This window comes from Gordonia sp. YY1 (genome assembly GCF_009872315.1).
Taxonomy (GTDB): domain Bacteria; phylum Actinomycetota; class Actinomycetes; order Mycobacteriales; family Mycobacteriaceae; genus Gordonia; species Gordonia amicalis.
This window is the reverse complement of record NZ_WXYI01000005.1, coordinates 1-56,160: the sequence shown is the minus strand read 5'-3', so window position 1 is coordinate 56,160 and position 56,160 is coordinate 1. Positions and strand designations below refer to the sequence as shown.

Genomic DNA, 56,160 nt, shown 5'->3' with positions numbered 1-56,160 from the left:
GGACCTGCAGCCCTTGAAGGTCTGGAAGTCACCGGCGAATGCAGGGCCGCCCTTGCAGGTGGGGCCGTTCTTGCCGTCGACGACCACCTCGGCGCCGGGTCCTGCGATACCGATGGCCAGTCCGGCGCGGTCGCCGGTCATGGTGACAGTGGCACCGGGCCCGAGCGCGATCGCCGCGGGGCCGGCGAAGTTGTTCGCCTCGGAGGTGGCCTTGCCGCCGTTGTCGGTGATGGCCAGTGCCAGACCGGTGGGGCCGGACTCGGCGCTGCACGAGGCCATGGAGGAGGTCTGACCAGGCAGAGCGGGACACACCGCGGGGGCTGCACCGGCCGACGGCGAGGCGGCGAGCGATACCGCGGTCGCCCCGGCGGCAGCGACGACGAAACCGAGGGCTGTACGCGCAACTGTCTTCATTTAGGACTCCTTTGTCGAGTACTCGGCCGAGTACTGGGTTGGGTGTCGAGCTCAAGCGATTCGGATTCACCGCGGTGCCGGATGGGCCGCGGAGAACTCGCGCCGCACCTGGTGAATGCCCACTGCGCGTAAGTTGAAACCGTGCAATTGCGAATCTTCACCGAACCCCAGCAAGGCGCGACCTACGATCAGCTGCTCGCAGTCGCGAAGGCGACCGAGGAACTCGGATTCGACGCCTTCTTCCGCTCCGACCATTTCAGCGGCATGGGCGGCGACGGACTGCCCGGACCCTCGGATGCGTGGATCACGCTGGCCGGGCTGGCGCGGGAGACGTCGCGGATTCGACTGGGCACACTGGTCTCGTCGGCCACCTTCCGCCTGCCGGGCCCGTTCGCGATAGCGGTGGCCAACGTCGACCAGATGAGCGGCGGCCGAATCGAACTGGGTCTCGGTGCGGGCTGGTATGAGCCCGAGCACGAGGCGTACGGCATCCCGTTCCCGTCGCTGAAGGAACGGTTCGACCGGCTCGAGGAGAGCTTCGAGATCATCACCGGTCTGTGGGGTACGCCCGAGGGAAGCCGATTCGACTACCGCGGTGAGCATTTCCAGCTCAGCAACTCACCGGCGCTGCCGAAGCCGGTGCAGCGCCCCCGTCCGCCGATCATCGTCGGCGGCAGCGGAAAGAAGCGCACGCCGGCACTGGCGGCACGATTCGCCGACGAGTTCAACGTGGTGTTCCAGCCCGTGGACGTCGCACGTGAGCTGATCGGCAACGTGCGCGCGGCCTGCGCCGCGGCGGGGCGTCGTCCCGAGACCATGACCTATTCGGGTGCGCTCGTCTTGTGTTGTGGCAGTGACGAAGCCGAATTCCGGCGCCGTGCCGAGGCGATCGGCCGGGAGCCGGAGGAACTGCGCGAGAACGGCGCCGCGGGGACGCCCGACGAGGTCGTCGCGAAGATCGAGAGCTATCGCGAGCTCGGGATCACCCGGATGTATCTCCAGACCCTGGACCTCGACGATCTCGATCACCTCGAACTCGTTGCGTCGAAGGTGATCCCGCAACTCGGCTGAGCCTCAGGCGACGCCGGCGTGCATCTCCCAGAACAGGATCTCGGCTCCGCCGGAGCTGTGCAGGAAGATCTCGCCGGCGTTTCTCGTGCGCACCGCATCGCCTTCGAGGAGTCGGTCGTCGCCGGCCAGTTCCACCTCCCCTCGCGCCACGTAGAGGTGGCCGTAGGGGGAGGCGGGAAGAGTCACGGTCCGGCCGGCGGGCATCTGCGCCACATGCAGGGCGGCGGTGGAGTTGTTGATGGTCACCGGTGTCGTGGTCGCGTGGCGGGACAGCCCGGAGACGACGACCACGAGGTCGCCGGTCGCCAACGCGGCGGTGACGTCGGCCTCGGCGTAGCCGGGCTCGAGGCCGGTCTCCTCCGGAGCAACCCACATCTGGACCACGCGCAGATCGGTGCCGTCCAGACGGCCGGTGGCGTTGCTCTCGCTGTGGGAGATCCCGCGGCCGCAGTCATGCGTTGCACGATCCCGGGTTTCAGGATGCCGTCGTTTCCGGCGGAATCACGGTGGCGTAGTGCGCCGTCGAGGACCCAGGTGACGATCTCGGCGTCACGGTGCTGATGCCGGTCGAGTCCTTCGCCCGCGTCGACCCGATCGTCGTTGTGCACCAGCAGGACTCCGTGGGCGTTCGCCGCCAGATCGAAGTTGCCCGTCGCCGGAAACGACTGCCAGGACTCGAGCCATTCGTTGCGCCAGTGATGACGTTCGTCGGCCCGGATGATGGTGAATGACATCAGGTCTCCTGGGTTCTCGGATGAATGGTGTCGAGGTGGGCGGCGAGTCGTTCCATCACCGCTCGCAGCTCGCGTCCGTCCGACGGCCGGAGCGCCGAGAAGAACAGTGCATCGACGCATTGGTGGTGGTCGCGGGCGGCACTCCGGAACGCGGAGCGTCCCTCCTCGGTGAGTACCGCGTAGCTGCCGCGCCTGTCCTCGGTGGCGCGTTCCCGCTGCAGCCAGCCACGTTTCACCATCGCATCGACCTGATACGAGAGTCGCGACGTGGAGAACACCATGCGGTGCGCCAGATCTCGCATACGCAATCTGCCGCCCTCGCTCTCGTGGAGGACGAGCAGCACGCTGTAGTCGGCGAGGCTCATCCCGGTGCCGGCTCGCAGATCGTCGTCGAGCATGGTCTGCAGGCGCGCGGCGGTCTCGATGAAGACGCGCCACGCGCCCTGCAGGTCATCGGAATCGGTGGCCATGGATCAGCGAACGGTGTGCGGCATCAGTGCATCCGGCGGGACGACGCCGAGCCGACCGGCCTGATAGTCCTCCATGGCCTCGATGAGCTGCTGACGGGTGTTCATCACGAACGGACCGTACTGCGCGACGGGTTCGCGGATAGGTCGGCCCCCGAGAAGAAGAACCTCCAGGGCAGGGCGGTTGCTGTCCTGCGCACCGTCGGCGGCCACGGTGATGCGATCACCCTTGCCGAGAACCGCGAGGGAGCCCTGCTCGATCGGACGTCCCTCCGCGCCGACGCGTCCGCGGCCGGACAACACGTACACCAGCGCGTTGAACTCGGGATTCCACGGGATCGACACCGCCGCACCGGGTTGCACCGTGGCGTGGGCCATCGTGATCGGGGTGTGTGTGGAGCCCGGTCCGCGGTGTCCCTCGATATCACCGGCGATGATCCGGATCAGCGACCCGGCGTCGGGCGAGGTCACCAGGCCCACCTGGCCGCCCTCGAGGTTCTGGTAGTTCGGCGGGAGGAACTTGTTCTCGGCCGGGAGGTTGACCCACAGCTGGATGCCGTGGAACAGTCCGCCGGACTCCACCAACTCGGCCGGCGGCGTCTCGATGTGCAGGATGCCGGAGCCCGCCGTCATCCACTGCGTCGCACCGTCCTCGATGAGGCCGCCACCGCCCGCGGAGTCCTGGTGCGCGAAGCGGCCGTCGATGATGTAGGTGACCGTCTCGAAGCCGCGGTGCGGATGCCAGGAGGTGCCGCGCGGTTCGCCGGGCTCGTAGTCGACCTCACCCATCTGGTCCATGTGGATGAACGGATCGAGTTCGGCGGGGGAGACGCCCGCGAAGGCGCGCACCACCGGAAACCCTTCTCCTTCGTAGCCGCGCGGTCCGCGGGTGACGGATCGGACGGGACGCTCGATGGCGTCGAACCCGGGCGAGGACAGGCGCGTCAACGACAAGGTGTCGGCGGAGACGGCAGGCATGGTGTGCTCCTTCGGTCGACAAGTCACTCAAATTTGAGTGACTCTGTGTGGGTCAACCGCGCGGGGTGGCGGGCTATTCCTCGCTCGTTCGGTCTCCCGCCGTGCGCGTGGTGGGTGATAATCCAGCCCATGGTCGACACCGCGTCTTCGAAGCCACCCGAGCGGCAGCGCATCAAGAAGCTGGCGCAGGCAGCGCTCAATGCCGATATGACGGTGGAGCAGCTCGAGGGAATCCTCGCCGACATGGGTGAGACCCTGGAGGGACTCGGCCCGACGATGAGCAATCTGGACGCGACGATCGAGAAACTCGACGCGACGCTCGCGCGGATGTCGGGAACACTCGATCAGGTGGACGCGACTGTCGACCGGATGTCCGACGTCGTCGCCCGGCTCGAACGGGTCGTCGCACGCGTCGAGGCGATGGTCGGGATCGGGGAGGCCGCACTACGTCCGCTCGGCATGCTCGAATCGGCAGGAAAGTCGGTCGTGGCACGGCTGGGCCTGCACTGACGAGACAACGGCTCCAACGGCTCCACGGACGAGAGAACAGGCAATGACACCGGAAGAACACAGTTTTCGCGGTCCACACGGCCAGGACATCGTCTACGATGTCCACCGCCCCGAAGGTGATAAGCGCGGTGTCGTGGTCATCGCGCACGGACTCGCCGAACACGGCCGACGGTACGGACATCTGGCGCAGCGTCTCGTCGACGCGGGATTTCTCGTGGCGATCCCCGACCATGTCGGACACGGACGCTCTGGCGGCAAGCGGATGCGGCTGCGTCGGTTCAGCGAATTCACCGGCGATCTCGACACCGTCATCGCCCACGTCGCCGACGAGGCCTTCCCGACCTTCCTGATCGGACACAGCATGGGTGGTTGCATCGCCCTCGACTACGCGCTCGACCATCAGGAGAAGCTCGACGGCCTGATCCTGTCGGGGGCTGCCGTGCTCCCCGGGGACGACCTGTCTCCGCTGGCCGTCAAGATCGCGCCGGTGATCGGAAAGATCGCGCCCGGGCTGCCGACCACCGCGTTGAGTTCGACGAGCATCTCCCGCGATCCGTCCGTGGTGGCGGCCTACGACGCCGATCCGCTCGTGACGCGTGGCAAGATCCCGGCCGGTCTCGGTGGGGCGATGATCTCCACCATGCAGTCGTTCCCGCAGCGTCTGCCGTTGCTGCAGCTGCCGCTGCTCGTGATGCACGGCGGCGCCGACGCCCTCACCGACCCGAAGGGCAGCGAGCTCGTCGAGCGGCTCGCCGGTTCGGAGGACAAGACACTCGTCATCTACGACGACCTGTTCCACGAGATCTTCAACGAGCCCGAGCAGGACGTGGTCCTCGACGAGGTCGTGACCTGGCTGCGGGTGCACACACCCGCCGACTGGTGACGGCGTGCCGGCCGATCAGGCCAGCCGCACGACGACCCCGGCGAGCAGGACCAGCACTCCGCCGATCTCGCCGACGATCAGCGCGACCATGAACAGGTACGTCCCCGGCATCGGCTTCTCGAACTGATTGGTGGTGTCGCGGAGTGCGCCGTGGATGCAGTACGACGCGATCGCGGCGACGAAGAACACGATCGGGACCGCCGCGGCCAGCACGTTGACGACCGGCGCGAACGCACTCAGCTCGACCAGCGCGGCGAGGACGAGGGTCGCGAACGAGTACATCAGTGCCGCACGGTGAGCGATGTCGACGTACACATGCGCGCTGTGCTCGGGCGACGTGCGGATCCCGTGGTACTTCCACACTCCGAGCGCCAGGCCCCAGACCAGGATCGCCCCAGAGGCGACCACCACGGCGATCGTGTCGGTGCCGACCAGGTCGGCCAAGTCAGAGTTCACGCCGTAACGCTAACGGCTGCGAGCGAAGTCGGGTCACCGCCCTGGCGTGGTGGTCGTGGTCGTCGAGGGGACAGACCCGTCCGACCGGGCCGGTCCCGTCGGCGCGAGCTGCGGGATCGTGGGCTTCGTCGTGCTTGCCGCGGCCGATTCCTCTGGGGCCGATTCCTCTGCGGGCGCGGCAGATTCGGCCGCTGCCGACTCGGGTGCTGCGGGCACCGACGCCGACACGTCACCGGTCGACGGGGCAGCCGATCCCGAGGCCTCGGACGAGGCCGCTGATTCGGACGCCGCCGGGGTCCCCGAGGATGCGCTGGACGCGTCCGTCGACTGCAGCGCGGCCAGGACCGAGGCGTCGAGTGCGGGGGAGGCCGTGGCGGCATTCTTCGCCGCCATGGTGACCTTCGCGGGGCCCTCGGGGTCGGGGCTGCCCGACGCCGAGACGACCGTCGTCTTCTCCGTGACCGGCGGATTGTTGCGCAGTGCCTCGAGTACGTGCCCCTTGCCGTCGCCGAGGGCGCGGCCCCAGTTCTCCCAGGTGTGACCGCCGTAGTTGGGCAGCGAGATCACCGATGCACCGGACTGCTTGGCCTGCAGCTGCATCAGGACGGTTGACACCGCGGACAGGATCTCGAGTGCGATCGCCGAGATCTGATCCTGGGGCGCGAGCTTCGCCATCTCGGACGGGGTGAGGAACCCGTTGCCCGACGAGATGATCAGGACCTGGCCGTTCTCGGCGAGCTTGCCGACGTTCTTCGACGGGTCGTTGTCGGTCCAGCGGTCTCCGCCCGGCGCGCCCCACATGTTGACCACGCCGCTGACGTAGTTCGACACCAGGCTCTGCGTCGCGAAGACGCCGAGGGCGCCGATCGGATTGTCGGTCTGGTAGTAACCCGACATCGCCTGGACCACCTTGAACTGCTCCGGGTGCCGTTCGGCGAGCGTGACCGCGGGACCGCCCGACATCGAGAGACCGACGATCGCGTTGTTGTTGCGCGCCACCCCGAACTCCTTCTCGAGGTACGCAGGCAGTTCGGACGTCAGGAAGGTCTCCTGCTTGATGACGGTGTTGTTGTCGCCCGCACCGCCGTCCCAGTCGGTGTAGAACGACGACGCGCCGCCCACCGGCATGACCAGCGTGGTGTCGGCCTTGGCGTCGTAGACGCGGGCCGCCTGGACGTCGGTGGTCCAGGCAGAGCGAGTCTCGCTGGCCCGCATGCCGTCGAGCAGGTAGACGCCGCTGTCGCTGCCGCTCGACGCGCGGATCTGCACGATCACGTCGCGCTGCTGGGATTCCGACCAGACCTTGCAGTTCTGCACGAAGTATCCGGACTGGTCCCAGGTGCAGCCCGGGCGCAACACCTCCGGATGGCCGCGCAGGGCGCTGGCCGTGTTCGACGAGTTGAGCAACGTGCTCGCCCCGAACAGGCCGAGGGTGAGGATCGCGACGACCGAGATGCCGGTCAGGATGCGTTGCCGAGACGAGAGACGACGGATCTTGGATGAATGCGACATAGAACTCCTGACGTACGCGGCCACCCGAAGATCGCGGTCGGTGCCGATGTCAAGAATGTCGTTCGACGACCCGACGGGCGTTACGCGCGCGCCGACTTCGCGGTGCGGATCGTGATCTCGGCGGTCTGCTCCGGACGTTCCCACCAGAACATGTGCCCGACGCCGGGCCAGCGTTCCAGCGTGGCGCCGGGGATCCCGGCGGCGAGCCGTTCGCCCTCGGCGACCCCGATGACCTCGTCGACGTCACCGTGGATGACGGTGGTCGGCACGCTGATGGTGGCCAACCGGTCGCGGGTGTCGTGGCCGCCACAGGCCGCGGCCTGATAGGCGACCACCGCCGATGGCACCTTGCGTAGCGTCGAGGACCGGGTGAAGCGATCGAATGCGCCGTCACCGGAGCAGAATTCCGGGGAGAGGTTGACCTCGAAGGCGGTTCGGGCGACCCGCGCGGCATCCCGGGAAGCGATGGCCTCGACGAGACGCAGGGCACCGGACGTGCCGATGGCCCCCGGTCCGCCCGCCGTGGTGCAGCCGAGGACGAGGCTGCGCACACGATCGGGATGGGCGAGGACGAGCTCCTGGGCGACCATGCCGCCCATCGAGGTGCCCAGGACGTGCGCGGTGTCCCAGCCGAGTCCGTCGAGCACGCCAGACGCGTCGCCGGCGAGATCGGCGATGGTGAACGCGCCCTCGGCCCGACTGCTCCCGCCGATGCCGCGGTGATCGTAGACCGCGACCTCGAAGTGCCGGGTGAGTGCGCCGAGGAGTTCATCGGTCCACATCTCCCGATGCGCTGACATTCCCGCGATGAGCAGGAGCGGTTCGCCGGACCCGGTCACCTCGACATCGAGGACGGTCGTGGAGTCGGGATGGGTGGGGATCAGCATGAATGTGGATCGTACCCACGCGCCGGCCCTCACAGGGACGGCTCGATCGCCTTCCACATACGGGGCAGCTCTTTCGCCCAGTAGTACCAGTGGTGAGTTCCGACGGTCTGCATCGCATCGGTGAAGGGCAACCCAGCAGCCCGCAGCTGTCCCGCGAATCGTTGCGAGCAGTCGCTGGTGGCGATCTCGAAGGCCGACGACGCGGCGAGGACCACCTGGTACAGGCCCTCTTCGGGCGACACGTTGCGTTTGATGTCGGCGGGTCCGAGTCGGCCCGCACCCGAGTAGAGGTACAACGCCTTGCCGCGGAGACGGTCGAGGTGGCGGGCGGGATCGTGATCCCGCCATCCGCGCGAGCCGGTCTGACCCCACATGTTGTCCGCGTTCGCGCCGCCGCGGGCGAGAGTTGCGCGCACATACGATTCGCCGTGGGCGGTGGAGACCGGCGGACAGCCGCTGATCGAGGCGACGGCACGGTAGAGGGCCGGGGCGCGGATCGCCAGGGTGAACGCCGCCTGGCCACCCATCGAGACCCCGGCGATTCCTCGGGACCCGGTCGTGTCGAACCGCGCGTCGATGAGCGGCGGCAACTCCTTTGTCAGGAACGTCTCCCACATCGGTTTACCGACCGTGGGATCGCGTCGCTCCCAATCCGCGTAGAAGGTCCCATAGGCTCCGGTCGGGAGCACGACGTTGACGTCCTTGTCGGCGAAGAACTCCTCGACCCCGCCGGCTTCCCGCCAACCGCTGTTGTGCCCGCGGGCGCCGGCCCCGTCGAGCAGGTACAGCGTCGGCCGCGGACCGGTCCTGGTACGCGGCGTGAGAACGAACACCTTGATGTTCTTGTTCATCGCCGCCGAGTGCACCCAGACTGCCGCGCGCGTGTCGGACTCCTGTACGACCGAGACGATGCGTGCCTGCTGGGGCGACGCGTGAGCAGGCCCGGACACGACCAGGCACAACGACATCAGACACGCGACGACCCCCGCCGCGTGAACGGCATTTCGGAACACTTCCACCCCTGTACGCGCGGTGCGCGATTCTTTCCCCCGACCACTGTTGATGGGTGACGCTTGTCATCGACGCCCACCAGAGTTGTCCGGGCCATAGTACGGGCCGGGCTCCGACGGGGAACCGGACGAACACAGCGGCGGGCGCATCCGCAATGGGAGGCGCCCGCCGGTGCGGTGAGAGAGAGTGGCCGAGGCCAGAGGCGTCAGGCGCCGTAACCGAGCAGCGACTTGACCTCGAGGAACTCGTCGAAGGCGTAGTCGCCCCATTCGCGACCGTTGCCGCTCTTCTTGTAACCACCGAACGGCGCGACCGGGTCGACGGTGGCACCGTTGAGTCCGATCGAACCCGCGCGGATGCGCGAACCGATGCGGCGGACCTCGTCGAGGTCCTTGCCGGACACATAACCGGCGAGGCCGTACTCGGTGTCGTTGCCGATCTTGATCGCCTCGTCGATCGAGTCGTAGCCGATGACGACGAGCACCGGACCGAACACCTCGGTGCGGGCGATCTCCATGTCATTGGTGACGTTGGTGAACACCGTCGGCTTGACGTAGTAGCCGGTCTCGAGACCTTCCGGACGACCCGCACCACCGATGACCGGGGTGGCGCCGTCGGCGATCGCGCGTTCGATGAGGCCCTGGATCTTCTCGAACTGCGCCTCGGAGACCACCGGGCCGAGCTGGACCTCGGTCGTCGGATCGCCGACGGTGATGTTCGGCTCGACCGACTTCGCGATCTCGGCGACCTCGTCGAGACGCGAGGACGGCACGAGCATGCGGCTGGGCGCGTTGCACGACTGGCCGGAGTTCATCATCATCGCCGCGATGCCGCCTGCGACGTTCTTCGCGAAGTCCTCGTCGTCGAGGATGATGTTCGGGCTCTTGCCGCCGAGTTCCTGGGCGACGCGCTTGACCGACGGCGCGGCGGTCTTGGCGACCTCGATGCCGGCGCGGGTGGAGCCGGTGAACGAGATCATGTCGATGTCGGGGTGGGCGGCCAATGCCGCGCCGACGCCGGGTCCGTCACCGTTGACGAGGTTGAACACGCCGGCGGGAACGCCTGCGGCGTCGAAGATCTCGGCCACGATGGCGGCGCTGAACGGTGCCACCTCGGAGGGCTTGAGAACCATGGTGCAGCCGGTGGCCAGAGCCGGGGCGACCTTGCACATGACCTGGTTGAGCGGCCAGTTCCACGGCGTGATGAAGCCGCAGACGCCGATCGGCTCCTTGACGATGCGGTGCCCGCCGCGGTCCTCGCTGAACGAGAAACCGGGCAGCTGCGCGGCGGCGGTCATCAGGTGGCCGAGGCCGATCGGCACCTGGGCGGCGTTGGTGAGGCCGACCGGCGAACCCATCTCCTCGGTGACCGCGGCAGCCAGATCGCCCATGCGGTTCTGGTATTCGGCGATGATCCGGTTGATGACCTCGAGGCGCTCCTCGACGGTGGTCTGGCCCCAGGTCTCGAAGGCGCGGCGCGCGGCGTCCACCGCGGCGTCGACGTCGGCGGCAGTCCCGATGGCCACCTGACCCGCCGCCTTCTCGGTGGCCGGGTTGATCACGTCGATGAGGTTGAGTTCGACGGGGTCCACCCACTGGCCGTCGATGTAGAACTTGGTGATGTCCGGCATGTCGCCTCCGTTGCAGCAAAGATGTGAAGACATTTGTTGTGGTTTCACACTCTATGCCCTGACGCGGTCGAGGTCTCGTGAATCTCACCAGCCGCAAGCGGTCACTCGCCGAGACATTTTGGGACAGTGGTCCCAGTCGCATTTTGCGACGCTCGTGCCGCCGCCGGGGGACTAGGGTCGAGGCATGATCCTCATCGTCGTGAAATGGCCGATCAAGCCCGAGTACGCGGACGAATGGCCCGAGCTGTCACGTGAGTTCACCGAGGCGACCCGTGCCGAACCGGGCAACAAATGGTTCGACTGGTCGCGTTCGCTCGACGACCCGAACACCTACGTGCTGGTCGAGGCATTCGACGACGACGCGGCCGAGGCGCACGTGACCTCTCCGCATTTCAAGCAGGCCCAGCAGGAGCTGCCCAAGTACCTGCAGCGGACCCCGGACATCATCAACACCACCGTCGGCGGCGACGAGTGGTCGAAACTGGGCGAGTTCGAGGTCGACTGAACGAGACCGTCGCGGTCACCGGCCGGCGCGGACCTCGGCCTCGGGGGAGGTGCGGGTCGCGGGGCCGGAGTCGTCGAGCCTGAGGTTCTCGCCCTCGATGTCGACGTTGGGCAAGATGCGGTCGAGCCAGCGCGGCAGCCACCACGCCTTGTCGCCGAGCACCGTCAGCACCGCAGGCATCAGCGTCATGCGGACGACGAAGGCGTCGAAGAAGACGGCCGCGGCCAGCGCGAAGCCCATCACCTTGATGAAGGCCATGTCCTGCAACATGAACGCCGCGAACACCGAGATCATGATCGCCGCAGCCGCCGCCACGACACGTGCGGAGTGCCGGTAGCCCTCGACGACGGCGGTCGTGGCGTCGGCGCCGTGCACGTAGGCCTCCCGCATTCGCGTCACGAGGAACACCTGGTAGTCCATGGCGAGACCGAAAACGATGCCCACCAACATGATCGGCAGGAACGACACCACCGGTTGCGGATTGCCGACGATCCCCAGGGCGCCGTCGGTGAACAGTGCGACGGTGACACCGAAGGTCGCCGCGACACTGAGCAGGAAGCCCAGCGCGGCGGTGAGCGGCACCAGGATCGACCGGAACACGATGATCAGCAGGATGAACGCCAGCCCGACCACCACCAGCAGGTAGGGGATCAGCGAGTCGGACAACCGCTCGGAGATGTCGAGTTCGATCGCGGTCTGTCCGGTCACCCCATAGGAGATGCCGGTGGTCGCGGCGACCCGCGGTTCCATGTCCCGCAGCGTCTGGACCAGTTTCGGGGTGGCCTCGTCGGACGGAGCGGTCGACGGAATGATGGTGATCTTCGCGGTGTCGCGGGCCTCGTTGAGCCCGCCCGCGCCGATCTGCGCGATTGCCACACCCTCGATCTGGGCGAAGTCGTCGACGAGGGTGTCGAAGGTGCGGAGGCGATCTCCGGTGTCCTCGATACCGCGCCCGTCGGCGACGACGACGAGCGGCCCGTTGAATCCCGGACCGTAGCCTTCGGCGACCATGTCGTACGCCTGCCGCTGCGTCGTCGACGGCTCGGACGTCCCGTCGTTGGGCAGTGCCAGCTTGAGACCTGTCATCGGGACCGCGAGTACGACGAGGACGCCGACGATCACGGCGGTGACGGCACGCGGATGGGCGACGATCCGCTGGACCCAGCGCTGACCGTTGTGCACGCGTTCGGTCTCGTGCGGTTCCACGTCGGGTGCGTTGAGCCGGGGGAGGCGCCCACCGAAGGTCCTGCCGCCGAACAGGCCGAGAATGGCCGGTAGCAAGGTCAGGGCGACCAGAACCGCGACGATCACCGTGGCCGCGGCTGCGACACCCATCGCGGTGAGGAACGGGATGTTGACGATCCCCAGCGCCGCCAATGCGATCACGACAGTGCTGCCCGCGAACACGACCGCCGATCCGGCGGTGCCGACAGCCCGGCCGGCCGCATCGGCGCGGTTCGCCGACCGATGGATCTCGTGCCGGTATCGGGACACGATGAACAGCGCGTAGTCGATACCGACGGCCAGCCCGATCATCGTCGCGAGGATCGGGGTCTCCTTGCTGAGGTCGAAGAAATGGGTGCCCAGCTGGATGCCGAGCATGCCGATCGCGACGCCGACGATCGCGGTGATGATCGGCATACCCCAGGCGACCAGGGAGGCGAACGTGAGGATCAGGATCAGCGCGCCGAAGCCGATGCCGATCAGCTCCGAGGTGATGCCGAGCTCGAACTGCTGGGTGGCCGTGCCCTTCATCTCGACGGTCAGTCCCGCGGCTCGTCCGTCCTCGGCGACGGCGTCCATCTGCGCGCGGGTCGTCTCGGTGATGTCCGACGACGCCTCCACGGCGAAGGACGTACCGAATTGCGCGACGGTGGTCGAGGAGTTGATGGGCGAGGTCGCCTGCGCATCGGCCGCCGCGTCGGCGGCACTCTTGCCGAAGGTCCGCTCCTGGAAGGTCTGGGACAGTTCTCTGAGTCGGCCCGGGGACTGTTCGGTGCCGTACGAGACGAACGGATTGACGATCGAGTCGGGGCTCTCGACCGCCTCGACCTTCTTGAGGTCGACGACCATGTCGTCGATGGCCCGCTGGTACCGCGGTTCGGTCAGCGTCGAACCCTGGGGCGCCCGAACCACGTAGGTGACGCTGACGTCGGTGCCGAAAGACGGCTCGCCGGGGAAGCGCTCGACCATGAGGTCCTGCGCCTTCTCCGAGGGGATGCCCGGGATGGAGAACGATTCCGACGCGGGTTTGGCCAGCAGCGATGCGCCGACACCGAGTCCGATGAGGACGAGAACCCAGATCGCGATCGTCTTGAGACGGTTCTCGTACGTCCAGCGTCCGAGTCGGTACATATGTGTTGCCACGTCAGGGCTCCTTGTGGGATGCGTCGGCCAGGTCGTTCAGAAGCGGGACGGGACGCCCCAGACCGGCCGACATCTGGTCGAAGGCGGACTCGAGCACGGTGGACAGGACGGGTGGCATGGATCCGCCGGACGCATGTGCGGCGCGCTCGCTGCGTGCCACGAAGTACTCGAGGGCCACCCGCGCGGTGGTGATCGCCGTGTGGACGACCAGGTGTGGGTACATCGCGTCGGCCCGCTGGCCGCGGCGATCGTAGAGCTGGGCAAGTCGGGCCTCGAACGTCTGATCGAGGTCGATGTCGCGCGTTCGGGCGGTGAGTGCCGGGTCAGTGTCGAGAAGTCGCAGCAGCGCGACGATCTCGGCCGGCTCGCCGACGTCGAGTGAGGTGGCGGTCTCGATGAGCGCGGTCCGGACCGAACACCAGAAGCTCTCGCCGGCCGGTCGGGCCTCGATCCGTTCGATGACCGAATCCAGCAGGGAGTCGACGAAGTGGAGAAGCGCGTCTTCTTTGCCGCCGAAGTAGTTGTGGAAGGTGCGGACCGAGACGTTCGCCTCGGCGGCCACCGCGTCGATGGTCACGTGTTCGATGCCGTCGCGGATCGACAGGCGGAGCACGGCGCGCGCGAGCGCCTTGCGCGTGGCGGCCTTCTTGGCCTCGCGGAGTCCGGAGGGGTGCACTCCTCTACGGTAGTTGCAAGAACCTGCAAACTTGCAGGCGGGTGCATAATGCAAGAGTTGTCTCAGTGGTGGGTCCGGAGTGGCGGGGCTCACACGGCGCGCTAACCTCCGTGCACGCTGCTGAGGATCGCCACGATCACGCCGGCGACCGTCAGTACGCCGACCACCCACCCCATGGTGATCGCCAGGCGTCGGCGCCCGAAACGGGCCGCGTTGATCGCGATGCCGAGGCACACCAGGATCGCGATCGAATACAGCGAGATGCCGAGGGTGAGGAGCGCGACAGAGGAATCGGCGGCCAGGACCTGGGTGGACATGCCACGAGTACATCACCACGGTGCCGACACGAACCAATTCGGCCGAAGAGTCCCGAACGGGGCGGGCCGACCTAGCGCTTGCTAGGGTGCCCGCAGCGGTTCGGTCGAGGAGGGTGCGTGGACGTCGGCGGCAAGATCTTCGTGGTGACAGGCGCGGGCAACGGTATCGGGCGTTGTGTCGCACTCGATCTCGTCTCTCGAGGTGCGACGGTGGTCGGCGCGGACATCAACGAGGTCGGTCTCGCTGAGACCGGGCGGCTCGCGGTGGACTTGTCCCGCTTCCGTTCCCATGTGCTCGATATCGGCGATCGCGAAGCGGTGCAACGGTTTCCGGGGATCGTGCGCGCCGAAGTCGGTCAGGTCGACGGGTTGTTCAACATCGCGGGGATCGCTCAGGACACACAGCCGATCGCGGAAGTCGGCGACGACCGCGTCGATCTGCTCATGCGCGTCAACTACTTCGGCACCGTGTGGCTCACCCGGGCCTTCCTGCCCGACCTCGAACAGCGCCCCGAAGGTGGACTGATCCTCATCACGTCGAGTCTGTCCGGGCTCGCGCCGTTCCCGGGCGCCGCGTTCTACGGGGCCAGCAAGGCCGCGGTCGCGCTCTTCGCGTACGGCCTCGCGCAGGATCTTCGGGGGAAGAAGTCGAAGGTCACCGTGACCACTGTCATCCCGGGCACCATCTGGACCGATCTCGTGCGCAAGACCTCTCAGGCCCTCGGCACCCCCGAGGCCGTCGCGAAGGGTTTCGCGATGGCTCCGGAGAAGGCCGCGCGTCGGATCATCGACGCGGCGCTCGACGGTCGGGTCCGCGCGGTGGTCGGGAAGGATGCGCATGTGTTCAACGGTGCGCGCAGGCTGAGTTCGCGGTTGAGCGAGCGGATGGCGTATGCGCAAGTGGGTCGATTCGTGTATCGGTCGTCGAGTCGTCGGAACGGATGACATCGAGCCGGGAGCGGGACCTCCTGGTTGAATGCGGTCCATGCGATCCTCTCGCGGGCCGTCCTCCGCACGCACCTTCGTGACCCGTGTCGTGACTGCTGTGATTGCCGTGTCCGTCGTCGTGGGGCTCGGTGCCGCTCCGGCGCTTGCCGCGCCGCCGAACGCGGCGCGCAAGACACTCACCTACATCGCCCTGGGTGATTCGCGAGCGGCCAGCCCGACCACGCTCACCCAGGTCCCGGGGGTGCTCGCGTTCGGAGACTGCCTACCCGAACCTGCTCGCGAAGACCATCGGTGCGACGTCATTTCGCACAGTTGCCTGTGCGGGCGCAAAAGGGGAGAACATCACCTCGGTGCCGCAGCTGCGCTTGGATGGAGTCCATCCGCCGCAGATCCAGGCGGTGCGTCCCGACGCGGACCTGATCACGATCTCGATCGGTGCCAACGATGCCGACTGGGGCAACCTCTCGCGCTGGTGCATCGCGCCGATCGAGGGTATGGACTCGCGCTGCCGCACCAATCCCTTCTATGTGAACGGGGTCAACCACGGGCTGCGGGCGCTCGAGGCCGCGATCAACTCGTCGCTCGAGGCTGTCCGTGGGCGGGCACCCGACGCTGCCATCGCAGTGGTCGGTCAGGGTGGGTACTTCGGCGACCGCGGGTGCTATCCGGCCAACCCGGCGAGCGACGCCGACATATCGTTCATCCGGAACAGTTTCATCGGCAGGTACAACACGATCCTGGAGAAGGTGTCCGAGCGTCACGGCGCCATCTTCGTCGACATCCAGAACCAGGTCGTGGGACATGATGCGTGCTCGCGTGACAAGTGGTTCGAGGGCTTCGTGCCGACCAGTGTCTACCTCGGATTTCACCAGAACCTCAAAGGAAATCAGGCCATGGCCCGCCTGATCGCCAGGGTGCTGCCGGAGAACCTGCGCACCTCACGCTGAGTCCGCCGAATCGTCGTCGACGCCTGTGAAACGAGTGCCCCCAGTCGGACTCGAACCGACACTGTGCCGATTTTAAGTCGGCTGCCTCTGCCAATTGGGCTATGGGGGCTTCCCGGTGAGCATAGTCAGGTTCCTTGACCTGCCTCTTCCTTGACCCGCCCACCGCAGCGGGTGATCATCGGAGACATGGACGCGACAGCGGTGACCGGCGCTCGGAACTGGGAGGCTGTCCGGACGCGGCATCCCGAACTCGTCGAACGGCTGGAAGTCGGCCTCTCCCAGGGTGACCCGCTCGCCGACGCGGTGGTCGTCGAGGCCCGCGAACGCGGGATGTCGTTCTCGACATTGGTCGATCTCCTGGAGTCCCACGCGGATCCGGCCGCGCCTGATGATCCCGACCGGATCGAGATGCCGGCGTCGATGCGCCGACTGCTCAGGGCGACGAGCACCCCGCCCACGTGGTTCGACGCGGCAATCGCGGCGTCGGGGGCGCGTGCGTGGTGGCGATTCGGCACCCTGCAATCGTCGACGCTCTATCAGTCGCTGATCTACGGGTACAAGGCGCAGGGTTTCGTGCGGCCCTTGGTCGCCACGGGCCGCCCGGGGCTGGGGACGCGCGATCGGGTGCAGTCCACGGCGCGCTGGGTCGCGGAGGCCACCACGCCCGGAGCGATGTTGCCGGGAAATCCCGGTTGGGTTGCGACACTGCGCATTCGGCTCCTCCACGCGTACATCCGGGACACCCTTCGCCACCCCCATCGCGTCGACGGGGAGGACGCCGCGGGCTGGGATGAAGATGCGTGGGGAGTGCCGATCAACCAGACCTACTCGATGATGACGATCTCGTGCGGGTTCCTGGCTCTGCCGCTGGTGGTCGCGCGTGACTTCGGCATCCACTACAGCAGCGCCGAACGCGAGGCGATCACACCTGTGGCGGTGGATCGGCTGGGTCGTCGGCGTCGACGACGACCTGCTCCCGGTCAGTCACGCCGAGGCGGCCGATCTGTTCCGGGTTGCCGCCGAGTTCGAACTCGAACCGGACGATTCGTCGAAGGTGCTCATCAAGGCGTTGCTCCACGAGGGCTATGACCTCCCCGGCGTCGTGCAGGGCGCGGCGCCGATCCCGGTGCCCGCGGTGCTGGTGTCCGCGCTCGACGTGGTCACGGGTCCCATTCTCCGGTCGTCTTTCTCCGCGATTTCCACCCGGTGGGTGGAGCGTCCGGTGGCCCGCCGCATGGGTTTGCGACGTTCACCGCTTCACCATCTGGTGGACGTCGCGCGTCCGGCGATCCGGTTGCGGGAGATCATCCGTGCCACGGGACTGCTCGGTTCGGAATCGGTGGTCATCGAACGGGAGCTCCGAACGGTGCGTCGTGGAGTCGGTATGAATCGTGCGGCTGCTCACGACCCGCACTCGGTGATCCACGCAGGTTGATCCATTGACCCGGTAAGTTACTGCTGATAACTTAACGCCGTAAAGTCGACCGAGGCGAGGGGGCGCACGGTGGTTCGATTGACACGGCTGATCATCTCGATGCCGAAGAGGGTGCTGCTCGGCGCCTTCATCCTCATCGTGGTGTGTGGTGCGTACGGCGCGACCGCCGCCGAGCATCTGCTGGCCGGCGGTTACAGCGATCCGAACGCGGGCTCCGCAAAGGCCGACAAGGTACTCGACGAGACGTTCAATCGCGGGGGCATCCAGGTCGTCCTCAAGCTCGACGGTCCGGCCGGTGTCGACATCTCGCGTGATCCGACCGCGAAAAGCGTGGCGGACAACGTCATCCGTGAACTCGACGCGAACGAGAACGTGCAGGACCAGATCCTGTCCGTCTGGGCCGACCCGGCGCTCGACTCGGCGCTGGTCAGCCGCGACCGGACGTCGGCGCTGATCATCGTCTCGCTCGAGGGCGGCGAGGATCTGGCTCCCGCCCGGGCGGCGGAGATCGAGGAGGCGTTCACCGGCGAGCGCGACGGGATCTCGATCCGCGTCGGCGGCCAGGCGCTCGTGTACTCCCAGGTCAACGAACAGACCGCGTCGGACCTGTTGATGGCCGAGGCGATCGCCATTCCCATCACCTTCATCGTGCTGATCTTCGTCTTCGGTGGGCTCATCGCCGCGGCGATTCCCGTCGGCATCGGCATCGTCTCGATCATCTTGACCTTCGCGCTGCTGCGGGTGATCGGTTCGATCACCGACGTCTCGGTGTTCGCGCTGAACCTCACCACCGCAATGGGTCTGGCGCTCGCGATCGATTACACGTTGCTGCTGCTCACGCGCTACCGCGAGGAGGTCGAGCGGGGACGCGACCGCCCCGACGCGATCGTCCGGACCCTGGCCACCGCGGGCCGCATCGTGGCGTTCTCGGCGGTGACGGTTGCGCTCTCCCTGAGTGCGTTGGTGCTGTTCCCGCAATACTTCCTGCGCTCGTTCGCCTTCGCCGGGCTGGGCGTCGTGGCCGTCGCGGCCCTCTCCGCGCTCATCGTGACCCCGGCCGTGCTGATGCTCCTCGGCGACCGGATCGATGCGCTCGACGCCCGCAAACCCGCGCGCCGTCTGCTGCGTCTGCAGCCGTCGCAGCCTCGTGAACCGGAGGACACCTGGTGGTACCGCCTCGTCCAACGGGTCCTACGCCATGCGCTCCCCGTCGCAGCCGTCGTCACCATCTTCCTGTTGGTCCTCGGCGCACCGTTCCTGTCACTCAAGATGGGCTTCCCCGACGACCGCGTGCTGCCGGAGTCCGCGAGTTCGCACGCCATCCAGCAGGAGATCCGCGACGACTACGAGGTCGACCTCTCCTCGGCGGTCACCGTCGTCGTACAGGGGCCGGTGGGGCAGCAGTCACTCGCCGCGTACACATCGGCGCTGTCGCAGGTCGACGACGTCAATTCGTCGGGATCGTCGGCCGGGACCTTCGTCGAGGGTCAGGCGGTCGCGCCCGGCAGTCCCGACGACAGTCGCGGCGACGTCCACATCCTCAACGTGTCGACCGACCGGGACCCGACCAGCGATGCCGGCATCGGGCAACTCGACGACCTGCGCGCGGTCCCCGCGCCGAACGGTACCGAGATCCTCGTCACCGGGCTTGCGGCGACCACCGATGACACCGTCGGCTCGATCTACGCCCACCTGCCCTGGGTGCTCGCGCTCATCGCGATCGCCACGTTCGTCCTGCTGTTCCTCTTCACCGGCAGCGTGGTCCTCCCGCTGAAGGCGCTGGTCCTGAACATCCTGTCGCTGTCGGCGACCTTCGGCGCGATGGTGTGGTTCTTCCAGGAGGGGCACCTCGGCGGCCTCGGCACCACGGCCACCGGGACGCTGAACGCGACCATGCCGGTGCTGCTGTTCTGTGTGGCGTTCGGTCTCTCGATGGATTACGAGGTCTTCCTGCTCGGACGCGTGCGCGAGGAATGGCTGAAGTCCGATCGCACCCGCGCGGCCAGCGATCATGCCGTGGCACTGGGCCTTGCGCGCACCGGTCGGGTGATCACCGCGGCGGCCCTGCTGATGAGCATCGTGTTCGCCGCGATCGCGGCCTCGGAAGTGTCATTCATGCGTATGTTTGGGGTGGGGCTGGCCCTGGCGGTGCTGATGGACGCGACCCTGGTCAGGATGTTCCTGGTGCCCGCGTTCATGCGCCTCGCCGGACGCGCCAACTGGTGGGCGCCGGCACCGCTGAGGAAGCTCCACGACCGCTTCGGTCTGTCCGAGGAAGTGTCCGAGGACGACCCGCCACAACCACACCGGATACAGGAGAAGAACCGAGCGCAGGAGAACAGTGACGACACGCAGACGGGCGAGATCACCTCGCGGAGCAGGTGAGATCCTCGCCGAGGAGATCATCGAGGCCGCGGGCGAGCTGCTGGTCGAGCACGGTGACGACACGGGCATGTCTATCCGGGGGGTCGCCACTCGCGTCGGCGTCACGCCACCGTCGATCTACCTGCACTTCGCCGACAAAGACGCCCTTCTCGACGCCGTGTGCGCCCGCTACTTCGAGCGCCTCGACGATCAGTTGGCCTCCGCGGCCGAAGGCATAGACGATCCGCTGGAGCGGGCGCTGCAGCTCGGCCTCGCCTACGTCCGGTTCGCCGTCGCGACCCCGGTGCTCTATCGCGTGGCCTTCGGGAAACCAGCCGACGCCGCGCATCCGTCCAAGGTCGACCAGGTGCTGGCCGCCAGCGCCTACACCCGGTTCGTGGACACGGTCACCGAACTCGCCGACGAGGGGTTGTTCGGCCGCGACGACGTGAACGACGTGGTCCTCGAACTGTGGGCCGCCGCGCACGGCATCGCATCGCTGATGCTGTCCAAACCCGGACTGGGTTGGGGGGACGATTTCCAGCGCGCCGAGTCCATGCTCAAGGCAGTGTGCCTCGGACGTGCGGTGATGTCCGCTCACACCGACTGCGGGGACCCCGAGACCGCGCGGACATGGCTGGCGACCCTGCGGCCTCGGCAGCACGAGAGGCAGTGATGAACGACAAGATGGTCAAGGGCCGGTAAAGTCGGATTCGACACGGTCACTCTTGTCGTCCCGTCAGGGAACTCACAGGAATGGCTCGACGTTGAGACGGTATAGATCCGTACCGATTAAGGAGCGCTTCGTGCGAGAGAGCAGCAATCCGGTGATGCGCGGCGTGGTCCGCGACAATCAATCCGGGTACGCGGGGTTCGGGGCCGGCACGGCCGGCACCGGCGTCGCGATGAACAAATACGGTCAGGCAGCTGACCCTTACACCCAGGCGCCGCCCGCCACCCGGCAGCTCACCATCGACGACGTGGTCACCAAGACCGCGATCACTCTGGGCGTCCTGACCGTCGTCGCGGTCGCGACCTACTTCGGCATCAGCAGCCGGGCCACCGAGTCCGCTCAGGTCAGCCTCGCGCTGCCGCTGATGATGGTCGGTGCGATCGGCGGTCTCGTCCTCGTCCTGATCGCGAGCTTCGGCCGTAAGCAGGACAACCCGGCCATCGTGCTCGCCTACGCGGCATTCGAGGGACTGTTCGTCGGTTCGATCTCCTTCGCCTTCGCGAACCTGGTCGTCGGCGGCGACATCTCTGCCGGAGCCCTGATCGGACAGGCGGTTCTCGGTACGTTCGGCGTGTTCTTCGGCATGCTGTTCGTGTACAAGATCGGCGCCATCCGCGTCACGCCGCGCTTCACCCGCATGCTGTTCGCCGGCATGATCGGTGTGCTCGTGCTGATGGTCGGCAACCTGGTGATCGGCCTGTTCACCGGCGAGGCCGGTGTCCTGCGCGACGGCGGTCCGATCGCGATCATCTTCTCGCTGGTCTGCATCGCGTTGGCGGCGTTCAGCTTCCTGCTCGACTTCGACTCGGCGGACCGTCTCATCCGCGCCGGCGCGCCCGACCGCGCAGCATGGGGCGTCGCCCTCGGCCTGACCGTCACCCTGGTCTGGCTGTACGTCGAGATCCTGCGCCTGCTGAGCTACTTCAACTCGGACTAGTTCCGACGCGGCGGTCCCGCATCCGATTCACAACGAACCCCACACCCGCGCCGGTGTGGGGTTCGTTGTCGTCTGTGCGGAGGAAATAGATGTCAAGTGGGCATCCGCGGACAAGAGCTGTGCCGACCATCGGGGATGGTGTTTTTTCTGATTCAGCTCGCGTTGATGATCGTCGGCGCGATGGTGCACATCCTGGCGGACCGGTCGGCGCGTCGACGCACCATCGGCCGCAACGCAGAACTCGTGCTGCTGTGGGTCCTCGTACCCGGCGGAGTGTTCGGCGTCTTCGCCGGCTTCGGGCACGTCGGACCGAATGCCCCGGAGATCGCCAAGGACATCGGACCGGACTTCATCCCGTCGATGTTCCAGTGGGAGCTCGGGTGGAACGACATCGCCGTGGGGTTGATCTGCCTGCTGACGTTCCGGATCCGCAACCGCGGCGGATGGCTCGACGCCGCGGTGTGGGCGCTGGCGATCAGCTACGGCGGCGACCTCGCCGGGCACATCTCGCAGTACTACATCCACGACAACACGGCGACGAACAACGTGTGGGCCATCCCCGCCGAGATCTACATCGTCGGCGGGACCGTGATCGCGTGGGCCGTCTATCGACGAACAACCCCTCGCAGCGTCGCGGTCCTGGGACCGAACGCGGCGAGGGGCGTCGAAGAGCGAGAGGAGACCTCGGTCAGTTGAGGCACTGCGCGCGGGTCAGCTGAGGCGCTCGAGAACCATGGCCATACCCTGACCGCCACCGACGCACATCGACTCGATGCCGAAGGTCTTGTCATGGGTGCGGAGGTTGTTGAGCAGGGTGGTCGTGATCCGTGCACCGGTCATACCGAACGGGTGGCCGAGAGCGATCGCGCCGCCCGAGACGTTCAGCTTGTCGTGGTCGATGCCGAGTTCGTTCGCCGAGCCGAGCACCTGGACGGCGAAGGCCTCGTTGATCTCCACGAGGTCGATGTCGGACAGCGACATCCCGGAGATCTTGAGCACCTTGCGGATCGCCTCGATCGGACCGAGGCCCATGATCTCGGGTGACAGGCCGGTGGCGGCGGTGGCGACGACGCGCGCCAGCGGCGTCAGGCCGAGTTCCTTCGCCTTGGTGTCGCTCATGATGACCAGCGCGGCGGCACCGTCGTTGAGCGGGCAGGCGTTGCCGGCGGTGATGGTGCCGTCGGGTCGGAAGACCGGCTTGAGCTGCGAGATCTTCTCGTACGTCGTACCCGCGCGCGGGCCGTCGTCGGTGGTGACCTGGGTGCCGTCGGCCAGGGTGACCGGTTCGATCTCGCGGGCGAAGAAGCCGGACTTGATGGCCGCTTCCGCGCGGTTCTGACTGAGGACGCCCCAGCGGTCCTGGTCCTCACGCGAGATGCCGGTGAAGCTCGCGACGTTCTCGGCGGTCTGGCCCATCGCGATGTAGACGTCGGGGATGAGTCCGTCCTGGCGGGGGTCGTGCCAGATCCCGGCGTCGCCGGCGGCGGCGAGTTCGGTGCGCGCCATCGCGTCGTCGAAGAGCGGGTTCTTGGAGTTCGGGGCACCGTCGGCACCGCCGGAGATCCCGAAGCTCGACACGCTCTCGACGCCGCCGGAGATGATGACGTCGGCCTCGCCGGCCTTGATGGCGTGCAGCGCCATACGTGTGGTCTGCAGCGACGACGAGCAGTAGCGGTTGACCGTGACGCCGGGGATGTGGTCGTAACCGAGTTCGACGGCGATCACGCGGGCGATGTTGTTGCCGCCCTGACCGCCCGGCTGGCCGATGCCCCAGTGGATGTCCTCGATGTCGGCCGGGTCGAGTTCGGGCACCTTCGCGAGGGCCGCCTCCACCATCTGGCGGGACAGGTCGTCGGGACGGACGTCTTTGAGGGATCCCTTGGCGGCGCGGCCGATCGGGGAGCGGGCGGTGGAAACGATCACTGCTTCAGCCATGCGCCCACGCTACCCCAACCAAGCAGATGCTTGGTTTGATGGGGTGGTAGATCACATCTGCCGTCACACCTGCTTGAGCAGGCGTCGGAGTCCGGTGGCCACGCGCGACTCCTCCACCGCCGGGGATTCCTCGGGAGGTTCGGGTAACGGTGCCGAACCCCACTCGCCGATGGCGTCGAGGACCGGTGGCATCAGGATGTCGGCGGCCAGCGCGTATCCCGCCGCCGAGGGGTGGTATTGATCCGGGGACAGCATGAAATCGAGCTGGGCCCGGAATTCCTTGGCCATCAGGTCGGCGAGCGGAACCGACCGCCCACCCGCGGCACGGACCGCCGCGCGTTGGGCCGCAGCCAAACGAAGGCCCCACTGCCGCAACACTGTTCGCAGCGGCTGCGGGATGGCGGTGATGACGCCGAAGTCGGGGCAGGTGCCGACGACGACCTTCGCGCCGCCGCCGACGAGCAGTCGCACGGCGTCGCCGAGTCGGCGAGCCGACGCGCGGATGCCGTTGCGGGACGTCACGTCGTTCGCGCCGATCAGGATGATCGCGACATCCGGCCGTTCGTGGGCGATGAACATCGCGTCGATCTGGGCGGCCAACCCCTTCGACGTCGCGCCGACGATGGCCTTGTTGGCGTAGCGGACGGTCTTGCCGGTCTCGGCCGCGACTCGTCGTGCGACCTGCACACCGGGCGTCTCGTCGGCCGTGTCGACACCGAGTCCGGCCGCGGTGGAATCGCCGAAGACGGTCAGGAACAGGTCGACCGCAGTGTCGCGGGTGTACCGCGTCACCCGGCCGTCCGGGTGATAGACGCCGTCGCCGTCGGGGGCGTTGTCGGTGCGGTGCGGGATCACGGTGCGGGCCGTCGCGGCCTGACCGTTGAGGTAGTTCCAGACCGCCCATCCGGCACTCGCTCCGGCCGCAGTGGCTGCCGCCGTGGCGCCCACGTCGCGGCAGACCCGGCCCCAGGCCCAACTGTCGGCACCGACCTTGCGACTCCAACCGGACACGGCCGCCAGTCTAGAGGTCGACGGCCGGGTGTCGGTGGCCGAGTGTCGGGGACCACGACGGTTCTGGGACCATGGACTCATGCGCATCGCCAATCACGTTGTGGACCTGGTGGGCAACACCCCTCTGGTCAAGCTGAATTCCGTGACCTCGCCCGGATCCGGGCTGGTCGCGGCCAAGGTGGAGTACCTCAATCCCGGCGGGAGCAGCAAGGACCGCATCGCGGTCCGGATGATCGACGCCGCCGAGGCCTCCGGTGAACTCAAGCCCGGCGGCACCATCATCGAGCCGACGTCCGGCAACACCGGAGTCGGTCTCGCACTCGTCGCGCAGCAGCGCGGATACAAGTGTGTGTTCGTCTGCCCGGACAAGGTCGGCGAGGACAAGCGCAACGTGCTGCGTGCCTACGGTGCCGAGGTCGTCGTGTGCCCGACCGCCGTGCCGCCGGAGCACCCCGACAGCTACTACAGCGTCTCCGATCGTCTGGTTCGCGAGATCGAGGGCGGATGGAAGCCCAACCAGTACGCCAACCCGGCCGGCCCGCAGAGTCACTACGAGACCACCGGCCCGGAGATCTGGGCCGACACCGACGGGAAGGTCACGCACTTCGTGGCGGGCGTCGGCACCGGCGGCACCATCACCGGCACCGGGCGCTACCTCAAGGAGGTCTCCAACGGTGCGGTGAAGGTCATCGGCGTCGACCCCGAGGGGTCGGTGTACTCCGGCGGGACGGGACGCCCGTACCTCGTCGAAGGCGTCGGTGAGGACTTCTGGCCGGCCGCCTACGACCCGGAGATCCCCGACGAGATCATCGCGGTCTCCGACGCGGACTCCTTCGACATGACCCGCCGCCTCGCCCGCGAGGAAGGGCTCCTCGTCGGCGGTTCCTGCGGTATGGCCGTCGTCGCGGCCCTGCAGGTCGCCGAGCGCGAGGGGCCCGACGCCCTCGTCGTCGTACTCCTACCGGACGGCGGACGCGGCTACATGGCCAAGATCTTCAACGACGAGTGGATGAGCAGCTACGGCTTCCTCCGCACCCCGCTGGACGCCAACGCCAAGGAGTCGCTGGTCGGCGACGTGCTGCGCGGCAAGACCGGTGCTCTGCCCGACCTGGTCCACACCCACCCGCAGGAGACGTTGCGCGACGCCATCGAGATCCTCCGCGAGTACGGGGTGTCCCAGATGCCGGTCGTCGGCGCCGAACCGCCGGTCATGGCCGGCGAGGTCGCGGGTGCGGTCACCGAGCGCGACCTGCTCAGCGCCGTCTTCGAGGGACGCGCCAGCCTGGCGGACCCGGTCTCGGCGCACATGGGAGATCCGTTCCCGCTCATCGGTTCCGGTGAGCCGATCAGCGCCGCCACCAAGGCGCTCGGCGACAGCGATGCGCTGATGGTCGTCGAGGACGGCAAGCCCATCGGCGTCATCACACGCCACGACCTGCTCGCGTTCGTCTCGAGCCACCCGATCGTCGGATAGGAGCACACCACTGTGAGTGAACGACGCAGCGCCGCGGATTCGGTTCGCTGGCAAGGTTTCTCGACCCGCGCCATTCACGCCGGATACGACCCGGATCCCCAGACCGGCGCGGTGAACGTGCCGATCTACGCCAGCTCGACCTTCGCCCAGGACGGCGTCGGTGGACTGCGCGACGGATTCGAGTACGCCCGCACCGGCAACCCGACGCGACGAGCGCTGGAAGCCAATCTCGCCGCACTCGAACACGGAACCTACGGTCGCGCTTTCGCGTCCGGTATGGCCGCCACCGACTGCCTGCTGCGTTCGACGCTGCGTCCCGGTGACCACCTGGTGATCCCGAACGACGCCTACGGCGGAACCTTCCGACTCATCGACAAGGTGTTCACCCAGTGGGGCATCACCTATTCGGTGGCACCGGTGTCCGACGTCGCCGCGGTGCGCGACGCGATCCGTCCCGAGACCAAGCTCGTCTGGACCGAGACACCCACCAACCCGCTGCTCAACGTCGGCGACATCGAAACCCTCGCCGCCATCGCGCACGAGGCCGGCGCGAAGCTCGTGGTGGACAACACCTTCGCCTCCCCGTACCTGCAGCAGCCGCTGACCCTCGGCGCCGATGTCGTCCTGCACTCGACCACCAAGTACCTCGGTGGTCATTCCGATGTCGTCGGTGGTGCGCTGGTCACCGACAGCGAAGAGCTCGACGAGGCGTTCGCCTTCCTGCAGAACGGGGCCGGTGCGGTTCCCGGACCGTTCGACGGCTACCTCACGATGCGCGGCACCAAGACGCTCGCCGTCCGCATGGATCGCCACTGCGACAACGCCGAGAAGGTCGTCGAGTTCCTGAGCTCGCACGACAAGATCGACGCCGTCCTGTACCCGGGACTCGAGAACCACCCGGGACATGCGGTCGCCGCCAAGCAGATGAAGCGCTACGGCGGCATGGTGTCGGTGCTGGTCAAGGGCGGCATCGAAGAGGCCAAGCAGTTGTGCGCCCGCACCGAGGTCTTCACCCTCGCCGAGTCGCTGGGCGGCATCGAGTCGCTGATCGAACACCCCGGCGCGATGACCCATGCGTCGACCGCCGGCTCGTTGCTGGAGGTCCCGGCCAACCTGGTTCGTCTGTCGGTGGGCATCGAGGACATCGACGACATCCTGGGCGACCTGGAGAACGCGCTGCGCTGACAGCCAGCGGTTGATACCGGCCCAATGCTGCTCACATCTGCAGACATCGAGAAGGCGACCGCCGAGTTGTCCGGCGTGATCCGGCGGACGCCGGTGATCGCGTCCCGCGTGCTGTCCGAGCGAAGCGGGGCCGACGTCTGGCTGAAGTGCGAGAACCTGCAGCGAACAGGCTCGTTCAAGCCGCGGGGTGCCTATCTGCGGATCTCCCGGTTGTCCGCCGACGAGCGGGCACGCGGCGTCGTCGCAGCGAGTGCGGGCAACCATGCGCAAGGGGTCGCCTGGTCGGCAACCGAGCTGGGCACCACCGCACGGGTGTACATGCCGACCGGCGCGTCGTTGCCGAAGATCGCGGCGACGAAAGCCTATGGCGCCGAGGTGGTTCTGGCCGGTGAGACGGTGGACGACGCACTCGTCGAGGCCCAGCGGTACGCGGACCGGACCGGTGCGGTGCTGATCCATCCGTTCGATCACCTCGACATCGTCGCCGGTCAGGCCACGGTCGGGACCGAGATCCTCGAGCAGATGCCCGATGTCACGACCATCGTCGTCCCCCTCGGCGGCGGCGGTCTGCTCGCCGGAGTCGCGGCCGCGGTACGGGCGTCGAGGCCAGACGTCCGAGTCATCGGCGTGCAGGCGGCCCAGGCCGCGGCATGGCCGACGTCGCTCGCGGCGACGCGTCCGGTGCCCGCGGCGTCGATGAACACCATGGCCGACGGCATCGCCGTGGCCCGGCCGGGCGACGTCCCGTTCGAGCACGTCACAGAGTACGTCGACGAGGTCGTGACCGTCAGCGAGGAAGAACTCAGTACGGCGCTCCTGCTGATGCTCGAACGGGCGAAGATGGTCGTCGAACCCGCGGGCGCGGCAGGTGTGGCCGCCGCGGTGGGCGGCACGCTCGACCTGTCGGGAAAAGTGTGTGTCGTGTTGTCCGGCGGCAACATCGACCCGTTGCTGCTGCGCCACGTGACCACTCACGGCCTCACCGCCGCCGGGCGATTTCTCACCTTCACCGCCACCGTCTCCGACCGCCCGGGCGGACTTCTCGCGCTGCTCGAACTGCTCCGCGACCAGGGTGCGAGCGTCATCGACATCGTGCACTCACGCGTCGCCGACGACCTCTACCTCGGCGAGGTGCAGGTGACCGTCAGCGTCGAAACGCGTGGGCCTGATCACCAGCACGACGTCCGACGCGCGTTGAGCGAGGCCGGTTTCCTGCGGGGATAGCTCGGCGAGGTTGTGGATGGGCCGTATGCCTGTGCAAGCTCCTCGTCGTCGGGCTTCGTGCGCACTTACCTTGCCGTGCATGGGAAGACGTTCACACTCATCCGAGTCGGCATGGGGACCTGAGCACGCGGAGCGGATTCGGGCGGATCTGTATGAGAGCTGGCGGTGGCTCAGGCGTACGTGCGAGACGCTGCTCGAAGAACTCGAGTCCCTCGACGGGCCTGTCTGCCAAGAGCACCATGCGCGTCGGTCGCTGTTGGTAAACGGGATGCCGCGACTGAAGATGACGAGGGATGCGGCGGAGTATGCCACGCGGACATTGCCGTACGTGCCCCTGACGTGGGTGGAGAGGTCGGCGATGCCGGTGCTGACGGGAGCCGGCGATTCCTATGATGCCGCCGACCTCTGGGACATTCTCGACTTGGTCGAGCGCGACGACGCCGGCTTTGTGCTCTTCGAGGAGTCGGCCGGACGCCATCGCATCGACGAAACCATTGCCGGACGGGCGCACGACATGTCGATCGACGGGCTCTATTGGCATTCCGCGAACGTGGTCTTCGAAGAGCTACCAGACGAGAGGTTCGATGGGATGGTCATCCACTTACTGACCAGGGACCGGGGACTGCGCCGCGACCATGCCGCGACGCAGCGTCGTCCCTTGGTGGTCGAGGCAGAGGCCAATCTCCTGCTCTTGGCGCCGCTAGGCGTGGAGCTACAGGTGGATTCGGTTCCTGTCCGCTTGGTGGCAGCACTCATCGACGAGGTCGGGATCGACGAGTCGGTAGCCCTGCACCTGGAAGTGCTGAACGAGCAGACCCGGACCGTTTTCGCTGCGTGAATCCGCGACTACGCCGCCGACGGGAGATGCGCGAAGTACTTCAGCGTGTCCGCTTCGATCGTCTTGTACACGGTCGACGACGCCGGCCCGGAGAACGCGGTGACGGCCTTGGACTTGGTCGGCAACTCGAGTGCGAAGGTCCACCGCAGGCGACAACCGACGTCGGCGGGGTCGATCTGAGTGGCCTCACCGAAGCGGCGGATGCCCGGGACGTTGGCGCTCTTGACCCGAAATGCGTTGTGGTACCGGCCTGCTTCGGCGTCCTCGGTCCAGTGGAAGAAGTCTTCCTGGAGCGTCACGTACCCCGGACCCAGGACGGCCTTGCGGGTGGCGCCTGCGCCGTAGGGCGGCGGAGAGGTGAATTCGATCGACTTGATCGCCCGACACCAGTCGAGGGTGTTCTGGCGAGTGAACTCAGCCCATGCGCGCTGCGGCGTGACGGGCAGTCGGACGTCGATCACGTGGCGCACGGGTGCGTCGTCGAAGAAGTCGAGGTCGAAGGTCTCCAGCGAATGGGGTGCCATGCGCCCATTGAAGCATCGACGTCTCGGTCCCACAGGCGCTTCCGCGATGGGACAGGCGAACCTCAACCCGATTCCCAGACTTCGATCGAAGTCTGCCAGTCGAGTTGAGGTTCGCCGGTCAGAGTGCCGGAGAGATCCGGCCACGAAAGTGAACCAATCGCCGGCGCGCTGCGTCCAAGAGATATGACTGTCTTCCCGACCGACCCCTACGGACTCATCCGACGCGAGGCGACCCTCCGGCTGGGCATCTCCGACGACGTCGTCGCGGCGGCGGTGCGCCGGGGCGAACTCGTCAGGCTTGCTCCGGGTGTCTGCGCCATGGCGGACTCCGATCCCGAATCCAACACGAATGAGGCCGATCTCTACCGACTCAAGTCGATCGCCGTTGCCACCTCTGCTCGTGATCGGGACACATCGACGCTGAGTCATGACTCGGCGGCGGCCGTCCATGGACTGTCGCTGCTGCATCCCGAGCGTGAGGTCGTTCATCTAACCAAGACACGCGAGCGCGGTGGTTTCGTGCGCGGCCATCGCATCGTCCATGCCGGTCCGCTGTCCCCGGACCACGTCGCCTCCGTCGACGGTGTTCAGGTGACAACCCTCGAGCGCACCGCGGTCGATGTCGCCATGAATGGGGACTTCGCACAAGCTCTGGTCGTTTTCGACGGTGCCCTCGCTCGGAAAGCCGACCTCGCCACGATGACGACGATCCTCGAATCTCGTGGACGATGGCGTGGAGTGGGCACGGCACGGCGCGCCCTGTCGCTTGCCGACGCCGCGTCGGAGAGCGTCGGCGAATCATGGAGTCGGGCTCAGATGATCGTGGCCGGGCTGCCGATGCCGCGCCTGCAGCACACGTTCCAGACGAGCGAAGGGCCTGCGCGTGCCGACTTCGATTGGGAGGCAAAGCTCGTCGGTGAGTTCGACGGCCTGCATAAGTACGGCCGGTTGCTGCGTCCGGGGGACACGCCACGTGATGCGCTGATCCGAGAGAAGCGCCGCGAGGACGCCCTCCGCGCGCAGGGGATCATGGTGGTCCGCTGGACGTGGGCGACGCTCGAGCGCGGCGAGTTGGTCGGTCTGCTCCGCCCGTGGCTGGATGCGCTCGCGGCTGCGTGACCGGTGGACCTCAGTTCGACGTGCAGACGTCGGTCGAAGTCTGCACGTCGGACCGAAGTCGACGTGATTGCCGGTCAGACTGGAACCATCTGATCGGATGACACTGTGCGCCAACGTTTTTGTCGTACCCCCGTGACACCTTGCTATCAGACACGGTTCCGCTTCCCAGAACCGTGAGCAGAGAAGGAAAAACGATGAGCAACCCCCAGAAGAAGAGATGGCCGTGGGCGGCAGGCGTCCTGGCGGCGTTCGTGATGATGATCGGGGTCATGGCCGGCTTCGGCACGAGCGTCTCCCCGCAGGCATCGCCGAGCGTGCAGGCTCCCGTGATCAAGCTCGTGTCGGAGAAGTCAGACGCGGTCGCCATGGCGAGGGAGTACCTTGCGTACAGCAGTTTTTCGAAGTCTGGGCTGATCGGCCAGCTCGAGTTCGAGGGCTTCTCATACTCGGACTCGTCCGCCGCCGTCGATCAGCGCGAGGTCGACGGTGAGGTGAATTGGTATGTACAGGCAGCAAAGTCTGCCCGTCAGTACCGCGAGTATTCCCCGTTCTCCAGGCAGGGACTGATCGAACAGTTGGAATTCGAGGGATTCACCAATCAGCAGGCGGTTTACGGAGCTGACCACAGCTAGCGGAACACATCTGTTCTGTCTCTGACGGTGTTACCGATATGTCTCGGAATTGAGTGTGATCGTCGCGCATTCGCCCACGATTCCTCCGAGCATACGACGCCGCGGAACTGTCAGACCTGTTGTGCAGAATGACATTTGAGCGGGCCGCTTCCCGGTCCGCATGTGAAAGAGGAACGAAATGACCGACCCCCAGAATCCCCAGGCCGGACAGGCCTATCCGGGACAGTCCCAGCCCGGACAGGCCCCCTATCCGGGACAGCCCTATGGGCAGCCCCAGTAGAGCAATGATCAGAACCTGTGGATGACCCTCGGTGAGGGGGCGTTGAAAGTGGGCGCACCTTCCCGAGGATGATCTGAATATCCGAAGGTCCGATCATGAGCCGGCGTTGGCGCGCTGGTTCGGGAAGGTACGCCCATGCTCACCGTAGTTCACGATGCCACCGAGGCCACTGAAAGCACCGGCGGTGCCGGTCGGTCGTTATTGGACGAGATCGTCCGCGACGGCGCCCGGCAGATGCTGGCTGCAGCACTCAAAGCCGAGGTCGCCGCCTACGTGGCCCAGTTCGCCGACCAGCTCGATGAGGACGGCCATCGGTTGGTGGTCCGCAACGGCTACCACCAGCCGCGTGAGGTGCTGACCGCGGCCGGCGCGGTCAAGGTGAAGGCGCCGCGGGTCAACGACCGCCGCGTGGACCCCGATACCGGTGTGCGGCAGCGGTTTTCCTCGGCGATCCTGCCGGCGTGGGCACGTAAGTCTCCGCAGATGAGTGAGGTGTTGCCGCTGCTGTACCTGCATGGGCTGTCCAGCGGCGACTTCACTGCGGCGTTGGAGCAGTTCCTCGGCTCGGGTGCGGGGTTGTCGGCCTCGACGATCACCCGGCTGACCGCGCAGTGGCAGGACGAAGCCGCGGCGTTCGGGCGCCGTGATCTGTCCGGTACCGACTACGTCTACCTGTGGGTCGACGGCATCCACCTCAAGGTGCGCCTGGAGCAGACCAAACTGTGCCTGCTGGTGATGATTGGCGTGCGTACTGATGGCCGCAAGGAGCTGGTGGCGATCACCGACGGGTATCGGGAGTCCACCGAGTCGTGGACCGACCTGCTACGCGACTGCAAACGCCGCGGGATGACTGCCCCGGTGCTGGCCGTGGGCGATGGCGCCCTCGGGTTCTGGAAGGCGGTCCGCGAAGTGTTCCCAGCGACCCGTGAGCAGCGGTGCTGGTTTCACAAGCAGGCCAATGTCCTTGCCGCACTGCCTAAGTCGGCACATCCGTCGGCGTTGGCGGCGATCAAGGATATCTACAACGCCGAGGACATCGACAAGGCACAGGTCGCGGTCAAGGCATTCGAGGTCGACTTCGGCGCCAAATACCCCAAGGCCGTCGCCAAGATCACCGACGACCTTGACACCCTGCTTGAGTTCTACAAGTACCCGGCCGAGCATTGGATTCACCTGCGCACGACCAACCCGATCGAAAGCACTTTCGCCACGGTGCGACTTCGGACCAAGGTCACCAAGGGGCCTGGATCACGCGCGGCCGGGATTGCCATGGCCTACAAGCTGATAGACGCCGCACAAGCCCGCTGGCGGGCCGTCAACGCCCCGCATCTGGTCGCCCTGGTCCGTGCCGGCGCGGTCTTCCACAAAGGCAAACTGCTCGAACGGCCCACCGACATCACCCCACCGCAACCGCCTTCAAACGGTGACGAGCGCACCGGAACGGAGGTCGCCTGAAACACCCCGATCCACAGGTCTTGACAATTTCTCGTGAACCAAGCGTGACCGATGGGGACTCTGGAGCAGTCTGCGACCTGAGTCGAGAGATGTGGAGCACGCAATGGCGGATGCGGCGGAGCAACTCGCCAAACTCCTTCAATATGGCGGGTGCGACTTCGACATCAAGCTCAAAGAATGAAATTCCGCCGACTTTATCGGCGGCGCCTCAGTTGGTTTGTAGGTATTCTTGCTACTCGTGCCCATAGTCGCGTTTGTACTCTTCGCGCTCTTTACGAGCGCCGCGGCGAGTCCGATTTACCAGCATGGGATCGAGTCCATGCTCCTGCATGCGAAACCGGCGATACACATAGTCCAGGGCGACTGCGAAGTACACCAGTGGTATCAGAATGTATATCATCATGACAATTGATATCCATATGGGCCCTGGCACTAACAAGAACAATAGAAGTAAGGGGACGGCAGGAATTGTCCAACGCATTAAGTATCTTGCGTCAGCCCCTGGTCCTGTTAGGTCATGAAGAACCCACTCCTGCATGTCGTCGGGTAGTCGACCACCCAGGTTGTACCACAACCATTGACGGAAAGATGGCTTCGTCATCATGACACCCCACCTGCGGAAATGTCATAATTACTATTATCGTCTAAAAAAGAGGACGAGTTCAAACAGATGCGAGGACTCGTCCCAGCGGATCTTGAATGAAACCGCAGGCCGCATGGCATGGCGGCATCGCATCGACGGCTGTGGCAATCGCCGATTGCGCAGATCAGCATCTGTTAATGCAAACAGATGAGAGATTCTCGCGTTACACTTGCGTTCATGCAGAGCGTTCCGGGGCGGTTGCCAGAGTTTCTGTCGAGCGGTGTCGTCGGTCTACTGCGGCCTGAGGACCGCGTCTTCGAGGCGATGCTGGATGGCTGGCGAGCCCAGATGCTGGCCCGTGGACTCGGTGTGCCATTCATCCGGTCATCGTGCAGCCTGGTGTCCCGCTTCCAAGAGCACTCCAACGAGTACCCGTGGGCCTGGCAACCGATCCACGTCGATGAGTTCCTGGCTGATCGACGAACCGGGCCACAATCCGTCTCGGTGTCGACTCTGCGCGCGAACGCCGGCACGATCAGGGCCTTCTGCTATTACGTCACTGACGAAAGGTATGGGTGGGCTGCGTTCTGCAGCAAAGTATTTGACGACGTTCCCGCCCAAGTTGTGTTCGAGTGGAACACGCCGCGTCACAAAACCGATGACGCGATTCCGGCGGACCGGCGCAGCTTCACTCAGGCCGAGTTGCAGACGTTCTTTGATGCCTGCGATGACCTCGTCGATCGAGAGTTTGCCAAAGGCTCGAAGCGCTGGCTCCCACTGTTGCGAGACTCCACTGCGTTCAAGGTGTGCTACGCCTACGGTTTGCGCCGTCGGGAACTTTCTATGCTCGACTACCACGACTTTGGCCCAAATCCGCACGTAGACAAGTACGGCCGTTATGGCGCTGTTCAGGTCCGCTACGCCAAAGGTATGTCGGGGTCGGGACCGCGCCGTCGCACTGTTCTCACGGTGCCTGAGTTTGACTGGGTGGTCGATCTTCTTGATCATTGGCTCTCGCCGCAGGGCCGCGAACAATTCACCACAGCGGACCGCTCGGCTTCGTTGTGGCCGTCGGAACGCGCCGGCGCCACGGGCATCCGCAACTTCAATCGCACTTTCATGACGGTCCGCGAACTGGCTGGGCTACCGGCAGAGTTGAAGATGCATTGCCTGCGCCATTCCTACGTCACTCATCTCCTTGAGGCCGGATACGATCCGATGTTTGTCCAGCAGCAGGTCGGCCACGCCTACTCATCCACGACCGCGCTCTACACTTCGGTCTCGGCAGACTTCAAACAAAAGACCATCCAACGGATGATTCAGCAACGAATCGTCACACGTGACGAAAAGGATACAGGGAAGGGCAAGTGAGCGAACAACGTCGGGTCGGTTATCACTGGAATCTTCGCCAGCGGATGGCTGATCACAACCTCTGGAAGACAACGGAACTCATCCCGTTGCTCAAGTCCCGCGGTATCAACTTGTCGAATGCTCAGGTCCACCGACTTGTGACCGGCACACCGGAGCGGATCCCTGCTCGCACGTTCGCCGCGTTGTGTGACATCCTTGAATGCACGCCTAACGATCTGTTTGAGCCGTACGTGGAGATGCGTGCTGCAGCTACGGCTGACGCACCAGCCAGCCCAGCGGATCTCGGCATGGGTGAGAAGCGCTCCGTTGCCCGCAGAATCCGCGTCGTCCGCGGTGATGACGGCGATGGCAAGACCACGTAAACCCGAAGACCCGCAGCGATGGGAAGTCCCGTGCGACCGATGCGGTGAGCACCGAGAATGTGTCGTCACCTGGCAAGGGCCTCGGGGTGTGCGGCTACTGCTACCAAGCAGCCAAACGCACTCGGGGTGTGTGCCCGTGCGGTCACGATGGAGTGCTACCAGGAATTATCGATGGCCAACCGGCGTGCCGCAAATGCACTGGTATCAAACTCAACGTCGACTGCGTTGAGTGCGGCGCCGAGGAGGAACTCTACGCACAGGGGCGCTGTTGGCGATGCGTTCTGGGATCGACCGTCGACCGACTGTTGACGAATCCAGAGACCGGTGTCATCAACGATGAGCTGAAACCCTTTGCGGCTGCGCTGAAGTCGATGAAACGGGCCAACAGTGGTCTGACCTGGATTAACCAAGAACATGTCACAGCGTTCCTCAACGAGTTGGCTCGCACGACGCTCGCTTCCCATGACGTCATCGACCAACTCCCCCGATCGCGCACCCGAGAATACGTCCGAGAACTCCTGATCGCACATCAGGTCTTGCCGCCCAGGGACGGACTACTTCACCGTTATATCGATTGGTCGAACGACGCCCTCGACCGCCTGAAATCGGCGGAACATCGCGAGATCGCTAACCGCTACATACGCTGGCACCACCTGCGGCAGATGCACTCTATGGATTCGGTGTCGCACGGCACGTTCCTACGGTCGAAGCAGACCGTCACTGTCACAATTGAATTCCTCAACTGGCTCACCGACCGCGACGTCTCGATCGGCGACCTATCCCAAGCGGATCTAGACTCGTGGCAGGCCGACGGTCCGAGCACGCGAGAGTTCGCCATTCGATTTCTTGCGTGGGCGATCAAGACCAAGCTGGTCGCCGCGGACCTCACAATGACACCACATCGACGTGGCACGAGCTCGAAAATGAGCGCTGAGGGCCAGCGAGATGCTGTCGACCGCATTACGTCAAACCAACCAGCACTGAATCCAAGGGACCGAGCTGCCGCGATCCTGGTGCTCGTCTTCGGCCAGCAGATCGACCGTGTCGTCAAACTCACTTGGGACCACCTCATGGTCTCAGACGTACTCGTGACCGTTACACTCGGCGACATCGCCATAGTTCTGCCGGCCCCGCTCGACGAGCCATTCCGCTACCTCGCCGGAGAACGCGACCTCGCGAATACCGCCGCACATCCCTCCACGAACTGGGTATTCCGCGGCTACATCCCCGGCAAACACATCAATCCAACTCACCTCCGGAACCGGCTGAAGGCGACGTTCAGCACCCGCGCAGCGCGACTCGGCACCCTGCACGAACTCACGAAGCTCGCACCTGCCGCGATACTCGCCGACACTCTCGGGTACTCCCCTGCAACCATCGAGCGACACGCCGTGGCTTCGGCCGCGACCTACGCCAGGTACGTGTCGGTTCTCGACGAACAGATTGACCTAGCGTAAGTAGCTCAGATCGATATCCGGTCGACTGCAAAGGAGGCAATGCCGCCATCGCGTGGCTGTCGAGCCATTGTCTATTTCTTCCGGAGATTCACGTTGAAGTCCCCGCAAGAGCATCGGAGTTCTTCTTCCTTTCCTGGGATGCCAAGAACATAGATCCACCCGCCGCACGCACCGTTGCTACAGGTGAAAAGTTCGAGGAATTGTTTGCAAGCTTCTACAACTGGTATGAAGTCTGCTTTCGTCATAGTCGCCCAGTCATTGTTGTGGACGAGGGCGTTGATTGCCCAGTTCTCTCCGTCCTGGGCGAGCATCGCCTTCGCTCGCTCGTCTTTCAGCGTTTCGACCTTCTGTTTCGCTGCGTCGTTGTTCCACGAGTTCGCTGAGGCGGTGGCCTTCTTGAGTAGATCTCCGTGCCGGCCTTTGACTGCAGAGAAGAAGGATGAGAGGTCGTAGTTGTTATCGGCGCGGAACACGACCTGGCCTTGGATGCTCGCAGCGACATCGGCCAACGACGACTCCAGATTGCGCCGTAGCTTGTGAGCAGCGCCAGGAACATCGTCGCTGGCAAGGTCGGCGTCGATCTGAGTCCAGAAGTCGCCACCTTGCCCGTAGAACGGACCCCCATCAACGGTCCAGCCGTGGAATCGAGCGAGCGAACGTCGAGCGATGAGACCCGAGGACTGCATTTGGCGCGCCCAAACCTCATCATGGGTCGTCATGATGAATTGGACGTCGGGGAAGACGTCTTTAAGCAGCTTGCAGAACTGTCGTCGGTGGTTAGCGTCCACGGAGGTTACGACATCGTCAAGGACGGCGAGTCGGAAGTCCGATTTGAGGAGCTGCCGGATCAACGCCAGGTAGAGGCAGACGCCCATACCGTCCTGGTGGCCCTCGCTGTGGTACGCCATCGGTGGGAACATGCCGAGTCCGTAGAAGTCGACTTCGAGGTCGAGCTTCCCAGCGGTCGCTGACAACCCTGCTTTGAAGGATGATTCGTCGTCGGAGTTGATCTGCCGATAGAAGTTACTGAAGTCGGCCTCGACGGTCTTGTAGAGCGTCGTCAGTGCCGCGTCTGCCACAGAGTTGTACTTCTCGTAGACCGCGTTCGCCGCTTTACGAGCTGCGGTTGCCTTCGTTGCTTTCGCTCGCGCTTGGCGAAGTTGTGTCCAACGGTCTTGGGCGACTGTGAGGAATGCTCGCGCGGCTTCAGTCGAGGTCTGGTCTGGCAGTGCTTCGATCGTCGCTCGAAGCGCCTTCAGCCCATCATTGATCGGCGACGGAGTGTCCAAGGGATCGTTGGTGAGGCGCTCGGACTCATCACGGATCGAGTCGATTGTCGCGAGCTTCGCCTCGAACGCGGCAAGGTCGTTCGACCAGTCCAACAGGGACGCCTGCAACGCGGACTGTCCCGTCGTGACAGCGTGCGGCTGCGCTGCCTGGATCAAGGACCGCACGCCGCGAAGCTGCCCGGCCACCTTGCCCGCCGCGGTCTGGATGCGTTCCTGGAGCTTCGCGGCTGTCTCGGATCGAGTGAGCTTGTCGTTCAGATGTTGTCGCAGCGATGTGACGTCGGGCCACTCCAGGTCGCACAGCGGGCAGGCCGTACTGATCACCAGTGGCAGCCCGGCCTCGACCAGTTGGCGATGCTTGAGCGCGTCAAGAACTGCGGGATCGGCCTCGAGTTCAGTTAGCGCGGTGACGAGGTCGCTGACAGCGGTGTCGAGGTCCTTGTGCTCGGTCACATAGCTGGTGACGGCTTCGATGTCCCGGATGGCCGATGCCCGGTTGAAGGTGCTTTGACGGTCTTCGGTCTTGGTTCCGGCGCTGAGGTCGGTCTCAAGATTGGTTGCTGACAGCAGCTCCAGGCCGAGCACTTCACGCTTCTTGTTGACTGCCACCGTGACCTCGCTCGGCAGCAGATCGGTGATGTCGAGACCGCGTTTGACGGCGTCCTCTGCGGACTTCACTGCGTCGTCGGCGCTTCTGGCGGCAGTGCTCGTCTTGTTGCGGGCCGTGTTGAGTAGGCGACGAGTCTCGTCGATGCGGTCGAGCTTGAGGAGAGCCTGTACCTCTTGGGCGCGTTTCCCGGGCTCTGTGTTGACGTACTTGATGACTTCGCGTCGAGACAGGATCAGTTCAGGATGACGTGCAGCCCATTCGACGGCTGCGACGAGTTCGGGAGTCTTGGGCTCCAGGGTGAACTGGGCTGCGGTTTTCACGCTGCGAGTGAGAGTGCCGGTCTGTCCGCTGGCTGGGTGTGTGAAGGTCAGGGTGACGCTTGCAGCGGCTGGGTTGTCGCGCTGGTGCACGTGCGGCGCGTGCTTCGCGACGGAGATGCCGCCCGTGCCGGCTCCGCTGAGGCGAGCGACGTTGCCAGTCAATGCGAAGTCGATGGCGTCAACCACTCCGCTCTTTCCTGATCCGTTCGGGCCGACCACGACGAAGGGGCTGCTGTCCATGCTGAGATCGAGGTCGCGAATGCCGCGGAACTCTTTGATGCGGAGCTTCTGAACCTGGATCATAGTGTTGATTCGCCGCTCGCATTGGTGTACAGCCCCACAAGTTGATCCTGTTTCGGCAGCTTGTCCGCCGCCAAGAGCGTCGCAAGTCTCGTGGTGACGTCGGGCGGCACATCATCGATAGTGGCTAGTTCAGCCAGGAAGGTCTCCAAGACTTCAGATTCGATGCTCATCACTGCACGTCCTTGCTAATGATCACGGCGGAGTTGCTTGCCGCCAACCAATTTGAGCTTTGACTATATCTTCGACGGATGGCCGACTGCGGCCACTTCGACACAGTCCTGGCGCGTCCTCGCGAAACAGATTTTGTTTCCGACACCACCTAACACTCCTCCCCCATGCTTCCGTGAGTGCAAGGTGGAGGAGTCGATTGTTGTCGTCAGCGGAGGTCCGCGAGTGCCCGCCGTTCACTGCTGGCCACCGAAGCTTTGAGGACGCAACCGCCTACCCCCGACGGCACGCTCAAAGGTACTCGTCCCACTTCAACACGTCCCGTTACCAGTTAGTCTGGCTATCGCCAGGCCAGTTTAACGGCTACACTGGACGGCATGACGACAGTGCCACTGGGTGAAGCCAAGGACAAGCTCTCCGCGCTGGTCGACAGCGCCGAAACCACGCACGACATCATCACGATCACCAAGCACGGCAAACCCGCCGCGGTACTGATGTCGGCCGACGATCTCGAATCGCTGCACGAGACGATCTACTGGCTCTCACGTGCCGGTGTCCGCGACGACGTCGCTACCGCCGACGCCGAGTACGCCGCCGGCCACACCGTCTCCATCGACGACCTGCGCGCCGAACACGGCATGCCGCCGAAATGAGCGACGCTCCGACAGACTCGCCCGCCCCGTACCGGGTCGAGGTCGCATCCCCAGCTCGCCGCGACCTTCAACGCCTTCCATCCCGGATCGTCCACGCCGTCATCGAATTCATCTCCGGACCTCTCGCTGGTAACCCGCACCGGCTCAGCAAGCCGCTGCGCAACGACCTCGCCGGCCTCCACAGCGCCCGACGCGGCGACTACCGCGTCCTGCTCCGCATCGACGACCCGAACCACACCATCGTTGTCGTCAGAATCGACCACCGTGCCCACGCCTATCGCACCTAACTGACTGTGGCAATGCATACCTGGACGAAGGAGAGAATGTCGTGAACGACCCCGGGAACACGCTCGATCAGGCTATCGACCAGCTCTACGACCCCATCATCGCTTGCAACGCCAGGCGCTCGACATCGAGCGCGATTACCGTGACCTCGCCCAACGCGACGATCTTGCCGTCGACACCCTCGGCGCACCGACCACGCCCGCCGAAGCGATCGCTAGCATCACCGAAGCCCTCGCATCGCTCCGCGACACGCTCCGCGCTGCCGAAGAACACCAAGCCGCCGCCAAACGCCACGCAGCACGCCTCTACATCGACCGCTAGACCTGTCAGATCTCGACTCAGACCCGCGTCCTCAGCCGGTGAGTAATCCCGTCGGTTCCTCTGCCGCTCGATGCTCGCCGGCCACAGTTTCCGCTAAGGCCTCCACCGGAACCAGCCCCGGAAGATCGCCGTCGAGTCGCCACGGCGGGCGACTGAACGACGCCCACCACGCCGTGCACAGCCCCGCCGACGGGTCGTCTTCCCAGCGAATACGCAACGTGGACCTTACCACGGTTCCGCCGGTCCGATAAGGAAACTCAAACACCGTCGTATGGCCGACCTCCGCCGCAGGAACAACACATCGGACCTCAGATGTACCCATACCGTCGAATCCCCCTGCCTCCCCAATAGACCCGTTTCCAATCCCCACCCATCCGAGTAATGCCGCTCGACAACCGCCAGACAGCTCGGACACAAGCACAATCACGGCGTGATCCAAAAAGGTTACAGCGCAAAGGGTCACAGCACCCGCGCAAGTTGCTGCTCGCAAGACCATCGACGTCGGGCACCTACAGTAGTGTGGCGACACATGACAATGAAGACGATCACCACTCGGGCTCTGGTCACCGTCGCCGCACTGTCGACACTGCTACTGGCAGTTCCCTTGACGGCATCGGCAGCCCCGGCACCACGACTCGGCGTCCTCGGAGACGACATCTGGGTCATGGGAAACAACGCCTTCTGCCACGGAGCCATCCACGTCGGAATCGACACCAACCCCGCCAAACGAGGCCAGGCCACCATCTCCCTCACCTCACGCGGATTCACCGGCAACCAACCCGCCTGGGGACGCAACCCCTCCTGCAAAATCAACGTCGCGATCGGTTACTGGTCAGGCATCCAGTACCGCGAGAAAATCATACCGATGGACCTCGGCCCGCGACCGCAAGCACCGGTCCGCGTGAACCTTCGCGGAGTCGGAGAGGGCATCAACCTCATGTCCTTCACCACCCACCCCAACCTGAACAAAGGCGTCTCCTACTACGTCCAAATCCCGTAGTTCCCGACACCAAACCCCAGACCTCAACACCCCCGGGCGCCACTGGCATCCGGGGGTGTCGACGTCGCGACGGCCCCTCGTCGTCGAAGCACCCCTGCTTCTGCCCCATGTGCCCGGAGCGCGCCCGGCGGTTCGTCAAGCTCAGCGCCGCCCACCACAGCGCGGCCAGGGTCGCGAGGGCGATCGGGGCGGCGATGAACAGGACCCAGAACCAGCCGACACCTGCTCCGGCGATGACGTACACCGGGTCTGGTGACGCAGGCAGCAGGTAGTCGCGAGCCGGGGACGGCCGGATCAGGAACTGTTGGGCGGCGGGCCAGACCTTCGTGTAGCCCAGGACGCCGGCTACCGCCGCCGCAGTCAGCAGAATCCAGCGCCACCCTTCGGCCGCCTGCTTCTGATCGGCGGCCGACTCACCTGGCACATAGGGGTGGTTGAGTTCGGCGCTGCTGGTGGCGTACGGCCGGCTCGACGGCGCGGGCCCGGCAGAGGTCTTGCCGGGAACAGCCCCCTGCCGGTGGCCATCACGGTCGGTCCTTTCGCTTGGTCGGGGCGGGCGACAGCGGATGCGCGCCGTCGGTCACGGTGAGGCGTGCTCGATCGGGATCACACCGGGGTCTGGCGCCGCGGTGTCAGCAGCCGGCGCCGGTGCCGGGCCGGCGGGATCTCTCCGGCGTCGACGGTCGCATCCACAGCCCCGCCAACGATCAGGCGATGTTGACGGCGCGTCGCTGTCGCTGACGCGGTGATCGCCGTGCGTGGCTGTGTCAGCGGCCTAACGGCGATGGATGCTGCGCAATTGCCAGATCATCGTAGTCATCCTGCAAAGGGGGACGAAAATGGTCGCGCGTCAACGCTGCAGTTAGCAGTCACCGCACCGTGGTGATGCTGAGCTTGCCGTCCGCATGGTAGGCGCGCAGCAGCTTCTTGTCGAACTTCCCTACACTGGTGCGGGGAATCTGCTCGATGAACGTCCACTGTTCGGGAAGCCACCATCGTGGAACCTGTTGGGCCAGCCAGGATTTGATCTCTTGGGGCGCAATGTGGAGTCCATCCTGCAGCACGACCGCAGCGAGGGGGCGTTCCTGCCATTTTGGGTCGGGCACGCCGATTACCGCCGCCTCGAACACGGCTGGGTGCCCGGTCAGGATGTTCTCTAGTTGCACCGATGAAATCCATTCGCCGCCGGATTTGATGACATCCTTGGCACGGTCGGTCAAAGTCAGAAAGCCGTCGGCGTCGATGCGCCCGACATCCCCAGTGCGCAACCAGCCGTCGTGGAAGTTGTCGTCGTCGGCACCCTGGTAGTACGCGCCTGTTACCCAGGGCCCGCGGACTTCCAGTTCCCCCACCGCTTGACCGTCGTGCGGCAGCACTGAACCGTCATCGGCGACGAGACGCATCTGGACTCCGCACACGGGGCGGCCTTGGGTCGTTCGCATCTCCTGTGCCCGCTCGGGCGGTGCCGTTGCCGACGGGCGTGCGATGGCGGCCAGCGGCGAGGTTTCGGTCATTCCCCAGGCCTGCAACACCGTGACGCCCAGGCGCTCCTCGAATGCCTCTATCAAGGCGCGCGGCACCGCGGAGCCGCCACAGACCACCAGCCGCAGCGATGAGAAGTCGCAGGTGCCGACGCGTCCCGTATGGGAGAGGACGTCATTCCAGATTGTCGGTACGGCGCCCGCTATGGTCGGGCGCTGCTCGTGCACCATCCGGCTGATCGCGTCGGCCTGCAGGAATCGGTCGGGCATCAGCAGGTCGGCCCCTGCCATCAGCGCTGCGTAGGGCAGCCCCCATGCGTTGGCGTGGAACATCGGCACGATCGGGAAGACGCGATCGCCCTCGCCGACGCCCAGCCCGTTTGTGGTGCATGCGGCCATCGAATGCAGGTATAAGGATCGGTGGCTGTACACCACCCCTTTGGGGTCGCCGGTGGTGCCGCTGGTGTAACACATTGCCGCTGCGAAGGTTTCTTCGACTGTAGGCCAAGGGAACTCGTCACCCTCAGCGGCGAGCAGCTCGTCGTAATGGGCTACTTCGGGCCCGTTGCCGCGCAGCAGCTCGACAGCATCGCCGCCGCCAGTGACCACCACCGCCCGCACCGAGGGCGCATCCGCCAACAGCGGGGCCAGCAGTGGCGTCAGGGACGCGTCGACGATGATGACCGTGTCTTCGGCGTGGTTGACCACGTAGCGGATTTGATCGGCCGAGAGTCGGATATTGATCGTGTGCAGGACAGCACCCATGGCGGGTACCACGCAATAGGCTTCCAGGTGTTCCTGGTTGTTCCACTGGAACGTGGCGACGCGGTCGTCGCCGGTCACACCGAGACGTCGCAGCGCCCAAGGCCAGTTGGGCCGACCGCTGGCCGATCTGCAGGTAGTTTGCAGCGCGAAGGCCCTGTTCGGTGGCGCTGATCACCTGCTTGGCGCCGTGTACGCCGCTAGCATGCGCCAGGATCGAGGCGACCGACAGCGGAGCGGCCTGCATGGTGGAGTGCATCAGCGATTCCGCCCGCCACAAGCCATGTCGACGTTCACAGTTCGAGGTCGCTGCGGCCGTCGGCGGCCAGCATCGCGGTGTAGGTGGGAAAGAGCAGTTTGGCGGTGGGGACGAGCTTGATGACTTTCTGCACCGGGCCCTTGGCGCGGACCTGTCCCTTGGCCATGGCCAGCGACAGGTTCACTTTGCCCTGCCAGAATCGGTTGCCGGTGTCTGCCGACATGAACAACTCGACATCGGGTGTGATGTCGGTGGCGCCGGCGAGCACTGTCGCGTTGGGAAGGTCCACCGTCACAATCGCCTCGGGATCGGTGTAGTTGATTTGCAGCACAACACCCGAGGCGGACAGCTTGGGCCCGATGTCGGGATCTGCTAGGCCCTTCTCGAACACCCCGCCGATGTATTTGTGCACCTCTGCCTCGTCAGTGAAAACGCCCATGGCGGTGATCCTTTCGTGTCGTTGATCGCCAAAGCTGGAAGATCCGGGCTAGTCCAAGCCGATCCACACGGACTTGGTTTGGGTAAAGCCGAGCAGGGACTCCTCGCCAAGATCGCGCCCGTATCCGGACGCCTTGTAGCCACCGAACGGTGCCGCGGGGTCCAAGACGTTGTACAAGTTGACCCACACAGTGCCAGCCTGAAGCTCCCTGGCCACTCGGTGCGCGCGTTTGAGGTCGTCGGTCCACACCCCCGCTGCCAGTCCGTACGCGCTGGCATTGGCCCGGCGCACCGCCTCGGCTTCGTCGTCGAAGGTCAACACCGACAGCACCGGCCCGAAGATCTCCTCGGTGGCGATCGTCATGGCGTCGTCGACGTCGGTGAAGATGGCCGGCGTCAAGAAGTGGCCGTGACTCAGTGCGCCGCCGGGTCGCTGGCCGCCGCAGAGCAGGGTGGCGCCTTCCTGGGTGCCGGCGCGCAGGAAACCTTCAACGCGGTCGCGCTGGGTGGCTGAGACCAGGGGCCCCATCTCGGTGCTGTCATCGAGGCCGTGACCGAGCTCGATCGCCCGGGTCGCGGTCTCCAGCTCGGCGAGCAGTTCGTCACGCACGTCGCGGTGAACGAACAGGCGCGACCCTGCACAACACACCTGCCCTTGGTTGAGGAAGATGGCGGCCAGTGCCCCCTGGGCCGCGGCTTTGAGGTCGGCATCCGGGAAGACAATGTTGGCTGATTTGCCACCCAGTTCCAGGGTGAGTTTCTTGATGCTGGGTGCGCTGGCGGTGATTATCCGGCGACCGGTTTCCGTCGAGCCGGTGAACGACACTTTGGCCACCCGGGGGTCTTCGATGAGGGCCTGGCCGGCGGAAGAACCGAGCCCGGTGACCATGTTGAGCACACCCGGAGGTAGTCCTGCCTCGAGAGCGATCTCGATCAGCCGCAATGCGGTCAGCGAGGTGTGCTCTGACGGCTTGAGCACGACCGTGTTGCCGGCGGCCAGGGCGGGCGCCACCTTCCACGACGCGATCAGCAGCGGAAAGTTCCACGGCACGATCGCGCCGATGACGCCCAGCGGTTCCCGTTGCGTATACACCAGTGCCTCGCCCACCGGTGGTGAGACGGGCAGGGTCTGGCCGCCAAGTTTGGTTGTCCAGCCACCGAAGTAGCGCCAGATTTGACTGACCAATCCGATATCGATGTACAACGATTCCGTCAGCGGTTTGCCGTTGTCGAGCGTCTCGAGAGTGGCGAGTTCCTCGGCATGCGCCTCGATCGCGTCGGCGACGTCGAGCAGTATCCGGCCGCGGGCGGCCGGGCTCAGGCGACGCCAGTGTTCAAATGCCTCGCTCGCCGCGTCGACCGCCCGCGCCACGTCGATCGGACCACCCGCTGCGATGGTGGCCAATACGGCGCCGGTCGCCGGATCGGTGGTCACAGCCTCGGCTCCGTCGGCGGCCCCAAGCTTGTCCGCCCCGATGACGATGCTCGCCGACGCACCACGCAAAAACGTTTGCAGCGTCTCAGGTATGTCGATTGATAGCGTGGTCATCACAATTCCTTTGTTTGCCTGCATGTTTGTTGTAGGTGGGCGCTCTGTGCAGTGTCCGGTGATGACTCACCGGCCTCGGGTCTAACATGGTCACGGCCGGGATTGTCCGACTACGTTCCCCGGAAAAAGACGTCGATACGGCAGGTCTTGGTCACCGACTCTTCGCCAGCGGTGTCCATGTGTTGCGCACGAGTCTCCTGGAGCCGCTACGTTTCCCGGGCTCAGCGCGCGAACCATTCCCGAATCCTCGTCTCGCGAACGGCTAGGTGACCGTCCGAAGGCCCACTCAATAGCGGATGACGCCGCGGATATTTCTGCCCGACCGCATGTCCTCATAACCCTGATTGATGTCCTCCAGGTCGTACTCGGTGGTAATGAGCTCATCGAGCTTCAATTGGCCGAGAGCGTAGAGCTCCAGCAACCGCGGAATATCGTGCTGGCCGTTGGATGAGCCGAATAGCGATCCACGGATCTGCTTTTCATACAAAGTCAGCTCAAGAAGGTTTGTCGTGATAGTGGTTTCCTCCGGGTGTCCGATCGCGGTGACCACGACACGACCCCGCTTACCGATGAGACTCAGTTCTGGGCCCACCTCGGCGCCCTCAGCGACACCGGTGGTGACGATGCAGACATCGGCAAGCCTGCCGCGGGTCAAGTCGCTGATCGCGTTCCACGCCTCATCGATCGATGAGGCGGTATGCGTGGCACCGAACTCATAAGACTTGGCGCGCTTGAACTCAACAGGGTCCACCACCATAATCATGCGGGCACCGGCGATGCGCGCTCCCTGGATCGCGTTCATGCCGATGCCGCCGGCCCCGATGACCACGACGGCGTCTCCCGCCCGCACCTCGCCGGTACGCACTGCACTGCCGAAACCGGTGGTTACCCCGCACCCCACCAATGCAGCGGTATGCAGGGGAATATCGTCATCGATCTTGACCACCGACGCGGCAGGAACGACGGTGTACTCCGAAAACGTTCCGAGCAAACACATTTGACCGACGTCTTCGCCCCGCGCGTGAAAACGGTAGGTTCCGTCGAGTTGCGGTCCCAGCATCACCGCGGCGCCGGAGTCGCAGAGGTTCCCGATGCCGCGGGCACAGTAGGAGCATCGCCCGCAAGCGGGCAAGAACATCATCACGACATGATCGCCCTCGGCGATATCGGCGACATTGGGTCCCACCGCTTCGACAACGCCAGCGCCCTCATGCCCGCCCACCAGAGGGTATGGAAAGGGAAGGTCGCCAGTAACGAGGTGCTCGTCGGAGTGGCATAGACCGCTGGCGGCCAACTTGACGAGCACCTCGCCCTCACCGGGCGGATCCAAGTCGATCTGCTCCACCTGCCACTTCTCGTTCTGGCCCCACAGAACCGCAGCCTTCGTCTTCACTATTGATTCCTCACATGTTGAATGTTGTGTGCCCATCATCACAACGACGTGGCGCACACACCAGGGCCACCCGTGCCATCAGTGGCCCACGAGTGCCACGCAGATCGAGCACGCCTCGCGCAGCCTTGCACGGCGCCGCCGCACGGGCGACGCCAGGGCCAAGCAGGCAGGGAGAGGGTCCCCGCCGCCCGGGGGAGTGCCGCGCGACTGGCAGGCAGGTGTCACAGATACGGAAGACTCTCGCCGATCCCGCTGGCCTTGAGCCGCAGCAATGGCGGCGTCACGCTACTTGGCTTCCAGAGTCAGCTGCATGCGACCAGATTCGCGTCGCTCACTAACGCAACTAAAGTTAGGGCGAACGGGCCAGGCGCCGAGCCTGGACATCGCTGATGTCTAGCAACCCGAACTTGCCCGCCAAGGCAGCAGCGCTGATCCGGTTACTTACGCCAAGCTTATTTAGCAGCGTGGCCACCATGCGCTTGGCGGTTCGTTCCGAGACCAGCAATCGGTCGGCCATCTCCGCGTTCTCCAGCCCTGCCGCCAGCAACGTCCACAACTTCAGGTCCTGATCGGACAAATGCTCTAGCACTTCACTTGGGGGTCGGCGGGTCTGGGTCAGGAGGTCATCGAGGACGGCGCCATCGACAACCCGCATGCCTTCGGCGATCGTCCACAGAGGACCTGCCAGCGCTTCGGGCCGTGCGGTCTTGGGCAGGAAGCCGTCGGCTCCGGCACGCAACGCTTCTTCGGCCAGGTCGAGATCATCGGTGCCCGACAGCGCGAGGATCCGGGTCGTGGGGCTACGGCCCTTGATGTGGCGGATCGCAGCCAGTCCTCCCAGCGGGGGCATGGTCAGATCAACGATCGCGACGTCAGCGGCGCAGTCCGCGACGAGGTTCGCCGCCTCCTCGACATAGCTGGTTTGGCCCCCCACGGTGAAGACGTCCCCCCATTCGCGGGTGAGCAGCAAGGCTAGTCCCTGCGCAAACAGTTCGTGGTCATCGACGATAGCCACGACGATCCCCTTCCGGCCGCCGCTAGGCTTCATTGTTACGATGTTAGCCGCACCCCAGGATAAGGTCGATGAGACTGCATAACCGGGTCACCGCATTTGTCGACGGTGACGAATACGGACTGGCCCGCGTTGTGGTGGCAGTCCGGATGGCGGTAGTGGCGTCAGTCGGGGTGCTGGTGCTTGTGGGACCCGCCTGGGTTCGCCAGCACGTGCCCGCGGCTGTGGGCATTCTGATTGCGGCGACGGTGTACGCAATGGTGCTGTTGGCCAACCCGAAATTCGAGGCGCGCCGCACCCGGTACTCCTGGGCGGTCGCCCTGGCTGACAGTGCCATCACCCTTGCCTGGATCGCCGTCACCGGTGGACCGCATAGCCCGGTGGTGGCGGTACTTCCCCTGGTCGTTATCGCATCGGCGGCCCGGCTGTCATTCATCGAGACTCTGCTGTTATCGACGCTTTTGGGTCTGGCGTACACCGCTGTGATCGTGCCCTCTTCATCGACGCCAGCAACGGCGCTCAGCCCTTGGGCCCAGGCCAGCTGGTGGGCGCTGTATCTGTTGTTCGCGGCGGTTCTCACCGCGGGCCTGTCCACTTTGGCGGAGCGCGAACACCGCTCCAGACTGCGCGCTCTGGTCGAAGCCGAGACCCAGCACGCCGCGGCCGAGGAGGAACGCGATCTGCGCTCACGGCTGCTCACCTCTTACCAGTCCCAACAGGACGGGCTGCAGGTGCTGGTGCACGAGTTCCGCACCCCCATCGCCTCGCTGGAGGCACTGCTCGATGCACTGGCCGGCATCTCACCGATGACGGACGCCGACCGCAGCACCAGCCTGCAGCTGGCCAGCCGGCACACCCGCCATGTCGTCGACATGCTCGACGCACTCTCCGACGTCGCGCTGAGCCGACGCCCCACCTTTTCTGGGGGCAGGGTACGCCAAGTCGACGTCGCGGATATCGTCACCGCAGCAGCCGATGCGGTAGGCCTCACTGCGCCACGCCTACAGCTTGCGATGACCGCCGACCTGAGTGCTGTCGCGATCAACGCCCAGGGATTGCGTCGGGTGCTGACCAACCTGCTCGAAAACGCGGCCCGCCACGGCCGCGGCGCCCCGGTCGACGTCACGTGCAGTCGACACGGCAACGACCTCGTCATCGCCGTCGCCGACCGTGGCCCCGGAATCCCCGACGAGGATCTGGGAGAGCTGACAGCAAAGTACGTCAGTGCCGGCGGTCAGCGCGGCACCGCCGGTCTGGGACTGTGGATTGTGCAGCAGATCACCGACGCAATGGGCGGTCGGGTGAATTTCGCCGCTCGCGCTGGTGGTGGGCTCGTCGCGACCTTCCGTGTTCCGCTCATCACCGCGCCGCAACCAGACCCGCCCCCCGCTCCGCGCTGGTAGTCCGGACAACTTTCCGCGGGCCTCGTCGGCCAGTTGTCGGCGCCGCCAACGGCACGCAGCCCACTGGCCCACGCTGGCGTGATCGATCATGGGAACGAAAGGGGCGGCAGTCACCATCGCAATCTCGATTCGCAACGTCCGGCGCAGCATGACGAATCGGCTCCAGCCCGTCTGCGTGTGCACCGGATTGCCCGGCAGGAACTTCGCCGATCGGCGGTAGCTCGAACGTCCGGTGCGGCTCACGTCCGCATCCGGCCTCTTCCAGACGTGGCCCGCAGGGGTCATGACGTGGCCCGCGGGCCACTTGTCGTCGGCCTCGCCACCTATCACTCTTGATCGTGTTGAGGGTCACATTAGGCCGCGCGGGGTGCACGTCGAGGTGGAACGGCTCGGCGCGCAAAACGGTTGGGGCGAGATATGTTTCCGCTCATGCGCCCATTTTTCTGTAGAGCACCAGGTTGAGAAGGGACCAACATGACCGAAATGACGGTTGCCGCCAGCGACGCGACGAACGCAGCGTACGGGATGGCCTTGGAGGACATCGATGTGAGCAATCCCGTGCTGTTCCGGGACAACACCTGGCATCCCTATTTCAAACGCCTGCGCGAAGAGGATCCGGTTCACTACTGCAAGAGCAGCATGTTCGGCCCCTACTGGTCGGTGACCAAGTACCGCGACATCATGGCAGTCGAGACCAACCCGAAGGTGTTCTCGTCGGAGGCTAAAAGTGGCGGCATCACCATCATGGACGACAACGCCGCAGCATCGCTTCCCATGTTCATCGCCATGGATCCACCGAAACACGATGTCCAGCGAAAGACCGTGAGCCCCATCGTGGCGCCCGAAAACCTTGCCACCATGGAATCGGTGATTCGCCAGCGCACCGCGGACCTCCTCGACGGATTGCCGATCAATGAAGAGTTCGACTGGGTGCATCGGGTGTCGATCGACTTGACCACCAAGATGCTGGCGACGCTGTTCGATTTTCCCTGGGACGACCGCGCCAAGTTGACGCGCTGGTCGGACGTCACCACGGCGTTGCCCGGTGGCGGGATCATCGATTCTGAAGAACAGCGCATGGCCGAGCTGATGGAGTGCGCGACGTATTTCACCGAGCTGTGGAACCAGCGCGTGAATGCCGAACCCAAGAACGATCTCATCTCGATGATGGCCCATTCGGAGTCAACACGACACATGGCGCCCGAGGAATATCTGGGAAACGTCGTGCTGCTGATCGTCGGCGGCAACGACACCACCCGCAACTCGATGACGGGCGGTGTGTTGGCCCTGAACGAATTTCCCGACGAATACCGCAAACTGTCCGCCAACCCGGCGTTGATCAGCTCTATGGTGTCGGAGATCATCCGGTGGCAAACACCTCTTTCGCACATGCGTCGTACCGCACTGGAAGACATCGAGTTCGGCGGCAAGCACATCCGCCAGGGCGACAAAGTCGTGATGTGGTACGTGTCCGGCAACCGGGACCCCGAGGCCATCGACAATCCCGACACATTCATCATCGATCGCGCCAAGCCCCGCCAGCACTTGTCCTTCGGGTTCGGCATCCACCGCTGCGTCGGCAACAGACTCGCCGAACTACAGCTCAACATCCTGTGGGAAGAAATCCTCAAACGGTGGCCGGACCCACTGCAGATCCAAGTTCTTCAAGAACCGACCCGCGTGCTCTCACCGTTCGTCAAGGGCTACGAATCGCTGCCCGTGCGCATCAACGCCTGATGATCCACACCTGCGTGACCGAAGCCGTTGTGGTGGTCGGTGCCGGCCAGGCTGGCGCACAGTTGCCAGACAAGCGCACCTAGCATCTACGCAGCTGGTGACTGCACCCAGTACCCGAGCCCCATATACGGCCGACCAATTCACCTCGAGTCGGTGCACAACGCCATCGAACAGGCCAAAACGGCCGCCGCAGCGATCCTCGGCAGAGACGAGCCGTTCCGTCAAGTCCCCTGGTTCTGGTCAGACCAGTACAACATCAAACTACAGACGGCCGGCGTCAACGAAGGCTACGACGACGTGATCATCCGGGGTGATCCGGCCTCAGCATCGTTTGCAGCCTTCTACCTGCGCGCCGGGAAACTGCTGGCCGTCGATGCAATCAACCGGCCGCGCGAATTCATGGCGTCGAAAACCCTTATCGCCGAACGCGCAGAGGTAGACCCGACGCAACTCGCCGACGAGAGCCTCCCCCTCACAGCCCTTGCGGCGGCGGTCAAAGCCCCCACCCGCGCAACATCCCCAACCTCCCTCTAACCCACTGATAAAGGAATCGAAATGCCGAAGATCACCTACATCGACTACACCGGTACGAGCCGCTGCGTTGACGCCGAAGACGGCATGTCACTGATGGAAATCGCCGTCAATAACAACGTGCCAGGCATCGACGGGGACTGCGGCGGGGAGTGCGCATGCGCGACATGCCATGTGCACGTCGATGCAGACTGGTTGGACAAACTGCCGCCCAGCAGCGACCAAGAGGTGTCAATGCTGGAATTCTGTGATGGCGTAGACCACACATCCCGACTCGGCTGCCAAATCAGAATCTGCCCGACTTTGGATGGCATCCTCGTACGGACACCAGCTGCACAACACTAGCTACCCCGACCCGAGACCGCAGCTACACACGTTATCGAGACAGTCCCTCCCTGATTGGACGGTTCGTTGCCGCTCGACGAGCTTCTCGGCGACTACTTCATCCGTGATCTCCACACGCAGTTATTCGGGCCGATCTGGCAGTGGGGCGGGCGCGTCAGCTCGAACTCAACATCGGGGTCGCTCCCGAACTCATCGCCGTCGAGTTGCGCAACACGCTCGACTCCATTGCCTGGCGGTGGGAGCACACCGACGACTGGACTCCCCGCCAGTTGGGGATCGCGGTCCATGCCGAGACGGTTCGCATACACCCCTTCGTTGACGGAAACGGCCGCACAACAAGGCTTCTCGCTGACCTCGTGTTCGCCGCGGCCCAAGACCCCACCGTGGAGCAGTACGACTGGGATCTGGACAAGCAGCACTACATCGGGCTGCTGCGTGCGTTCGACGTGCATCGGGATGTGACGGACCTCGCGGCGTTCGTCGGGGTTGAGCAGTTCGACACGCAGGAGCCTTGAGGCGATTCGGTCATCGGCCCCGGGTCATCGAATTCAGTTGCGCATGTTGGCGAATGGGCGCATTCCGTGGTGGGCGCGGAACCGGACGATCATGTCTGTTTCGGTCGCGGCCGCCTCGGCGTCGTCGGTGACGCGCCATCCGACGAGGAGGCCGGCGTGGTCGGCCAGCTGCCATATCCGTCGGCCCCCGGAGTGGCCGACCGGTTCACCGGCGCCGAACCGGCGGAATTCGTCGAGCCGTTTACGCAGCCCGCGGCGTCCGGCGCTACCCGCATTGGCCTTACCGATGTAGACGATGCGGGTGCCGGGCACCCACAGCGCCTGCAGATCGGCGACGGGCTCGGTGGGGTCTTTGCCCTTGAAGTGGCCGGCGGGGGAGGCGTCGAGGAATGCGGGGGGATCGTCGGTCGGTCGCACGATGACGTAGACGCCGGGCTCGGTGGGGACGTCGGCGGTGGGCAGCGTGGCGAACGGCACCCACCCGGTGAAGGCGTCCAGATCGATCGGTTCAGTGGTCACGGCAGCTCCTGGTGCATTCGTCGAGCAGTTCGGTGTCAGCGGCGCCGGCGGCGTTCGGTATCGAGGTCGACGAGGCCCGGGCGGCCGACGTCGGCGATACCTTCTCGGCCCGCGGCCGCGACGATGCTGGCGCCCTGGTGCTCGGCGACTGCCGCGGCGATCCGGTCGGGGGTGGTGATGATCGCGTCGTCGGTCAGGTAGACCTTGGCAGCTTGGCGGCCGATGCGCATGAGGCGAGCTACGTGGTCCACGTCGTCGGAGATGTCCTGGCGGGCGACGTCCTCGCTGACGGTCAGTCCGTGTCGGTCAGCGAGCAGTTTGACGAGCAGGGCCGCGCGGTCGTCAAGCCACGGTGAGCGACGGGCCTTGCTCATCTCGGCACTGGGCGTCGACGTTGGGCTGCCATGCCGGAACCGTACCGGCCAGCCGCCGCCCGTCACTGCCGTTCGGAGTGAGCAGTGTGAGGGCCACGGCGCACTAAAATCGCGGGGTCGAGGGGCGCTGCAATGCGGGTCGCACTGTCACACCCGGGGGGCATCATCGCCCCGGAACAGTTGACCTGATCGGGCGCAGTGGAGGGGATCGCATGGCCGAAGACGCCGAAGAGTTGCAGCGACTGCTCAAGCAGGTCCGCGCCACGATCAAGGAACGCACCGATCTCGAACAGCGGTTCGCCAACCCGCAAGCGCTGCGGTCGGCGACGGAGCATTTCTCGAATCTAGATCTGCAGGCATGTTCTTGTGAATATCAACCAGATTCTTCAAACGTTCGTGCGGTGTCTTTTTGGCGTTCCGGGTCGCAACAATCGCGGTAACTCCGGCAATGATGAGAGGCATTAGCACAAACCTAAGCCAATCTCCCCAGGTGAAAAGCCATGTGAAGAGCATGGCGGACAAAAACTGCAACTACTAGAGCTGCCGCGACACCAAGCCCTACCGAACCCGCGTCGCTCCCGCACAATCACCTTTACGTTGGAGTACGTCCGGGGCGGTCGCCTCGGACGCTCGTCCGCGGTTCGGGGCGTGGCTCGACAATTACCTGTTGCCCTTGGTGGCTCGGCGGGGAAGGCCACCCTGGGCCGTGACGGGTTGTTTCGGCCGCTGATTGAGATGTGTTCGCGAGCGTGTCGCTGTGTAAAGGTGTGCCGGCGAAACCACCCTGACGAGCCAGACGCATACGGAAGGGGCAGTATGGACGAAACCGTCTGGGTAGGAATCGATGTCGGTCGACATGAGCACCACGCCGCCGCGGTCGACGAGGTGGGAACGGTGCTGTGGTCCCGGCGGCTTCCCAACGATCAGCCGGCGATCGAAGCGCTCGTAGACCGGGTCGCTGACATGAAATTGGTGGTGTGGGCGATCGACATGACTGCACCGGAGTCCGCGCTGCTGCGGGGTGTGCTGGCCGCACGGCGCCAGCACATCCGCTATGTGCCCGGCCGGGTCGTGCACAGCATGACCGGCGCCTTCGCCGGCGAAGGTAAGACCGATGCCCGCGACGCGGTCGTGATCGCCCAGACAGTCCGCCTACGTGGCGATCTCGCGACGATTACCGTGCCCGACGACGTCGCGATCGAACTCGATCTGCTGACCGGACATCGCAACGAGCTCGTCGCTGAACGTACCCGAGGCATCAACCGCCTGCGCGGTCTACTGACCCGCATCTTCCCTGCACTAGAACGGTGTTTCGACTACTCGACACTGACCGGTCTGGCGTTCCTCACCCGCTTCGCCACACCGGCGGCGATCGCTGTGGCCTCCGACGAGGAGATTTACGATCACCTCCGCGGTCACGGCGTCCGCCGCCCGACGATCCCGAAGATGATCACCAAGGCGCGTGTCGCGGTGGCCGCGCAGACCGTCACCCTGCCTGGCGAGGCGACCACGGCACTGCTGCTGCAGCAGGCAGCGGCCTCCCTGATGGCGCTCACTCGTCAGATTGCCGAGCTGGACAAACAGATCACCGAGGTGTTCCGCCGCCACCGTCACGCACGGATTCTCGAATCCGTGCCAGGCATCGGCACCCGAAGCGGCGC

The 56,160-nt window shown here is 65.2% G+C and carries 55 protein-coding genes, 1 tRNA gene and 3 pseudogenes (1 of these 59 only partly in view); 32 read left to right on the top strand and 27 right to left on the bottom strand.

Annotation, left to right across the window (positions count from 1 at the left end):
• Positions 1-414, bottom strand: the 5' portion of a protein-coding gene (locus BPODLACK_RS08875) for a DUF6764 family protein (RefSeq protein WP_006434352.1). The gene continues 3 nt to the left of window position 1, outside the view; the window shows 414 of its 417 coding nt (coding positions 1-414); the start codon lies at positions 412-414; its stop codon lies beyond the left edge, outside the window.
• Positions 415-555: 141 nt separating this feature from the next.
• On the opposite strand from BPODLACK_RS08875, the gene BPODLACK_RS08870 reads away from it, so the two are divergent.
• The gene (locus tag BPODLACK_RS08870) at positions 556-1,485 is read left to right on the top strand and encodes an LLM class F420-dependent oxidoreductase (protein WP_006434353.1); all 930 of its coding nucleotides are present in this window, start codon (positions 556-558) and stop codon (positions 1,483-1,485) included.
• A gap of 3 nt (positions 1,486-1,488) precedes the next feature.
• Here the strand turns inward: BPODLACK_RS08870 and BPODLACK_RS08865 are convergent.
• The 3 genes and pseudogenes from BPODLACK_RS08865 to BPODLACK_RS08855 form a co-directional block, all read right to left on the bottom strand.
• Positions 1,489-2,219, bottom strand: a pseudogene (locus tag BPODLACK_RS08865) (pirin family protein).
• A complete protein-coding gene (locus BPODLACK_RS08860) occupies positions 2,219-2,689 on the bottom strand; it encodes a MarR family winged helix-turn-helix transcriptional regulator (RefSeq protein ID WP_006434355.1) in 471 nt (156 codons plus the stop codon). Before BPODLACK_RS08860 ends, BPODLACK_RS08865 begins: the two are co-directional and overlap by 1 nt.
• A 3-nt stretch (positions 2,690-2,692) precedes the next feature.
• Complete coding sequence (locus BPODLACK_RS08855; RefSeq protein ID WP_006434356.1) at positions 2,693-3,664, bottom strand: pirin family protein; 972 nt, start codon at positions 3,662-3,664, stop codon at positions 2,693-2,695.
• A 129-nt stretch (positions 3,665-3,793) separates the two neighbouring features.
• Here BPODLACK_RS08855 and BPODLACK_RS08850 point away from each other — a divergent pair, with 129 nt between their 5' ends.
• Entirely contained in the window at positions 3,794-4,174 is a 381-nt protein-coding gene (locus BPODLACK_RS08850; RefSeq protein WP_006434357.1) for a hypothetical protein, read from the top strand.
• Between the two features lie 43 nt (positions 4,175-4,217).
• Complete coding sequence (locus BPODLACK_RS08845; RefSeq protein WP_006434358.1) at positions 4,218-5,057, top strand: alpha/beta hydrolase; 840 nt, start codon at positions 4,218-4,220, stop codon at positions 5,055-5,057.
• 15 nt (positions 5,058-5,072) lie between these two features.
• Here the strand turns inward: BPODLACK_RS08845 and BPODLACK_RS08840 are convergent, their stop codons facing one another.
• The 5 genes from BPODLACK_RS08840 to BPODLACK_RS08820 form a co-directional block, all read right to left on the bottom strand.
• Positions 5,073-5,513, bottom strand: a complete 441-nt coding sequence (locus BPODLACK_RS08840; RefSeq protein ID WP_006434359.1) for a hypothetical protein — start codon at positions 5,511-5,513, stop codon at positions 5,073-5,075.
• 33 nt (positions 5,514-5,546) lie between these two features.
• Positions 5,547-7,025 (bottom strand): alpha/beta hydrolase, encoded by a 1,479-nt coding sequence (locus BPODLACK_RS08835; protein ID WP_006434360.1) that lies wholly within the window; start codon positions 7,023-7,025, stop codon positions 5,547-5,549.
• A gap of 80 nt (positions 7,026-7,105) precedes the next feature.
• Positions 7,106-7,912 carry an alpha/beta fold hydrolase gene (locus tag BPODLACK_RS08830; RefSeq protein ID WP_006434361.1) on the bottom strand — a complete coding sequence of 269 codons (807 nt, stop codon included), beginning with the start codon at positions 7,910-7,912 and terminating at the stop codon, positions 7,106-7,108.
• 29 nt (positions 7,913-7,941) lie between these two features.
• Positions 7,942-8,880, bottom strand: a complete 939-nt coding sequence (locus BPODLACK_RS08825; protein WP_081598166.1) for an alpha/beta hydrolase — start codon at positions 8,878-8,880, stop codon at positions 7,942-7,944.
• Positions 8,881-9,128: 248 nt separating this feature from the next.
• A complete protein-coding gene (locus tag BPODLACK_RS08820; RefSeq protein WP_006434363.1) occupies positions 9,129-10,553 on the bottom strand; it encodes an aldehyde dehydrogenase family protein in 1,425 nt (474 codons plus the stop codon).
• Between the two features lie 184 nt (positions 10,554-10,737).
• Here BPODLACK_RS08820 and BPODLACK_RS08815 point away from each other — a divergent pair, with 184 nt between their 5' ends.
• Positions 10,738-11,058, top strand: coding sequence for a putative quinol monooxygenase (locus BPODLACK_RS08815; protein WP_006434364.1), 321 nt, complete (start codon positions 10,738-10,740; stop codon positions 11,056-11,058).
• A gap of 15 nt (positions 11,059-11,073) precedes the next feature.
• Here the strand turns inward: BPODLACK_RS08815 and BPODLACK_RS08810 are convergent, their stop codons facing one another.
• From BPODLACK_RS08810 to BPODLACK_RS08800, 3 genes are all read right to left on the bottom strand, one after another.
• Positions 11,074-13,425 (bottom strand): MMPL family transporter, encoded by a 2,352-nt coding sequence (locus BPODLACK_RS08810; RefSeq protein ID WP_159405110.1) that lies wholly within the window; start codon positions 13,423-13,425, stop codon positions 11,074-11,076.
• 1 nt (position 13,426) lies between these two features.
• Positions 13,427-14,101, bottom strand: coding sequence for a TetR/AcrR family transcriptional regulator (locus tag BPODLACK_RS08805; protein WP_024497786.1), 675 nt, complete (start codon positions 14,099-14,101; stop codon positions 13,427-13,429).
• 101 nt (positions 14,102-14,202) lie between these two features.
• A complete protein-coding gene (locus BPODLACK_RS08800) occupies positions 14,203-14,418 on the bottom strand; it encodes a hypothetical protein (RefSeq protein ID WP_006434367.1) in 216 nt (71 codons plus the stop codon).
• Between the two features lie 117 nt (positions 14,419-14,535).
• Between BPODLACK_RS08800 and BPODLACK_RS08795 the strand changes: the two genes are divergently transcribed.
• Entirely contained in the window at positions 14,536-15,363 is an 828-nt protein-coding gene (locus BPODLACK_RS08795) for an SDR family NAD(P)-dependent oxidoreductase (protein WP_006434368.1), read from the top strand.
• A 131-nt stretch (positions 15,364-15,494) separates the two neighbouring features.
• Positions 15,495-16,313 carry an SGNH/GDSL hydrolase family protein gene (locus BPODLACK_RS08790; protein WP_328721297.1) on the top strand — a complete coding sequence of 273 codons (819 nt, stop codon included), beginning with the start codon at positions 15,495-15,497 and terminating at the stop codon, positions 16,311-16,313.
• Positions 16,314-16,348: 35 nt separating this feature from the next.
• Here BPODLACK_RS08790 and BPODLACK_RS08785 read toward each other — a convergent pair.
• Positions 16,349-16,422, bottom strand: a tRNA-Leu gene (locus BPODLACK_RS08785).
• A gap of 77 nt (positions 16,423-16,499) precedes the next feature.
• Between BPODLACK_RS08785 and BPODLACK_RS08780 the strand changes: the two are divergent.
• The 5 genes and pseudogenes from BPODLACK_RS08780 (at position 16,500) to BPODLACK_RS08760 (ending at position 22,478) form a co-directional block, all read left to right on the top strand.
• Positions 16,500-17,748 (top strand): annotated as a pseudogene (locus BPODLACK_RS08780) (oxygenase MpaB family protein).
• 99 nt (positions 17,749-17,847) lie between these two features.
• Positions 17,848-20,133 (top strand): MMPL family transporter, encoded by a 2,286-nt coding sequence (locus BPODLACK_RS08775; protein ID WP_081598168.1) that lies wholly within the window; start codon positions 17,848-17,850, stop codon positions 20,131-20,133.
• Positions 20,090-20,788: a TetR/AcrR family transcriptional regulator gene (locus BPODLACK_RS08770; RefSeq protein ID WP_006434373.1), complete on the top strand. Its 699-nt coding sequence runs from the start codon at positions 20,090-20,092 to the stop codon at positions 20,786-20,788. Before BPODLACK_RS08775 ends, BPODLACK_RS08770 begins: the two co-directional genes overlap by 44 nt.
• Positions 20,789-20,918: 130 nt before the next feature.
• A complete protein-coding gene (locus BPODLACK_RS08765) occupies positions 20,919-21,782 on the top strand; it encodes a Bax inhibitor-1/YccA family protein (RefSeq protein WP_006434374.1) in 864 nt (287 codons plus the stop codon).
• A gap of 135 nt (positions 21,783-21,917) precedes the next feature.
• Positions 21,918-22,478 carry a DUF6790 family protein gene (locus tag BPODLACK_RS08760; RefSeq protein WP_159405109.1) on the top strand — a complete coding sequence of 187 codons (561 nt, stop codon included), beginning with the start codon at positions 21,918-21,920 and terminating at the stop codon, positions 22,476-22,478.
• Between the two features lie 15 nt (positions 22,479-22,493).
• Here BPODLACK_RS08760 and BPODLACK_RS08755 read toward each other — a convergent pair whose 3' ends face one another.
• Both BPODLACK_RS08755 and BPODLACK_RS08750 read right to left on the bottom strand, forming a co-directional pair.
• Positions 22,494-23,717 (bottom strand): acetyl-CoA C-acetyltransferase, encoded by a 1,224-nt coding sequence (locus BPODLACK_RS08755; protein WP_006434376.1) that lies wholly within the window; start codon positions 23,715-23,717, stop codon positions 22,494-22,496.
• 63 nt (positions 23,718-23,780) lie between these two features.
• Complete coding sequence (locus BPODLACK_RS08750) at positions 23,781-24,728, bottom strand: SGNH/GDSL hydrolase family protein (protein WP_174324696.1); 948 nt, start codon at positions 24,726-24,728, stop codon at positions 23,781-23,783.
• Between the two features lie 79 nt (positions 24,729-24,807).
• Between BPODLACK_RS08750 and BPODLACK_RS08745 the strand changes: the two genes are divergently transcribed.
• From BPODLACK_RS08745 to BPODLACK_RS08730, 4 genes are all read left to right on the top strand, one after another.
• Positions 24,808-26,202, top strand: a complete 1,395-nt coding sequence (locus tag BPODLACK_RS08745; protein WP_006434378.1) for a cystathionine beta-synthase — start codon at positions 24,808-24,810, stop codon at positions 26,200-26,202.
• A 12-nt stretch (positions 26,203-26,214) separates the two neighbouring features.
• Positions 26,215-27,387: a cystathionine gamma-synthase gene (locus BPODLACK_RS08740; protein WP_096273686.1), complete on the top strand. Its 1,173-nt coding sequence runs from the start codon at positions 26,215-26,217 to the stop codon at positions 27,385-27,387.
• 24 nt (positions 27,388-27,411) lie between these two features.
• Entirely contained in the window at positions 27,412-28,611 is a 1,200-nt protein-coding gene (ilvA, locus tag BPODLACK_RS08735; protein ID WP_096273688.1) for a threonine ammonia-lyase, read from the top strand.
• A gap of 358 nt (positions 28,612-28,969) precedes the next feature.
• Positions 28,970-29,449, top strand: a complete 480-nt coding sequence (locus BPODLACK_RS08730; protein WP_157753377.1) for a hypothetical protein — start codon at positions 28,970-28,972, stop codon at positions 29,447-29,449.
• 8 nt (positions 29,450-29,457) lie between these two features.
• Here BPODLACK_RS08730 and BPODLACK_RS08725 read toward each other — a convergent pair whose 3' ends face one another.
• Positions 29,458-29,973 carry an SRPBCC family protein gene (locus tag BPODLACK_RS08725; RefSeq protein ID WP_096273692.1) on the bottom strand — a complete coding sequence of 172 codons (516 nt, stop codon included), beginning with the start codon at positions 29,971-29,973 and terminating at the stop codon, positions 29,458-29,460.
• 183 nt (positions 29,974-30,156) lie between these two features.
• Here BPODLACK_RS08725 and BPODLACK_RS08720 point away from each other — a divergent pair, with 183 nt between their 5' ends.
• The 3 genes from BPODLACK_RS08720 to BPODLACK_RS08705 all read left to right on the top strand — a co-directional run bounded on the left by BPODLACK_RS08720 (position 30,157) and on the right by BPODLACK_RS08705 (position 33,459).
• Positions 30,157-31,092: a type IV toxin-antitoxin system AbiEi family antitoxin domain-containing protein gene (locus BPODLACK_RS08720; protein WP_096273694.1), complete on the top strand. Its 936-nt coding sequence runs from the start codon at positions 30,157-30,159 to the stop codon at positions 31,090-31,092.
• 194 nt (positions 31,093-31,286) lie between these two features.
• The gene (locus BPODLACK_RS08715) at positions 31,287-31,724 is read left to right on the top strand and encodes an Ltp family lipoprotein (protein WP_096273697.1); all 438 of its coding nucleotides are present in this window, start codon (positions 31,287-31,289) and stop codon (positions 31,722-31,724) included.
• Positions 31,725-32,139: 415 nt separating this feature from the next.
• On the top strand, positions 32,140-33,459 hold the full coding sequence (locus BPODLACK_RS08705; RefSeq protein ID WP_159405108.1) for an IS256 family transposase: 1,320 nt from the start codon (positions 32,140-32,142) through the stop codon (positions 33,457-33,459).
• Positions 33,460-33,691: 232 nt separating this feature from the next.
• Here the strand turns inward: BPODLACK_RS08705 and BPODLACK_RS08700 are convergent, their stop codons facing one another.
• A complete protein-coding gene (locus tag BPODLACK_RS08700) occupies positions 33,692-34,060 on the bottom strand; it encodes a DUF5313 family protein (protein ID WP_159405195.1) in 369 nt (122 codons plus the stop codon).
• A gap of 219 nt (positions 34,061-34,279) precedes the next feature.
• Between BPODLACK_RS08700 and BPODLACK_RS08695 the strand changes: the two genes are divergently transcribed.
• The 3 genes from BPODLACK_RS08695 to BPODLACK_RS08685 all read left to right on the top strand — a co-directional run bounded on the left by BPODLACK_RS08695 (position 34,280) and on the right by BPODLACK_RS08685 (position 37,232).
• Positions 34,280-35,413: a tyrosine-type recombinase/integrase gene (locus BPODLACK_RS08695; protein ID WP_159405107.1), complete on the top strand. Its 1,134-nt coding sequence runs from the start codon at positions 34,280-34,282 to the stop codon at positions 35,411-35,413.
• The gene (locus BPODLACK_RS08690) at positions 35,410-35,775 is read left to right on the top strand and encodes a helix-turn-helix domain-containing protein (RefSeq protein ID WP_159405106.1); all 366 of its coding nucleotides are present in this window, start codon (positions 35,410-35,412) and stop codon (positions 35,773-35,775) included. The genes BPODLACK_RS08695 and BPODLACK_RS08690 overlap by 4 nt, the downstream gene beginning before the upstream one ends.
• Before the next feature lie 305 nt (positions 35,776-36,080).
• Positions 36,081-37,232 carry a Fis family transcriptional regulator gene (locus tag BPODLACK_RS08685; protein ID WP_220455652.1) on the top strand — a complete coding sequence of 384 codons (1,152 nt, stop codon included), beginning with the start codon at positions 36,081-36,083 and terminating at the stop codon, positions 37,230-37,232.
• A 71-nt stretch (positions 37,233-37,303) separates the two neighbouring features.
• On the opposite strand, the gene BPODLACK_RS08680 is transcribed toward BPODLACK_RS08685, so the two are convergent.
• Positions 37,304-39,754, bottom strand: coding sequence for an ATP-binding protein (locus tag BPODLACK_RS08680; protein ID WP_159405105.1), 2,451 nt, complete (start codon positions 39,752-39,754; stop codon positions 37,304-37,306).
• Entirely contained in the window at positions 39,751-39,924 is a 174-nt protein-coding gene (locus BPODLACK_RS08675; RefSeq protein WP_159405104.1) for a hypothetical protein, read from the bottom strand. The genes BPODLACK_RS08680 and BPODLACK_RS08675 overlap by 4 nt, the downstream gene beginning before the upstream one ends.
• A 375-nt stretch (positions 39,925-40,299) precedes the next feature.
• On the opposite strand from BPODLACK_RS08675, the gene BPODLACK_RS08670 reads away from it, so the two are divergent.
• The 4 genes from BPODLACK_RS08670 to BPODLACK_RS08655 all read left to right on the top strand — a co-directional run bounded on the left by BPODLACK_RS08670 (position 40,300) and on the right by BPODLACK_RS08655 (position 42,181).
• Complete coding sequence (locus tag BPODLACK_RS08670) at positions 40,300-40,575, top strand: type II toxin-antitoxin system Phd/YefM family antitoxin (RefSeq protein ID WP_006438783.1); 276 nt, start codon at positions 40,300-40,302, stop codon at positions 40,573-40,575.
• A complete protein-coding gene (locus BPODLACK_RS08665) occupies positions 40,572-40,862 on the top strand; it encodes a type II toxin-antitoxin system RelE family toxin (RefSeq protein WP_006438782.1) in 291 nt (96 codons plus the stop codon). The genes BPODLACK_RS08670 and BPODLACK_RS08665 overlap by 4 nt, the downstream gene beginning before the upstream one ends.
• 103 nt (positions 40,863-40,965) lie before the next feature.
• Positions 40,966-41,181, top strand: a complete 216-nt coding sequence (locus BPODLACK_RS08660) for a hypothetical protein (protein WP_236577641.1) — start codon at positions 40,966-40,968, stop codon at positions 41,179-41,181.
• 529 nt (positions 41,182-41,710) lie between these two features.
• Complete coding sequence (locus tag BPODLACK_RS08655; protein WP_006438780.1) at positions 41,711-42,181, top strand: hypothetical protein; 471 nt, start codon at positions 41,711-41,713, stop codon at positions 42,179-42,181.
• Here BPODLACK_RS08655 and BPODLACK_RS08650 read toward each other — a convergent pair.
• From BPODLACK_RS08650 to BPODLACK_RS08625, 6 genes and pseudogenes are all read right to left on the bottom strand, one after another.
• Positions 42,126-42,605, bottom strand: a complete 480-nt coding sequence (locus tag BPODLACK_RS08650; RefSeq protein WP_006438779.1) for a hypothetical protein — start codon at positions 42,603-42,605, stop codon at positions 42,126-42,128. The genes BPODLACK_RS08655 and BPODLACK_RS08650 overlap by 56 nt on opposite strands.
• Positions 42,606-43,050: 445 nt before the next feature.
• Positions 43,051-44,683 (bottom strand): annotated as a pseudogene (locus BPODLACK_RS08645) (long-chain fatty acid--CoA ligase).
• A gap of 34 nt (positions 44,684-44,717) precedes the next feature.
• Positions 44,718-45,122 carry an SCP2 sterol-binding domain-containing protein gene (locus BPODLACK_RS08640; RefSeq protein ID WP_006438776.1) on the bottom strand — a complete coding sequence of 135 codons (405 nt, stop codon included), beginning with the start codon at positions 45,120-45,122 and terminating at the stop codon, positions 44,718-44,720.
• Between the two features lie 48 nt (positions 45,123-45,170).
• A complete protein-coding gene (locus BPODLACK_RS08635; protein WP_096273206.1) occupies positions 45,171-46,670 on the bottom strand; it encodes an aldehyde dehydrogenase family protein in 1,500 nt (499 codons plus the stop codon).
• Between the two features lie 286 nt (positions 46,671-46,956).
• A complete protein-coding gene (locus BPODLACK_RS08630; RefSeq protein ID WP_006438774.1) occupies positions 46,957-48,063 on the bottom strand; it encodes an NDMA-dependent alcohol dehydrogenase in 1,107 nt (368 codons plus the stop codon).
• Positions 48,064-48,412: 349 nt separating this feature from the next.
• Positions 48,413-49,111 carry a response regulator gene (locus BPODLACK_RS08625; protein ID WP_096273204.1) on the bottom strand — a complete coding sequence of 233 codons (699 nt, stop codon included), beginning with the start codon at positions 49,109-49,111 and terminating at the stop codon, positions 48,413-48,415.
• Positions 49,112-49,146: 35 nt separating this feature from the next.
• Here BPODLACK_RS08625 and BPODLACK_RS08620 point away from each other — a divergent pair, with 35 nt between their 5' ends.
• The 5 genes from BPODLACK_RS08620 (at position 49,147) to BPODLACK_RS08600 (ending at position 53,606) form a co-directional block, all read left to right on the top strand.
• The gene (locus BPODLACK_RS08620; RefSeq protein WP_006438772.1) at positions 49,147-50,478 is read left to right on the top strand and encodes a sensor histidine kinase; all 1,332 of its coding nucleotides are present in this window, start codon (positions 49,147-49,149) and stop codon (positions 50,476-50,478) included.
• 474 nt (positions 50,479-50,952) lie between these two features.
• Positions 50,953-52,215 carry a cytochrome P450 gene (locus BPODLACK_RS08615; protein WP_006438771.1) on the top strand — a complete coding sequence of 421 codons (1,263 nt, stop codon included), beginning with the start codon at positions 50,953-50,955 and terminating at the stop codon, positions 52,213-52,215.
• A 153-nt stretch (positions 52,216-52,368) separates the two neighbouring features.
• Entirely contained in the window at positions 52,369-52,749 is a 381-nt protein-coding gene (locus BPODLACK_RS08610) for an oxidoreductase C-terminal domain-containing protein (protein WP_024498990.1), read from the top strand.
• A gap of 21 nt (positions 52,750-52,770) precedes the next feature.
• Positions 52,771-53,091, top strand: a complete 321-nt coding sequence (locus tag BPODLACK_RS08605; RefSeq protein ID WP_006438769.1) for a 2Fe-2S iron-sulfur cluster-binding protein — start codon at positions 52,771-52,773, stop codon at positions 53,089-53,091.
• Positions 53,092-53,231: 140 nt separating this feature from the next.
• Positions 53,232-53,606 carry a Fic family protein gene (locus BPODLACK_RS08600; protein ID WP_006438768.1) on the top strand — a complete coding sequence of 125 codons (375 nt, stop codon included), beginning with the start codon at positions 53,232-53,234 and terminating at the stop codon, positions 53,604-53,606.
• A 33-nt stretch (positions 53,607-53,639) separates the two neighbouring features.
• Here the strand turns inward: BPODLACK_RS08600 and BPODLACK_RS08595 are convergent, their stop codons facing one another.
• Positions 53,640-54,125, bottom strand: a complete 486-nt coding sequence (locus BPODLACK_RS08595; protein WP_006438767.1) for a hypothetical protein — start codon at positions 54,123-54,125, stop codon at positions 53,640-53,642.
• A gap of 35 nt (positions 54,126-54,160) precedes the next feature.
• Complete coding sequence (locus BPODLACK_RS08590) at positions 54,161-54,499, bottom strand: hypothetical protein (protein WP_006438766.1); 339 nt, start codon at positions 54,497-54,499, stop codon at positions 54,161-54,163.
• A 212-nt stretch (positions 54,500-54,711) separates the two neighbouring features.
• On the opposite strand from BPODLACK_RS08590, the gene BPODLACK_RS08585 reads away from it, so the two are divergent.
• Together BPODLACK_RS08585 and BPODLACK_RS08580 are read left to right on the top strand one after the other, a co-directional pair.
• The gene (locus BPODLACK_RS08585; RefSeq protein ID WP_006438765.1) at positions 54,712-54,939 is read left to right on the top strand and encodes a hypothetical protein; all 228 of its coding nucleotides are present in this window, start codon (positions 54,712-54,714) and stop codon (positions 54,937-54,939) included.
• Positions 54,940-55,315: 376 nt separating this feature from the next.
• The coding region (locus BPODLACK_RS08580; protein ID WP_159405193.1) for an IS110 family transposase at positions 55,316-56,160 on the top strand (845 nt) is incomplete at its 3' end.

What these genes read in the sequence shown, in the direction of transcription:
- BPODLACK_RS08620 (WP_006438772.1), top strand. Translation starts at nt 49,147, where the DNA reads ATGAGACTGCATAACCGGGTCACCGCATTTGTCGACGGTGACGAATAC.
- BPODLACK_RS08640 (WP_006438776.1), bottom strand. Translation starts at nt 45,122, where the DNA reads ATGGGCGTTTTCACTGACGAGGCAGAGGTGCACAAATACATCGGCGGG.
- BPODLACK_RS08615 (WP_006438771.1), top strand. Translation starts at nt 50,953, where the DNA reads ATGACCGAAATGACGGTTGCCGCCAGCGACGCGACGAACGCAGCGTAC.
- BPODLACK_RS08670 (WP_006438783.1), top strand. Translation starts at nt 40,300, where the DNA reads ATGACGACAGTGCCACTGGGTGAAGCCAAGGACAAGCTCTCCGCGCTG.
- BPODLACK_RS08635 (WP_096273206.1), bottom strand. Translation starts at nt 46,670, where the DNA reads ATGACCACGCTATCAATCGACATACCTGAGACGCTGCAAACGTTTTTG.
- BPODLACK_RS08745 (WP_006434378.1), top strand. Translation starts at nt 24,808, where the DNA reads ATGCGCATCGCCAATCACGTTGTGGACCTGGTGGGCAACACCCCTCTG.
- BPODLACK_RS08820 (WP_006434363.1), bottom strand. Translation starts at nt 10,553, where the DNA reads ATGCCGGACATCACCAAGTTCTACATCGACGGCCAGTGGGTGGACCCC.
- BPODLACK_RS08715 (WP_096273697.1), top strand. Translation starts at nt 31,287, where the DNA reads ATGAGCAACCCCCAGAAGAAGAGATGGCCGTGGGCGGCAGGCGTCCTG.
- BPODLACK_RS08850 (WP_006434357.1), top strand. Translation starts at nt 3,794, where the DNA reads ATGGTCGACACCGCGTCTTCGAAGCCACCCGAGCGGCAGCGCATCAAG.
- BPODLACK_RS08835 (WP_006434360.1), bottom strand. Translation starts at nt 7,025, where the DNA reads ATGTCGCATTCATCCAAGATCCGTCGTCTCTCGTCTCGGCAACGCATC.
- BPODLACK_RS08590 (WP_006438766.1), bottom strand. Translation starts at nt 54,499, where the DNA reads ATGAGCAAGGCCCGTCGCTCACCGTGGCTTGACGACCGCGCGGCCCTG.
- BPODLACK_RS08655 (WP_006438780.1), top strand. Translation starts at nt 41,711, where the DNA reads ATGACAATGAAGACGATCACCACTCGGGCTCTGGTCACCGTCGCCGCA.
- BPODLACK_RS08725 (WP_096273692.1), bottom strand. Translation starts at nt 29,973, where the DNA reads ATGGCACCCCATTCGCTGGAGACCTTCGACCTCGACTTCTTCGACGAC.
- BPODLACK_RS08760 (WP_159405109.1), top strand. Translation starts at nt 21,918, where the DNA reads ATGGTGTTTTTTCTGATTCAGCTCGCGTTGATGATCGTCGGCGCGATG.
- BPODLACK_RS08775 (WP_081598168.1), top strand. Translation starts at nt 17,848, where the DNA reads ATGCCGAAGAGGGTGCTGCTCGGCGCCTTCATCCTCATCGTGGTGTGT.
- BPODLACK_RS08695 (WP_159405107.1), top strand. Translation starts at nt 34,280, where the DNA reads ATGCAGAGCGTTCCGGGGCGGTTGCCAGAGTTTCTGTCGAGCGGTGTC.
- BPODLACK_RS08755 (WP_006434376.1), bottom strand. Translation starts at nt 23,717, where the DNA reads ATGGCTGAAGCAGTGATCGTTTCCACCGCCCGCTCCCCGATCGGCCGC.
- BPODLACK_RS08730 (WP_157753377.1), top strand. Translation starts at nt 28,970, where the DNA reads ATGCCGGTGCTGACGGGAGCCGGCGATTCCTATGATGCCGCCGACCTC.
- BPODLACK_RS08720 (WP_096273694.1), top strand. Translation starts at nt 30,157, where the DNA reads ATGACTGTCTTCCCGACCGACCCCTACGGACTCATCCGACGCGAGGCG.
- BPODLACK_RS08860 (WP_006434355.1), bottom strand. Translation starts at nt 2,689, where the DNA reads ATGGCCACCGATTCCGATGACCTGCAGGGCGCGTGGCGCGTCTTCATC.
- BPODLACK_RS08705 (WP_159405108.1), top strand. Translation starts at nt 32,140, where the DNA reads ATGCTCACCGTAGTTCACGATGCCACCGAGGCCACTGAAAGCACCGGC.
- BPODLACK_RS08585 (WP_006438765.1), top strand. Translation starts at nt 54,712, where the DNA reads ATGGCCGAAGACGCCGAAGAGTTGCAGCGACTGCTCAAGCAGGTCCGC.
- BPODLACK_RS08830 (WP_006434361.1), bottom strand. Translation starts at nt 7,912, where the DNA reads ATGCTGATCCCCACCCATCCCGACTCCACGACCGTCCTCGATGTCGAG.
- BPODLACK_RS08625 (WP_096273204.1), bottom strand. Translation starts at nt 49,111, where the DNA reads ATGAAGCCTAGCGGCGGCCGGAAGGGGATCGTCGTGGCTATCGTCGAT.
- BPODLACK_RS08665 (WP_006438782.1), top strand. Translation starts at nt 40,572, where the DNA reads ATGAGCGACGCTCCGACAGACTCGCCCGCCCCGTACCGGGTCGAGGTC.
- BPODLACK_RS08825 (WP_081598166.1), bottom strand. Translation starts at nt 8,880, where the DNA reads ATGTCGTTGTGCCTGGTCGTGTCCGGGCCTGCTCACGCGTCGCCCCAG.
- BPODLACK_RS08675 (WP_159405104.1), bottom strand. Translation starts at nt 39,924, where the DNA reads ATGAGCATCGAATCTGAAGTCTTGGAGACCTTCCTGGCTGAACTAGCC.
- BPODLACK_RS08815 (WP_006434364.1), top strand. Translation starts at nt 10,738, where the DNA reads ATGATCCTCATCGTCGTGAAATGGCCGATCAAGCCCGAGTACGCGGAC.
- ilvA (WP_096273688.1), top strand. Translation starts at nt 27,412, where the DNA reads ATGCTGCTCACATCTGCAGACATCGAGAAGGCGACCGCCGAGTTGTCC.
- BPODLACK_RS08855 (WP_006434356.1), bottom strand. Translation starts at nt 3,664, where the DNA reads ATGCCTGCCGTCTCCGCCGACACCTTGTCGTTGACGCGCCTGTCCTCG.
- BPODLACK_RS08845 (WP_006434358.1), top strand. Translation starts at nt 4,218, where the DNA reads ATGACACCGGAAGAACACAGTTTTCGCGGTCCACACGGCCAGGACATC.
- BPODLACK_RS08680 (WP_159405105.1), bottom strand. Translation starts at nt 39,754, where the DNA reads ATGATCCAGGTTCAGAAGCTCCGCATCAAAGAGTTCCGCGGCATTCGC.
- BPODLACK_RS08605 (WP_006438769.1), top strand. Translation starts at nt 52,771, where the DNA reads ATGCCGAAGATCACCTACATCGACTACACCGGTACGAGCCGCTGCGTT.
- BPODLACK_RS08700 (WP_159405195.1), bottom strand. Translation starts at nt 34,060, where the DNA reads ATGACGAAGCCATCTTTCCGTCAATGGTTGTGGTACAACCTGGGTGGT.
- BPODLACK_RS08800 (WP_006434367.1), bottom strand. Translation starts at nt 14,418, where the DNA reads ATGTCCACCCAGGTCCTGGCCGCCGATTCCTCTGTCGCGCTCCTCACC.